Consider the following 55,965-nt stretch of genomic DNA (forward strand, 5'->3'; position numbering starts at 1 on the left):
CCCACGCCGCGCGTCCGATCGCTGAGCCCCGAGCAGGCAAAGGGCCTCGAATTCGGCCGCCCGGGTCACCCGGGCGGCGGCGCGATCCTGGGCCTGCGGTCCGGACGCGCAGGCCCGACCCCCGGGAGGGTAGAGTGATCTTCGTCAGCCACGAGAGGAGGTGAGCCCGGTGATCACCAATCGTCATTCCTGGGCGCTCCTCTCGGCCGTCCCCCTCAGCTGACCTGTCGCGTCGGGGAGCGCCCTCCTGTTTCGGAGGACCAATGTCCAACTCCCCATTCCGCATCGACGTATCCGATGCGGTCCTCGACGACCTGCGGGCCCGACTGGCCCGTACCCGTTTCACCGACCGCAGTGGCCACCAGCCGTGGCAGGGTGGCGTCGACCCCGACTATCTGCGGGACCTGGTGTCCTACTGGCAGGACGGCTTCGACTGGCGTGCGCGTGAAGCCGAGCTGAACGCGTACCCCCAGCACCTGGCCCTCGTCGGCGGCCGGAAGCTGCACTACCTGCACGTCCGGGCGGCGCGCCCGGCCGGTACGCCCACGCCGTTGCCGTTGCTGCTGAGCCACGGCTGGCCCAGCAGCTTCGTCGAGATGCTGCCGCTTGTCGACCGGCTGGCCGACCCCGACCGGCCCGGCGGCGCGTTCGACGTGGTGGTGCCCTCGCTGCCGGGCTTCGGCTTCTCGGAGGTCCCGGACGAGCCGGTGACCCGGGCTCTGCTGGCTCGGACGCTGCACGAACTGATGACCGACGTGCTCGGCTACGAGCGTTACGGGGCCTTCGGCGGCGACGTCGGTGGTGTGGTCACCGGCTGGCTCGGTGCCCTCTACCCGGAGCAGGTGGCCGGCATCCACATGATCCATCCACCGTTTCCGGCGAACTTCGACGACCGTCCACTGTCGGCGGCCGAGCAGCTGTACCTGGACGCCGAGGCCGCGTACGACGAGACCGACGGCGGTTACAGCGCCATCATGGGCACCCGCCCGGACACCCTCGCGGCGGCGCTCGCCGACTCGCCCGCCGGGTTGGCCGCCTGGCTTGTCGACAAGTACCGCGACTGGAGTGACAACCACGGTGACCTGGGGAACAGCATCGATCGGGACACCCTGCTCACTGTCATCACGCTCTACTGGGTGACCGACTCGATCGGCTCGTCGTTCCGGCAGTACGCCGACTTCGACCACAACACGGCACGCCCGATGATCACCGTGCCCGCCGCGTTCACGGTGAGCACCGAACCCGCGCAGACCAACTTCCCCCGCTCGATCGCCGAGCGGGCCTGCACCGACATCCGGCACTGGAGTGAACCCGGCCGGGGCGGGCACTTCATGCCACTGGAGGAGCCGGACCTGTTGGCCGCCGAGATGAGGCAGTTCTTCAGCTCGCTGCGCCGGTAGTCGCTGTTCTGCACGGCGGCTGCTCCGGTGTCCTCGCCGGAGCAGCCGCCGTGCGGCCTGTCAATTCTCTCCTTTCGGGTGCAAAGGGATGCATCGATCCCGCGAGCGTTGCCTGTCACGTACGTGAGCGGTTGTACCGCGTGTGACCGTGACCTATGTGGCCTGCGCCCCCTGGCGGATCGCCTGGGCCGAGCGCGAGAACGAGCGCCGGCAGCGCGCCTACCGCGACGCCACCGACGCCTGGCTGCACCGCGACGACCACCTGGTCCGGCTCCGCATCGAAGCGGCGAGCTTCCTCGGGTGTACGCAGCCCCGCACCGGCCTACCGGTGGACCTCTACGACGACGAACTCGTCTTCCGCGTCCTCCCCGTCGCCACGCTTGTCGAGGCCGAGGCGCGGCACGTTCCCGGCCTGCCCACCCCGGGTCCGTGCGACCTCGCCGACACTGCCGACGAGGTGCTGCCGGCGGGCCTGCGGGCAGTCGGCACCGGCATGGCCGTCGTGACCAGCCACCGCGTGGCCTTCGCCGGCGGTGGGCGCCGACGCGAGTGGCGGTACGCGGACCTGCTCGGCATGGCCCACCACCCCGACGTGCCGGTCACCCTGCTGCACGACAACTGTCGACTCGCGGGTCTGCTGGTGCCGGCCAGTGCCGCAGTGAACTTCCGGTTCTACCTCACCCTGGCCGCCACCGAGGATCGCGCCGCCGTCACCGGGCAGGTCGACGCCCTGCTGGCCGCGCACCGGGCCACCCCGCCGGAGCCGCTGCCGACGGTCGCGCCGGCCGACGCGCCGCTGTCGGCAGTACGCCCCGACCGCCGGGCCCTCGCCGTCGCCGCCGTCGCGACAGTGGTGTTCGCGATGCTCGGCCCCGGCGCGGTGGGACCACCGCAGGCCGGCCCCCTGCGACGGGCGGAGGCGGCGACCATCGTGCCCGTGCGGAACTCCGCCGTGATCGGCCCGCTGCGGGCACCCGCCATCCTGGCACCGCCGAACCCGGCCATGCCGACCCGTCCGGCCGAACCGGCCCGGCCGCCGAAGGCCGGTCCGGTGCGCCCCGCCGCACCGGCCGTCGCGGTGGCTGTCCCGCTCCCGACCTCCGCCCCGGTGCCGTCCACCGTGTCGGTGCCCCTCAGCGTGCCGGTGCCCTCCGTGGCTCCCGGCCCGTCCGTCAGCGTGACACCGACGCCCACGCCGGCACCAACCGACCCGGCCACGGCCGCCGGGCCCGTCGTGTCCCCGCCCACGCCCACCGCGCAAGCCGCGACAACCACGCCCAACCCGGCAACGCCGTCGCCCTAACCCGCCGCCTCGTGGATCATGGAGTTGTGGTGGGTGGCAAAGTGCTCGTATCGCCCTGCATCGGACGCCATGACTCCATGATCGACGAGGACTGACCGTCGTGGACGTGGTTGGGCTCGGGTTAGGTTGTGGCGTTGAAGTCGGGGAGGGTGAGGGAGCCGTCCGGGCCGAGGGTGAAGCCGGGGTTCCAGGCGATCTCCCAGACGTGACCGTCCGGGTCGGCGAAGTAGCCGGCGTAGCCGCCGTAGAACGTCTCCCGCGCCGGTTGGGTCACCTCGGCGCCTGCCTTGCCCGCGGTGGCCATCACCTCGTCGACCTCCGCCCGTGAGCGGACGTTCTGGGCCAGGGTCATGCCGCCGAAGCCCCCGGTGTCCGGGTTGGGGACGCCCGCGTCGGCGGCCAGCTTGTCCCGGCTCCACAGCACCAGGGCCAGGCCGCCGGCCTGGAGGAAGACGGTGTCCTCGACCTCCTGGCCCTGCCAGCCGAGGTGCGCGTAGAAGGCCCTGGCCCGCGCCAGGTCCGAGACGCCGAGGGTGATCAGACTTATCCGCTGCTCCATCCTCGTAACCTAACGCCCGATCAGTCGGGGGTGCGGCAGACGACTCCGACAGAGTTGCCGGTAGACCAGATCAATCCGGGGAATCTACACTCTTCTCTGTTAACGCTCACACTCGTCCCAGTGCTGAGGCAGTAACGCCATGCCGATGTGACGATCGGCGCCCGCCGGCTGCCCCTGGTGGCCCCACCGGCCGGCCATGCCCTGGGCCAGCTCGACCGAACCCAGGGAGAAGCTATGCGAACAAGGGCACGATGGCTCGCGACGCTCGCCGCGCTCGGTGTCGTGGTCGCCGGAGTGGTGACACCCACCGGCCCGGCCAACGCGGAGTCCAACGGTGGGGTACGGGTGATGCCGCTCGGCGACTCCATCACCGAGGGCACCCAGGTGCCGGGCGGCTACCGCATCGGACTCTGGCAGCGCCTGGCCACCAACCGGTACACGGTGGACTTCGTCGGCTCGCAGTTCAACGGGCCGGCCAGCCTGGGCGACCACGACCACCAGGGGCATCCCGGCTGGCGCATCGACCAGATCGACGCGAACATCGTCGGCTGGCTCAACACCCAACGGCCGCAGACCGTCCTGCTGCACATCGGCACCAACGACATCCTGCAGAACTACAACGTCAGCACCGCCCCGAACCGGCTCTCCACGCTCATCGACAAGATCACCAACACCGCGCCCACCGCCGAGGTGTTCGTGGCGCAGATCATTCCGATCTCCAACAGCGGCCAGGACGCGGCGGCCCGCACCTTCAACGCGGCGATCCCCGGCATCGTCCAGAGCAAGGTCAACGCCGGTAAGCGGGTGCACCTTGTCGACATGCACAGCGCGCTCAGCACCGCCGACCTGATCGACGGCGTCCACCCCACTGCCGGCGGCTACGACAAGATGGCCGCCCGCTGGTACAGCGCGTTGCAGTCGGTGCCCGGCAGCATCGGCAACCCGGGCAGCGGCGGTGGACAGACCACCGCCACGATCGTCGGCACCCGGTCCGGCAGGTGCGTCGACGTCCCCGGCTACTCCACCACCAACAGCACCCAGGTGCAGTTGTGGGACTGCCACGGCGGCACGAACCAGCAGTGGACCTACACGGCAAGCAAGGCGCTCACCGTCTACGGCAACAAGTGCCTCGACGCCGCCGGCAACAGCACCGCCCCGGGCACCCAGGTCACCATCTACGACTGCCACGGCGGGACGAACCAGCAGTGGAACGTCAACGCGAACGGCACCATCACCGGAGTGCAGTCCGGCCTCTGCCTGGACCCGTACAACCAGGGCACCGCCAACGGCACGAAGCTCGTCCTCTGGACCTGCACCGGTCAGACCAACCAGCAGTGGAGCCGCCGGTGAAACGGCCAAGCACCGCCAGATGGCTGACGGCCGCGCTCGCGGCGGTCCTCGGCCTGGCCCTGGCGACGACGACACGGGACGCCGCCGTCGCGGACAGCCCGTACCAACGGGGTCCGGACCCGACCCCGGCCAGCGTCGCCGCCACCCGCGGACCGTTCGCCACGGCGCAGGCGACGGTGCCCGCCGGCAACGGCTTCAACGGCGGGTACGTCTACTACCCGACCGACACCAGCCAGGGCACCTGGGGTGCGGTAGCGATCGTTCCCGGCTACTCCGCCCTGTTCGCCAACGAGGAAGCCTGGATGGGGCCCTGGCTGGCATCCTTCGGGTTCGTGGTGATCGGCATCGAGACCAACAGCCGTACCGACGGCGCCGACGCCCGCGCTACCCAACTGCTCGCCGCACTTGACTACCTCACCCGAACCAGCCCGATCCGCGACCGGGTCGATCCCAACCGGCTGAGCGTCATGGGCCACTCGGCGGGCGGGGCCGGAACCCTCCTCGCCGCCCTCCGGCGGCCGACCCTGAAGGCGGCCGTCGGCCTCGCACCCGGCACGCCCGGCAACAACCTGAACATGTCCACCACCCGGGTCCCCACCCTGCTCCTGTCCGGGCAGAACGACGGCACTGTCACGCCCTCCTACGTGCAGGGCATCTACAACACGCTGCCGGCCGACGTGGAACACGCCTGGGCGGAGTTGGCCGGCAACGACCACCTCTCGTTCACCAGGTCGAACCCCACCGAGATGCGACTGTTGATCCCCTGGCTCAAGATCTTCCTGGACAACGACACCCGCTACACCCAGTTCCTCTGCCCACTGTCGAACAGCAGCGGCGTCTCGCGGTACAGCGCCACCTGCCCCCTGGTGCCGTCGGATGTCCCGACGACCCCGCCCACGACCACACCACCACCCACGACCCCACCGCCCACCACTCCGCCACCCACGACGCCACCGCCGACCACCCCGCCGCCCACTGGCGTCGCCTGCACGGCGGCCTACCGCACCACCAACTCGTGGTCCGGCGGCTTCCAGGGCGAGGTGACGGTGACCGCCGGCACCGCCGCCATCAACGGGTGGACCGTCAGGTGGACGCTGAACAGCGGCCAGAGCATCACCCAGGTCTGGAACGGCACCCTGAGCACCAGCGGCTCGACCGCGACGGTCCGCAACGTGTCCTACAACGGCTCGCTGGCCGCCGGTGCCACGACGACCTTCGGCTTTCTCGGCTCCGGTGCGCCAGCCGCCGCATCGCCGACCTGCACAAGTCCATGACCAGCCGGAGGGCGTGAACGCCGCGCCCGAGCGCTTTGTCGTGGTGAGCGATATACCTGTGGGCCGTGTCTTCGACTCACAGGTATATCGCCGATTCAGGTCACCGCGCTCTGACGACAGATGAGCCGCGTCATGCGACGGGAAGCGGAGCCCTCGTTGATCGCCGCGCCCGTGGTCGGCGACATGTCACGCCAGTGTCGAGGCACGCGGCGAGGCCCGTCGACAGCGCCTGACCAACACGGCGCCCGGCGCTCTCGGCGGTGGGTCGACGCCAAGCCGATTGACGACACGCGTCCAGCTGACGCTCACCGACTACTGAGCAACCCATAGCATCAATGCTATGGGTTGGGGTAGCGTGGAGCTGGAACCAGAGGTCCGAGACTGGCTGGAGGAACTGTCAACCGCAGACTTCGCTCGAGCGGTGTTCCGCAAATCGCGGATGCGGGAAGACCGGGAGGTCGAACGGGCTCGACGCGCGTTCGAGCGGTGCCTGGCAGAGCAGCACATCGTGAACGAGGGGGCAGAGCGATGAGTGATCGCCTGGACTGGAACGACCTGCGTGAGCGCCGGATGGCGGAGCCCGGGGCGGCCGAGACGTACGAGGCCACCCGGATCGCCTTCGAGCTTGGGCAGGAGGTGCGCCACCTGCGGGAAGGGCACGGCTGGAGTCAGAGCCAGTTGGCCCGCGTCGCCGGCATGACTCAGTCCGCAATTGCCCGCTTCGAGGCAGGCGGGACCGTGCCGACCCTGCCGGTCCTGGAGCGGCTAGCCAGAGCCTTGGATCGGCGACTGGACGTCAGGTTCACTCCGAACGCGGACGCAGCCTGACTGCCGGCGCCTATCGCGACCGGCGGCAGACGTCTTCGCGTACGGCGGCCGGCGGTCGTTGATCTAGGATTCCAGGTCATGCGGGAGTTCTTCACGGTCGGCGGTCGGAGGCTTTCGTATCTGGACTTCGGTGGCTCGGGTGCTCCCCTGCTGGCTTTGCACGGGCACTACAACGAAGCGTCGGCTTTCGCGCCGCTGGCGGAGGCGTTGGCACCGCGATGGCGGGTGATCACGCTCGATCAGCGTGGGCATGGAGAGTCCGATCGTGCCGAGAGCTACGAGCGGGAGGACTACGTCGCCGACGTCGCCGCGCTCCACCGACATCTGAAGATCGGTCCCGCCGTGGTGCTGGGTCACTCACTCGGCGGAGTGAACGCCTACCAGTACGCCAGCCGGCACGCGGACCGGGTCACCGCCCTGGTCGTCGAGGACATCGGAGCAGTCGTGGACTGCGACTGGTCGTTCACCACCACCCTTCCTCGCCGGGCGTCATCCCGCGAGGCGCTGGCCTCGGTCCTGGGTACGGCGGCTCCCTACCTGGAATGTTCCTTCCGCCAGTCGACGGACGGCTGGGGCTTCTCCTTCGACATCGATGACACGGTGGCGTCCCAGAAAGCGCTCAACGGTGACCACTGGGCGGACTGGATGGCGGTGACCTGCCCCACCCTGTTGATCCGCGGCACGCGTAGCGATGAACTGACGGCCGCCCACGCCCGCGAGATGGTCGCCCGTCGCCCCGGCCAGGCCCGACTTGCCGAGCTGCCAGCAGGTCACGTGGTGCACCACGATGCCGAGGCGCAGTTCGCCGCCGAGGTCGGTGCCTTCCTGTCCGAGCTTGCTTGAGCCGGGGGTGGTCAGCGTCGAGGTGTCGTCGGCTCGGGCGGGAGCGGCGACGTGCAGGCTCGCCAGCGCGGCGGGACCGACGGCGGCGGTGACGCGGAGGGCGCGCACGTTCACGTCGTAGCCACTATGGACGGAACCAATGCCTATTCCTACGTCGCGGCCGACAAGCGGCTGCAACTTCCCTGCGATGAAGCCGGCCGGGCGCTGAGGGACAGCGCCAGCAGGGAGCCCGGTACTAAGCTCTCGTCTGGCCGTCAGCATGCGACTGGCCGACACGGGGAGGTGTCATGCGGCGTCGCCAACTGCTGGCGTCCGGGGTGTTCGCGGCGATCGGGCTCAGCGCTGGGGAGCTGTTGAGAGCTACCCCGGCCGCCGCCGAGCCGGCCGTGCTGAAGAGCGTCGGCGTCCAGCTGCCGGTGGACGACCTGCGGGCGATCGAGCTCGACGAGGCGCGCGGCCGCCTATACCTCGCACAGGGGGTTGGTGGCGCACTGCCGCTGGTGGTGACCGACCTCGACGGCCGCCTGCTGTCCCGGGTCACCGACGTCGCTGACATTTCCGACCTCGTCCTCAGTGCCGACGGACGAATCCTGTACGCGGCCCAGGGCTTCAACCGGATCATCGCGTTGGATGCCGCCACGCTCACCATCGTCGCCAGCTATCCCGCACCCGTCGGCGCCCACCTGTACACGGTCGAACCGACCGGCGAGAAGGTCGTCGGCGGGTTCATCGACGCCGGTATCGGCTCCGGCGGTCTGCTGGTCTGGTCCGCGCCCGAAACCCCGCCGGTGGTCTACACCGCGGGTCCCAACTACCACCCGATCATCGACGCCAGCCCCGGCGCGCCCGGTCTTCTCGTCGCCGGGGACACCGGGTACTCGCCCGTCACCACGTACGTCATCGATGTCTCCGGTGACAGCCCGACGATCGTCGCCCAGCGGGATTACACCGGTAGCAACCTCATCGACTACGCCGTGAGCCCGGACGGCACCGAAGTGGTGGAGACGGTGGGCAGCCCGTACGAGCACCACTCGTACCGGCTGCCGGATCTCGCCGACGCCAACGTCTATCCGAGCGGCGTCTATCCGCAGGACGCCGCCTGGTCCGGGGACGGCTCGACCGTCGCCATCGGCCGCGCCTTGACCGCCTCCGGTACCGCCGATGTCTACCTCTACGCCAAGGGCAGCACGGTCCCGACGTACGCCGTCGACTTCCGCAGCGACGACAGCCTCTGGGCGGGCACGCTGCTGGTGAACCGGGACGGCAGCCGGGCCTGGGCGGTCACCTCGTCCGATCCCTACCAGGAGACTCAGCTGCTGCACTCCTTCGGGCCGGCGCACCCGCCGACGCCGCCGGTCACCGACCTGGCCGTCACCGCCCAGCTCGGCAGCGGCAGCAAGCAGACCGCGCAGCTCACCGTGACCTGGAGCTCGCCCATCGGTGCCGACAACTACTGGTGGATCACCGCGTCGACCAACGGCGGGGCCGAGCGGGAGTTCTGGCGCGGCAAGCTGGACGCCAGCGGCAGATACACCCTCACCTACTCGCTGCCGCGCGGCGCCACCATCTTCACGGTCCGGTTCCGCGACTTCTACGAGTTCTACCCGGACGGCTACGCGACCGCGACGCTGCAACGATGAGCGCGCCCGGAAACTCCCGCAGCCCCTGACGGCCAAGCATCCGAAAAGGAGTGGCGGGCGACTGTAGTCTGCACAGCGGGTAGCGGAGACCACCCACAAGAGTGATGGGGTGCGCGCCCTGGGCGTTCCAGGCCCAGACGACTGTGGTGTCGAACGCACGGGGGGAACCATGTTCGAGCGGCTGGGCAGATTCGTTGTGGGCAGAGCGTGGTGGGTGATCGCCGGGTGGGTGGTGGCGGCGGCGGCCATCATCGCGACCACACCATCGCTGAGTGACATCACCTCAGCGGATCAGGAAAGCTTCCTGCCCCGCTCGTACGAGTCCGTGCAGGCGACCGAGCTGGGGCAGAAGGCGTTTCCGCAGCAGGCCACCGCGACAGCGGTCATCGTGGTCAAGCGCGCCGACGGTCAGAAACTCACGCCGGCGGATGAGGCGAGGGTGGGCCAGCTCGCCCAGGCGCTGAAGGCCAAGAACATCCCGCACACGTCTGGCTACCTGACCGGTCCGCAAGCTGTGGCGCCGGACAAGTCGGTGCAGATCGTCAACGTCGGGCTGGACGCCCCCACCCCCGACGACCCGACGCTGCTCGACGCCGTCCGCGATCTGCGGGCGGACATCGGCCCGGAGCTTGCGAACAGTGGACTGACCGCGGGCGTGGCCGGTGACGTGGCGAGCTTTGTCGACAACGAGGACACCTTCAACAACGCCTTCGCCGTGGTCGGCATCGCGACGATCATCCTGATCATCGGACTGATCCTGATCATCTTCCGCAGTCCCATCGCCGCGCTGCTGCCCGTGGTGGTCGTCGGTGTCGTCCTGAGCATCACGACGGGTCTCGTCGCCGCCGCGGGCAAGGCATTCGACCTCAGTGTCAGCCAGGACCTGCAAACGATCCTGCTGATCGTGCTGTTCGGCATCGGCACCGACTACATCCTGTTTCTGCTCTTTCGCTACCGGGAACGGCTGCGCGCCGGCGACGACAAGCGCACCGCGATGATCGTCACCGTCCAGCGGGTCGGCGAGGTCATCACCTCGGCCGCCGGAGCGGTAATCGTCGCGTTCCTCGTGCTGCTCCTCGCCTCCCTGGGCTTCTTCGGCTCGCTCGGCCCGGCGCTCGCGATCGCCGTCGGCGTCATGCTTGTCACCTCGCTCACCCTCGTCCCGGCGGTCGTCTCGCTGCTCGGCCGGTACGTCTTCTGGCCGTCGAAGGCGTGGCAGCGTACGCCCAAGGCCACCATCTCGCACCGGCTCGGCACCACCGTCGGGCGTCGGCCGGCACTCGTCGCGGCGATCTCCGGAATCATCCTGGTCGCGCTCGCCGCAGGCGTGCTGAGCTACAAGGCCGACTACGACTTCAGCGCCGGCTTCCCGCAGGACACCGAGTCGGCGAAGGCCGCGCAGGACCTCCAGCGCGGGTTCGCCGCCGGTGCGCTCGCCCCCACCGAGGTCTACCTGACCACAAGTAACGGGTCACAACTGACCGAGCAGCAGGTCAACGAGTTTGCCGCGGCCATAGCGAAAGCCCCGGGTGTGGGCCAGGCGCAACCCCCGGAGCGCAGCACCGACCCGAGTGTGGCCCGGGTCAATCTGCTGCTCAACGAGAACCCGGTCTCCAACAAGGCGATCAACCTTGTCCGCGAGGACCTGCGCGATGCCGTACACGCGTCGGCCCCGCCCGGCACCCGGGCGCTGGTCGGCGGGACCACCGCGATCTTCGCGGACATCAACTCGGCGAACAACCGCGACCTATCGGTGATCCTGCCGGTCGCAGCCGGCCTGATCGCGCTCATCCTCGCGCTGCTGCTGCGCAGCCTTGTCGCACCGATCTACCTGGTGATCGCGGTGCTGCTCAACTTCGCCGCCACACTTGGCGCCACCGTCTACCTCTTCCAAGGGCTACAGGGCGAGCCCGGTGTCACCTTCCAGTTGCCGATCATCCTGTACCTCTTCGTTGTGGCGATCGGGACCGACTACAACATCCTGATGATCGCCCGACTACGCGAGGAAGCGCGGGAAGGCAACGAACCACACGAGGCCGCCGCCATCGGTGTGCAACACGCCGGCCCCACCGTCGCGGCAGCCGGACTGATCCTGGCCGGCACGTTCGCGGTGCTGCTGCTCGCTCCGATCTCCTTCCTCCAGCAGATGGGCTTCGCGGTGGCGATCGGCATCGTGCTGTCGGCGTTCGTCATGGCGATGTTCTTCGTCCCGGCGCTGACCGCGCTGATCGGGCACAAGGCGTGGTGGCCGGGCCACGGCGACGAGCGGCCGGCCGGCGGGCGACACGCCCGCGCCGTCGACCAGCCGAGCTAGCGGAACCGCACCGGCAGGAGACGAACCGAATACCGCTCGACCACCCCCGACCCACCGTCGGAGCAGCACTAGGCGGCGATCGTGCGGGCGGTGGCGTAGACGTCGGCGGGTAGGGCGTGGTCGAGCCGCCAGAGAATCCGCATCGGCCGGTCGCCGGTGTGCGACTCGTACGTCATGGTGCCGGCATAGAGGTACGGCGGCGCGCCCAGGTCCCGGTCGGCGATCCGGGTCTCCCGGACGAACAGGTGCACTGCCGAACCGCCCGACGTGTAGCGCTGCCCGGTCGCCGACGCCGCAGAGGTGGTGCTCTGCGACTCCCACTGGAACAGCGTGTCGGTGATGGCCCGGTCGGCGTACATGGTGGTGGGGGAGTAGTGCGCTTCGGACTTCACCAGGGTGACGAAGAACAGGTCGGCCTGGGCGTCGGGCAGCCACTTCACGCCCTCACGCAGCGACCCCGGGTTCGCCATCCCGAAGGCGGCGCACGCCTCGTTGCGGCTGTACCGGGCGTGCACCCGCAACGGCACCGCCCCGGCAGCGAGCGTGGGCGTGACCCGGTGGATGCGGTCCCGCAGCACCTCGGCGACCTGCCGCAACTCGCCGCAGCGCGCCGGTTCCTTCCACAGCCGTGCCAGCCGCTCGTCCCGCGTGGCGAGGGGTGCGTTCGGCCCCCAGAGGCTGAAGTGCAGCATGTCCAACAGTCGGGTGTCTCCCGCGTACACCTGCTGACCTGGCGCGGGCGGTCCGGCCGCGACCCGGGTCAGCAATTCCAGCCGGTCGACGTCGTCGGTGTGCAGCATGCGACCGATGGCCCGGCCCAGGTCCCGGTCCTCCGGGCCGGGCGCGGACGTCTCGATGCCGGCGAGCCGGCGCAGGCCGGTCCAGCCGCCAATGCTCGCCGAGCGGTACACGTCCTCGATCTCCAGGCCGGTCTCACGCAGGAACGTCGCCAGGCTGACGTCACCGAGTTGCCGCAGCTCGGCCACCAGACCGGCTTTCGAGGTGGGTAGCGCGCTCTTCAGGTTGGCGAGCACTACCTCCTTCGCCACCCGGTCCAGCTCGACGTGGCAGCCGCTGGGCAGGCTCGGGAAGTCGTCGCGGACCGCCTCGGTGATCGCCCGCCGGCTCACCCCGGTCAGGGCACGCCACCGCAGGTCGAAGCGGAAGTTGGCGTGCTGCCCGCCGATGAAGTCGAGCACCGTGAGGCAGGGCTTGTCGTCGTCGAGGCGCAAGCCACGACCGAGCTGTTGCAGGAAGATGGTCGCGCTCTCGGTGGGGCGCAGCATCAGGATCGTGTCGACCATCGGCAGGTCGACGCCCTCGTTGAACAGGTCCACTGTGAAGAGCACCCGCAGCTTGCCGGCCTTGAAGTCCCGCAACAGCGTCTTCTGCGTCAGACGGTCGACCCCCGAGGTGACTGCCGCCGCCGGCACGTCGTGCTGGTTGAACCAGGCGGCCATGAACTCCGCGTGCTTGATGCTTACGCAGAATCCGAGCGCTCGCATCCGCCCGACATCCACCTTCTCGCGCACCGCACGCAGCACTGTCCTGGCCCGTGCATGGTCGGCGGTGTAGAGGGTGGTGAGTTCGGTCAGGTCGTAGCCCTGGCCGCGTTTCCAGGTGACGTGCGACAGGTCCACGTCATCGTGCAGCCCGAAGTACTGGAACGGCGCCAACAACTGCCGCTCCAACGCGTCCCACAGATGCAGCTCAACGGCCGCCCGGCCGTCGAACCACCGGCGCACGTCGCCGCCGTCGGTCCGGTCGGGGGTCGCGGTCAGTCCCAGGAGTACGCGCGGACGCAGCCGCTCCAACAGCCGGGTGTACGTCGGCGCCTCCGCGTGGTGGAACTCATCGACGATCACCATGTCGTACGCCTCGGGGTCCACCTCCCGCCGGTGCAGCGACTGGATGGAGGCGAAGACGTGCTTCCAGCCGCCCGGCCGCTCACCCGCGACAAGCGTTTCGCCGAAGCTGCCGTCGCCCATCACCTGCCGGAACGTGGAAAGGCTCTGCCGCAGGATCTGCTCCTGGTGAGCGACGAACAGCAGCGAATCCACCCGGTTGTTGCGGTGCAGCCGGCGGTAGTCCAGCGCCGCGACGACGGTCTTGCCGGTGCCGGTCGCCATCACCACCAGGTTGCGCCAACGCCCGTGGACCAGTCGCTCGGCGTCCAGGTCGGCCAGGATCTCCGCCTGGTACGGGTACGGGCGCACGTCCAGGTTCGAGATCTCGGTAGGCGTCTGGTCGCGCCGCTCGCCGCTCAACGCCTGCCGCAGTCGCTCAGCATCTCGGGTCGCGTCGTACGCCTCGAACGCCTGGTCGTTCCAGTAGTCCTCGAACGTCGCAGTGAACGTGTCGATGACGTGCGGTTGCTCCATGTTCGAGATGCGCACGTTCCACTCGACGCCGTCGACAAGCGCGGTCTTCGACAGATTCGACGAGCCGACGTACGCGGTGGTGGTGCCGTTGGCCCGGCGGAACAGCCACGCCTTGGCGTGCAGGCGGGTGGTCCTCGTCTCGTACGACACCTTGATCTCGGCGCCCAGCTCTTTCAGGCGGTCGAGCGCCCGCTGATCCGTTGCGCCCAGGTAGGTCGTGGTGATGACGCGGACCTTGCCACCCCTGGCGATCAGCTCGCGGAGGGCCGGCTCGACGACGCGCAGCCCGTACCACTTGATGAACGCGCAGAGCAGGTCGACGCTCTCGGCCGACGCCATCTCGTGGTTGACCTCGTGGCCGATGCGGGGCTGGTGGCGGCCGTTGACAAGCAGGGCGCCGGTGGCGAGCGGAGTGGTGGGGCGCTGCGGGAAGGCTGGCAGCGCCGGTGGGGTTGGCGGGGCCGCGATGGCGTGGAGCAGGTGCTTGGCGTCGGTCACCTGGTCCTGCTCTGTTGCCGCCTTCGGGCTCAGGGTGGCGATGGCGTCGGCGATCTGGTTCGCCAGGTCGACCTGGTGGTGGAGCTTGTCGTCGCCGTTGGGGACGGCTTGGAGGGCGCGGGCGGCCAGGGCGGCGATGTGCCGGGCGAGGGTGTGGTGGGCATCGGCGGGGTCGAGCTTGTGGTGCTGGATCAGGCCGGGATCGACGTGTTGGAGCTGGTTGGCCAGCTCGCGAGTGATGAGGTGCTCGTAAACACCTCGCTCAAGATCCGTCATCCGGGCACCCTAACCACGGCGCACCTTCCACGAGTGACGACTCACCCAACGCGCAGTGCGGGCAGAAGGCCGACTGATTGCAACCGGTCGTACGCTAGCTCGATATGTGCGGGCGTGAAGAGGCGCGCCTTTCGGCCACTCCAGGAACGAACCCGCTCGGTTAGCTCGTCTAGATCGTCGGTTGGCGGATGCGATGTGGCCGCGTAATGCACAGTGGCCAAGAGTTCCAGGCTGTACGGTGCCTCGAAACCGTCGGTCAGCACGGCTAGCTGCGCCAAAGCCTCGGTCGCAGCTCCGCCGTGAGCTCGGGACCAAGCCGCAACGGCGTCGGCGGCGCCAGCAGTCAGCCTGATGGGTTGTAACTCTTCGACCCGTGCTGAACGGTCGCCGAAGCCAGTCAGGTAGTGACCTTCGAGTCGGTCGAGAACATGGTTGAGGCTCTCGGCGTACGGGCCATATCTGCCCCGAGCGAACTGCAACCGCAACGGCTGCCCGAGCACCTGAAGAAAATAAGCGATCTTCTGAATCTCCAGGACGGTGACGCCATCGCGTGGCTCAAGTCTGCGTGCTCGGCTCAGGTAGTGGTCGATGGCATGGATGAGAGTAACGCGCCCCGGGGTCAGCGGCGGTGCCTCAGAACGGCTCGATTGAATCACCGGCGGCTCCTTACCGGGAGGGAAGATCGGCGAAGGGGGTCCAGCGGGCCGTCGGATCATTGTGTCGTACCGAACGGAGGCGGTTGGTGAACTCGCCCGCGACACTCGGCCCCGTAGTGAGAAGTGGTACGGCAGCTGCGATCATCTTCAGCTCCCGCGCATCTCGCAGTAGTGGCCAGGACGGGTCGGCGGTGACGTCGAAGCCATATGCGGTGGCCAACGCGCCGTGTGTCCCTGATCCTCCGAACCTCGCCTCGCCGACCGCTACCGCTGCTAGGTCGACCTGCCACGGGCCGATGCAGGTGGCGTCGAAGTCGCATAGGACCGCGCGGCCCGACGACTCCCGGAGGAGATTGCCGGCGTGGGCATCCCCGTGGATCAGTGTCAGCGTCCCTCCGTCGACGAGGGTCGCGACTTCCGGCTCCAGGCGGTCACACCAGTCAACCAGGAAGTCCCGGTCAGGCTTGCTGAGTCTGTCCGCGTCGGCCAGCCGTCGTCGTGCGTCGCCCACTGGATCCCAGACGGGCAGAGGAAAGGGGGGCCGGCCGAGATCATGGAATTCCCGTAACACCTTGCCGAGGTCTTCGACGTTCGGGGCGGGTGGATGCGGTGGGACGAACTGCCAAACCGAAGCGACCAGGCCCCCGACCTCGATCGGCTGCTCGACGTCGTCCGCTAGGCGAATCGTCGGCGCGTCGATCTCAGCGAACCAGCGCGCGAGCTGCACCACCTTCGTGACCCTGTTCCGCAGCTGGTGGGTCCGGGCGATTCGAACGACGAGCCCGGCGTCGGGCAGTGCGAACACGGCGTTGTTGGTCAACCGCAGCAACTGGGCATCGTGGGTCGAGACGTTCAGGGTTGCGGCGACGGACCGCACCGCCGCGGTCATCGTCTCCTCGGAGAACCGCCCGTTCATGCGGCCGCCGCAGATCGAGCGGTAATGGCCCGCTCGAATGCGGCTACCTCGGGAATCTCCCGGTGCCGAGTGAGATCGCGACGCAGACTGACCACCCGATCGAGCACCCGCCTGGAGCTCATTGCCTGTTCCTGCTTCAGCACCCGCACGCCCACCGCAAGAGCCTGCTCGGGCTCATCGGCCAGGAACAGCGCGCTGCACAACCCGACCTCGTTGAGTACGGTGCTGCGAACGTTCGCCGCGCCAAACGCAGCGATGGACTCCCTGCCCCAGCGCACCGCCTCGGACGCGTGCCTACGGTCCCGCCGTGCCATGTCCCGGTAAACGCGCCCGTACTGGGCGAACAACTCGCCGCGGTCGTAGAAGCCCATCCACGCCGGCTCGCGCTCCTTGTCGATGCGCTCGAACTGGTCGCGCGCCTCGCCCAGGGTTCGCACGGCAGCCTCGTGGTCACCGAGTGCCGCGATCGAGGCAGCCTGGGCACCCAACAGCAGGGCGCTTACCGCTGGCGTTGCGTGCGACCCGAGCTGCGCATGTGCGATTTGCAGAGTCGCGAGGGCATCCCGGTTGTGTCGGAGGTGTTGAAGTTGCTTGACCTGCGCGTACCGAATCATGGCGACGAGTGCGGCGTTGTCAGCAGTCAACGCGGCGCGCTCCCCGGCGACGAAGTGTCGCTGCGCGTCGTCATGCCTTCCCGCGTCGAGCGCAGTCCAGCCGGCGAGCTGCCGGGCTGTCGCCACCGCTGCGATGAGCGGCGGCGCGAGCGCAGCAGGATACGACCAATCAAGCATCCGATATACCGACTCAGCGAACCGGGCCACCTCCCGATAGAGCAGGCCACCACCACATTCACGGTCCACGGACCGGTACAGCTCCAAGACTGCGTTCAGTCGAGCGACATCCGCCGTGCCGATACGCCGAGGCTGGACGAGCTCGCAACCGCTGAGCAGGCCAGCGCCCGCAGCGACAGCGGCGATGCCGGCCAACAACGCCCGTCTACCTTCGTCCGGCCCAGCGCTCTGCGGCTCCATTGAGGCGGAGGTACTTTCGGCCTTTGCAACCGACCTTTGAGGCCGCCCAGGGAGCGCGAACCATAGGCAAGAGGCTGGTATCCCGAGCAGCTTCGCCCAGTGCGCCAGGCGATCCAGATGTACGAGCGGTGGGCCGTTTTCCACCCGGCTCAACTGGGCCTGCGTGATCCCCAACCACCCCGCCACCACGGTCTGCGGTAACGCGACCCGACCGTGGTACGGGTGGCAGCGGTACGCGCGGATCACCCGCCCCAGATGCCGCTCGGCCAGCGCCAGCCGCACCGGCTCGTGCTCCCAGAAGCTCGCTGGCACCACCGGCGGCGCGCTCAACCGGTCCCGCTCGGCGGCCTGGCATGGCGCACACCGTCCGCTGTCGTTGTCCCGGGCCAGCCGTCCGCCGCACCGGGGGCAGTTCGTGTGGGTCACGGGCGGCTCCGTCCGTCCAGATCAATCGAACCTCTCCATTGAACACGCTGCGTGGAGCGCTGATATACGCACAACGCATATGGTCAGAGGGCCGCCGGAGAAGCGAACGGACTACAACTGCTCAGGATGGGCGCGCCGCCCGCAGCGCCTCGATGACCGCATTCCAACGCTCCGGGCCGTGCGTCGGGTCCAGCGGCTTCCCGTCCGCGACGGCGACGCCGGCAGCGCGCAGCACCGCCAGGTGACCCGCGTACGCGGGATGCGCGGCCAGTTCCGCCTTGACGTGCGGGAAAGCGATGATCGGCAACCCCGCCCCGAGCGATTCGTTGAGGACGCCGAGCGCCAGCGTGTCGTTGATGCCCAACGCCCACTTCGTCACCGTGTTGAACGTGACCGGCGCCGCCAGCACCACGTCGGCCGGCGGGTGCGGCTCGGGGTCGCCGGGCATCCGCCACTCCACGCGTACCAGATAGCCGGTCTTGTCTTGCAACGCCTGACGGTCGAGCCACGGCGCGGCGGTCGGGCTGACGATCATGCAGACCTGCCACCCGTCGGCGATCAGGAGGTCGACAAGCTCGTCGATGTGTTCCGCCGGTCCTGCGGCGCAGACGACCAGATGCAGCACCGGAAGTTCCGTCATGTCCGCAGTCTGCCCGATCCGACAGTCCCGACGTCGCCCGCATACCGATCGCGCATGCCGCCGATGATCACCGTGACATGCCGTCGTACCTGGTCAGCCGCGACAGTCGAGACATGGCCCGGGGCGGGTGCCTTGTCCCGGGGCTGCGCCGGCCCTCAACGGCACAGCTCCTCCCGCCCGCCCCGGTGCCAGCCCATGAGTCAACGTCCTGGAGCGAGCATGCCCGCTGTGATCGACGACCAGCCAGCCCGCGTGAGCCTGACCGCCGTCTGGGAGTCGGTCGATGTGCGGGCCGCCGCCGACTTCTGGTGCACAGTCGAAGACCGCCGACCCGGGCTGCTCCCACACCGCGACGCGCCGCTGTTCTTCACCGCGCTGGGCCGCCTCCTGGTCGGCGGTGACGACTCGGCGGGCCGGGCGGCGCTGCTCCTGGTGCTCGGCCGCGCGTACCGTCATTTCGACCTGCTCCCGCACACCACCACCATCGGCGACGCGCTGCTCGCGACCGTGGCCCGTCACGCCCACCCACTGTGGACATCGCAGCTCGCCATCGCCGCCGAGCGCGCCCTGTGCCAGGCCACGCAGGTGATCCGCCGCGCCACCGCGCAGGCCGGCGACGGCCCGGCCTGGTGGCACGTCCAGGTGATCGACCACCACCGGCCGTCGCCCGACATCGCCATCCTGACGGTACGTCCCTGGCGGCGACTGCCCTTCCAGCCAGGTCAGGCGGTCCCGGTCTGCACCCCGCGCCTGCCGGGGCGCTGGCGCTGGCTCTCGCCGGCCAACGCCCCACGCGCGGACGGCACCGTCGAGCTGCATGTCCGCGCGGTTCCCGCCGGCGCCGTCTCCCACCGCCTGGTTCATGAGGTACGCCCCGGCGAGCTGCTCTGGCTCGGCCCACCCGTCGACACCGGCCTGAGCCTCGATGAGACGAACACCAACGATCTGCTGCTCGTCGCCGGTGGCACCGGCCTGGCGCCGCTACGCGCCCTGGTGGAACAGGTCGCCGCGGCACCCGACGGCCGGCGGGTGACGCTGATCGTCGGCGCGCGCACCTTCACCGACCTGTACGACGCGATCGCCCTCGACAAGCTCCAGTGCGCCCACAACTGGCTGACCATCGTGCCGGCCTTGTCCGACGACCCCTTCGCGGAGCCGGCCGAGCAGGGCGATGCCCTGACCATCGCGCTCGACCATCACCAGCCGGGCCAGGACATCTACCTCTGCGGCCCACCCGCGATGCTGGCCCGTGCGCGATCACGGCTGCTCGCCGTCGGCGTTCCCGCCACGCACATCCACCTGCCCACGAGCTTCATCGGCTGATGGCTGCCTGCAACTCCGACGAAGGTCTGCGAGTCGACAGAACGAGGTGATCGTCGGCGTGTCGAGCCGATTGGGCTCCTGGGGCGTGCCCTGAAATGGTTGATGCCTGTGAGGCATCAAAATGCCTCACAGGCATCACGCTCGTCAGGACAACGCGGCCGGACATCGCCGGTCGCCGGCCGCGCTCAGGAGGACATCGCCGAACTCGCGTACCTCGTCGACGTCCCCCGCGGCGCGCATTCACCTGGCCGAAGTCTCGTTGGGTGGCGGTTGTTGAGCGCAGCCGCAGCGTGCTAGCCCAGTAGTGTGCGCGCTCGCTGGCTCGGCTTCAGCGTGGTGACTTTGAACGGGCAGCCCTTGTCGGTAAGCAATGTGTAAGCCTTGATGGCCCGTTCGGCGGCGTCGCGGGCTTGCTCGGTCGGGGTCATCCCCCTGCCGCGATTGCGGAAGAGTGCGCCGTAAAACGCCGAGCAGAAGACGCCACTTTCGTGCCAACCGATGATGGCGGACGTACCGATGTAGGTCACTTCCCCCTGAAGGCAGTCTCGGACCGCCTTCTGCCACACGCCGGTGCCGGTCTTGCAGCCATCCGCGATGATGGCACTCGTCGAGATGCCCTGGCCCTGGCTTGCCGCAGTCTCCCCGAGCTGCTCGAGTGAGATCTCGACGTTACCGTCCGTACTACTGAACGTCGGTGTGATCGTGTGGTCGCCGTGGGCCATGACGTGCAGGACGTCGCACGACCCGGTGAAGGCCGAAAGCACGGTGCCGGGGTCGCGTGATCGCACAAAGTCGATCTCCACTACGGGCTCGGTGGAGCCGGCGTTGATGTTTTGCAGTGTCGACTGCACGAAGGTCATCGCCGCGTCGAATGACGAGTCCAGACCGAGGTCGAGCAGGCTTACTCTTCGAGCCCTCATCTGACGCCCTTCTCCTGACCCGATCGCCGGGTGCCGCAGAGACCGACCGTATTCGGTATGCGCCAATCCACAAGCGGCTGATTGGTGGGCTGCGGTCGAACAACCAGAGCGGCAGAAGGGTGACGCTTCGACGAGCGATATACCTGTCAGGAGGAGGTGTCGCCGAACTCGCGTACCCCGTCGACGTCCAGCGTGATCCAGTCGTTCTCGATCCACTGACCGGTGGGGGCGAGCCAGCTCGGGTCGTCGCGCTCGTCGATGTCGCTCCAACTGTGCCGGTGGTGCCGTAGCTGGATCGGCCCGGTCGACTGGCCCGGCGCGAGTGTGCCGTCGGTGAAGGTCAGCTCGACCCAGCCGGGGACCGGTGTTCCCGGGGCCGGGTACGGCGGCGCTGGCGTCGCCAGCGCGGGGGGTGCGCCCGGCGGGACGAAGAACTGCACGGTCTGCCGGATCCGGTCACAGCCCAGTGCGGCCCAGTCGCAGTTGGGCACCAGCGAGGTGTTGCCGCCCTCGAAACGCAGGTGGTAGCGCACCCGCACGGTGCTCAGGTCCAGCGGTCCGGTGCCGGTGTTGGTGACCTTCACGAGGTGCTGGATCTGGTTGTTCGTGGGTGACCAGTCGAGGTTGAGGTAGCTGACCGTCGCGTGGCCGCTGGCGGTGCGCACTGTGGTGGTGGGTGAGGTGTCGGAGTAGCCGCCGAGCGCGCGGGCGGCGACCCCGATCCGGTACGTCGTGCCGGGCGCCAGGTCGGTCAGGGTGATGGTGGTCTCGGTGGTGGAGCCGAGGAAGCGGTAGGTGTTCGGCCCCAGCGGCACCTGCACCTCGTAGTTGATCGGCTGCTCCGCGCCGGGCTCGACCCAGGCGGAGGGCGCCCAGCTGAGGGTGAGCTGATGCGGTGCGTTGGCCACGACGGTGGGGGTGCCGGGGGTGCTGATCGCCGGACCGTCGGCCCGGGCGGCGTTGACGGCGAGCAGGCTCGCCAGCGCGGCGAGGGCGATGGTGGCGGTGACGCGGCGAGCAGGCATAGCCGAATGGTAGGCACAGGCATCGATGCTCATGCATCGTCCGCCGGTCCAGTGTGCGTCGCCGACGGGCCCAGTCCGTTACGTGACGTAGTCAAGTTGAAGATAATGCCTGGTCGCGTGGCTACCTAGCGTGAAGACGTCAACGAACGGCCCTGACGTCGGCGTCGTATCTGCCGCCCCGTCCGGCCACAGACGGGAGAAACACATGCGTGCTCAGAACGAAGCCCGGAGGTTTGGCGCTCGTGCGTCGGTACTCCTGCTCGGTCTTGTCGCGACCGGGGCGGTAATCGCCCCGGCGAGCCAGGCGTCCGCCGCGGTCCCCGGCCTGGTGCGGGTCGTCGCGACGAGCGTCAGCAACTCGGCAGACTTCCACAGCGTCACGGCGACCTGCCCGGTCGGCAAGGTGCTCACCGGCACCGGGTACGAACTGAACGGCGTCACCGGGGAAGGTGTCGTCGACGACCTGCGCCCCAACGGCGGCCCGGTCACCGCCCCGACGGCAGTCACTGTCGGGGCCTACGAGACCGAGGCGTTCGCCGGGAACTGGTCCGTCACGGCATATGCGATCTGCGCCAACCCGGTGCCCGGCCTGGTGCGGGTCTCCAGTGTCGGGGTCAGCAACTCGGTCGACTACCACAGTGTCACGGCGACCTGCCCGGCCGGAAAGGTGCTGACCGGCACCGGGTACGAACTGAACGGCGTCACCGGTGAGGGGGTCGTCGACGACTTCCGCCCCAACGGTGGCGTCGCCACCGCACCGACAGCGGTCACCGTCGGCGCGTACGAGTCGGATGCCACCGCCCTGAACTGGTCAGCGACCGCGTACGCGATCTGCGCTAATCCGCTCGCCGGTCTGGTACGCGCCACCGCCACGGGGGCCAGCGACTCCCTCGACTTCCGCAGCACCACGGCGACCTGCCCGGCCGGGAAGGTGTTGACCGGTGCCGGCTACGAGCTCAACGGGGTGACCGGTGAGGGCGTCGTGGACGACTTCCGCCCCAACGGCGGCCCCGCTACCGCCCCGACATCCGTCGCCTCCGGCGCGTACGAGGAGGACGCCTTCGCCGGCAACTGGTCCGACACGGCGTACGCCATCTGCGCCACCCCGTAGAACCGATCAGCCGGTGCAGCCGCACTCCGAACGCACGAGAGTCGCTGCACCGGCTGAGTGGTCGGCTCAGGAGCCGCCTTGGCGCTGGATCCGCCCGTCGCCCGAGACCTTGGCCCGCCCCAGGTCGCGTTCGGTGCCGGCCGGGCCGGTCGCGGTGCGACGGTGCCGCTGGTCGGGCGAGTGCTCCACCGTTGAGCCCTGGCGGCCCCGAGCGCCGCTGCCCGGATGCCGCCGACCTCGCGCCGACTCGCCGCCATTGTCGTGTTTGTTCTGCTTGTGGCTACCCATGGATCGCGCGTACCCGGTCACTGTGCAGCTAGTCCTGAGCCCCGTCAGCTCCGATGCCGTCGGCGGGCGGCATGCCGACGCGTACCGGGCGGGGTCCGCGAGTCCACGGCAACTACTGACCGCCGTGCTGGTCTGGGCTTACGGACCCATCGGGTACGGCCCGTGGCGCGCCGCCAGGTCGCTGGGCGCCGACCCGGGCGGCAAACGCCTGGTGTACGCGTTGGAAGAGGTGTCTGCCCCAGCCCCGGACGAGGAGGCGTTGCGTACCGCGTACCGCCGCTTCGGCGATCCCGACCAGGCTCGCCTGCCCTGGTTGGGGCCGGGCCTGTTGACGAAGGTCCTCTCCTTCGTCGGCTACCGGCGCGGGGTGGGCGGGGTGCAGCCCTTGATCCTCGACCGTGTCGTGGCCAGCCAACTCCCGGCCGAGGCGGGCGTCGGTCGCCGCAACGGGTGGTCGTCGGAGCAGTGGCTGGCCTATCTCCGCTGGGCGGCCGAGCAGGCTCGGGCCAGGGGAGTGGAGCCGGACGCGGTGGAGATGGCGGTCGTGCCCGACCGGTGAGCTGGCTATCTGCCGGCGCGTAGGCGGGTGTCCAGCGCTTCGAGGTCGGGGACGAACCAGATCTGCCCGCCCTGGTTCGACTCGTGCACCAGCGCGCGTAGCGCGGAGCTGCCCGCGAGCTGCGCCGAGATGTCGCCGACGACGGCCAGCCGCACCCGGTAGTTGACGAACTTCTGCATCACGTCCCCGGCGAAGCGGGTGCCCAGCGAGAAGAAGCGCTCGTCGAGCCGGTTGGCCGGCACGGCCACCACCTGGGCGCCGAGGAACGCCGCGCCGATCAGGTCCAGCGCGTCCTGCTCGGTGGCCACCAGCGGCCCCGCCGGGTCGCAGACCAGCACCGGCACTCCGGCGCGTTCCTGGATCTCGTCAGACATCGCGAACCTCCCGGTCAAGCAGGCCATTGTCGGCGTTGAGGACGGCGTCGAGCAGGTGCAGCAGCTCGGCGGTGGCGGCGGGGTCACCCAAGATGATGATCTTCATGCGGTGGCGTTCCTCGTCGTGCACCGTCTGCACCCGCAGCGGGTGGGCCTGGTCGTGGCCGGTGTTGGCGCTGGTGAGCACGAGCGTGCCGAGCCGGTCGGCGGCGGCCCGGTCGACGCCGTCGATCTGCACGATGCTCGACACCTCCGCCGGCCCGCTGGCGCGGGTGGCGGCCGGGGCCTGCCCGGTGAGCGCGTCGAGATCACTGGCGGCGATCCGGTACTGCTTGCCGATCCGCACCGCCCGGAGCCGGCCCGAGCGGATGTAGCCGCGCACGGTGCGTACGTGCAGGTTGAGCCGGTCGGCCACCTGCTCAACAGAGTACATTTCTTCCGTCATCGTTCCCTATCATAGCCGAATAGGGAATCTTAGGTAACGATGGGACCGATTCGTTGGCGGCATCAGCTCCAAAGACCCCGAACGTCACATGGATCGGCGAGGCCCGCGACGGCGCGTACGGCTGATTAACCCGCTCGCGCTGTCGGACGGTTGCAGTACCGTCTGGAAACCATGGACGCGCGGCGCGGCGACGCCATCATCGGGCGAGATCACCCTGCGGGCCTGTTGCGCGCCGAGCTGGACCGCGCCACCACCAGCCACGGCGGTCTCGTCCTGGTCACGGGCGAGCCGGGCATCGGCAAGACGACACTCGTCACGTCGGCGGCCCGGGAGGCCCGGCAACGCGGCGCGCTGGTGCTGGGAGCCGCCTGCTGGGATTCCGACAGCGCCCCGGGCTACTGGCCGTGGGTGCAGGTGCTGCGCGGCCTGCGGCGCTCCGCCGACGACTGGGCGGCGGCACGGCCGGACGCCGAGCCGGCCCTGGCGGCCCTGCTCGGCGAGGCCGACACCAGCAGCGAACAGGCCGTTCGCGCCGCCAGTTGGGCAGGCGTCGGCACCGGTGCGGACAACGTCGGCACCGGTGGGTACAGCGCCAACCAGGAAGAGTTCGCGCTGTACGACGCGGTGACCGCCGCGCTTGTCGCCGTCTCCCAGCAGCGGCCGGTCGTGGTCGTCCTCGACGACCTGCACTGGGCAGACCCGGCCTCGCTGCGGTTGCTGAGCTTCGCTGCCCAGCACACCTGGTTCGAACGGTTGCTGCTGGTCGGCACCTACCGCGACGCGGAGGTCGAGTCGGGCGAGCACCCGCTGCGCCCCCTGCTGATGCCGCTGGTCGCGAAGGCCACCACGATCACCCTCACCGGCCTCGCCCGCGACGAGGTGGCCGCGCTGATGGCACGCACCGCCGGGCGGGAGCCCGACGCCGACCTCGTCGACGAGGTGCACCGGCGCACCGGTGGCAACCCGTTCTTCATCGAGCAGACCGCCAGGCTGTGGCACGCCGACGACGCGGCCGACACGATCGCACCCGGCGTACGGGAAGCGGTGCGCCGCCGCCTGGCCCAGTTGCCGCCGGCCGTGGTCGAGGCGCTCACCGTCGCGGCCGTGCTGGGCCGTGAGTTCCACCGCCAGGTCCTGGCGGCGTGCGGCGCCGCCCCGGTGGCGCAGGTCGACCGGCTGCTCGACCGTGCGGTGACCGCCAGGCTGGTGGTCGCCCGGGGCGGCGGCAGGTTCGCCTTCGCCCACGACCTGGTCCGGGAGACCATCTACGACGGGCTGTCCCACGACGAGCGGCAGGCGCGGCACGGCGCGGTCGTCCGGGCGGTCGACGACGACCTGGGGGAGCTCACCGATCAACTGATCCCGGCCGACCTCGCCCGCCACGCCTACCTCGCCGGCCCCGCGCTCGACCGCGCGCGGGTGGCCACGCTGCTGGTCGCCGCCGGGCGGGACGCGTTCGCCCGGCTGGCCGCCGACGAGGCGTCGGTGCACTTCCGTCGGGCGCTGGAGGTCGTCGAGGACCGGGAGCAACGCGTACGGATCCTCATCGAGTTCGGCCAGGCGCAATATCACCACGCCGACCGGGAGGAGTCCGCCGCACTGCTCGCCGAGGCCGGGGTGCTGGCTCGCACACTCGACGACCCGGTGCTGCTGGCCCGCGTCGCACTCATCATGAACCGCGCCCGTCAGGTGGAGGCCGTTCAGCCGATCGACGCCGCGGAATTGGTGCGCGACGCGTACCGGAAGTTGATCGGCGAACCGGACGCCGCCGCGTCCGTCGGCACGCTGGTCGCCGACCTGATCACCGCCACCGAGACGATCGCCCGGCGAGGGCAGGACGACGAGGCGCTGACGTTCAGTCTCTGGGCCCGCCACGACACCACCTGGGGGTTGGGCACCGCGACAGCCCGCGCCGCGCTGACCGCCGAGATCCGGGAAGTGGCCCGCCGCACGGGAGACCGGGAGACCGAACTGTGGGCCACCTCGCTGCGCTGGGTGGCGCTACTGGAGTTGGGCGACCCGCACTTCAACGAGGAGTTCACCACCTTCGTCAGCCCGGACCGGCACGGCGACGCCGCCCGGCACCGCATCGCGGCGACAATCGACAGCGGGATCATCGCGGCTTTCCGGGGTGACTTCGCCGAGGCCGACGAGCGGTTCGCCGTCCTCAGTGACTTCTCCGACCCGAGCCATGCAGAGTTCGGGTTCATGGGCCATCACCTGCGCTGGTCCCGGCTGCTGCTCCAGGGTCGGTTCGCCGAGGCCGACACTTTGCTGGACGCGCTGGCCCCGATCGACTACCCCCACCAGGAGTTGCTGCGGGCGATCACCGCCGCGGAGCGGGGCGACGGCGAGACGGCGGTCCGGCTGACCGCCGGCATCGAGGCCGCCGCCATCCGCTACCCGCGCCCGGTGTCACCGATCTGGCTACGGTTACGCGCGCAGGCCGCCGCCGCGTCCGCCGACCCGCAGCGCTGCGACGCCGCGCGGGCCGCACTCGCCCCGCACCGGGGAGAGTGGATGGTGGCGCTTTTCGGCTGCGACGTCAGCGGCCCGGTCGACCACTGGCTGGCAGTGATCGACGCCGCCCAGCACCGCTGGGACGACGCCATCGCCGGCTTCACGGCAGCCCACGAGTCCGCCGACCGGCTGGGCTCCCGTACCTGGTCGCTCATCGCCCGTGCCGGCCTCGTGCACGCCCTCGCCGGCCGGGACGAGCCGGGCGACGTCGCGACAATGGCAGCGCTGCGCGCCACCACCGTCCAACAGGCAACGACTCTCGGCATGACGCAGGTGCTGCACCGACTCGCCGAACCGGCCCTCATCGACGCGGCCGAGCGGACCGCCACCGCACGCCAGGCCGTCGCGCCGGGCCAGGCTTTCGCGCCGGCCGCAACCGCCGGGCCAGGACAGCTCACCGGGCCAGGCCAGGCTTTCGCGCCCGGTCAGGCCACGGCGGTCGCGCCGGCTGGCGAGGGGTACGGGTTTCGGCGCGACGGGCCGGTCTGGCAACTCGTGTACGCCGGTGTCGTGGTGCACCTGCCCGACGCCAAGGGCCTGCACGACCTGCACCTGCTGTTGAGTCGACCGGGCAGCGACGTACCCGCCGTGGAGTTGCTCGACCCGGCCGCCGGGCCGGAGTTGGTAGCGGCCCGGCAACTGGGTGCCGACCCGGTCCTCGACGACGAGGCGAAGGCCCGCTACCGGCGGCACCTGGCCCGCCTCGACGACGAGATCGACCGGGCCGCCGCGCGCGACGACGACCGGAAGGTGGCCGCGTTGGACGCCGAGCGGGGTGCGTTGCTCGACGAGTTGCGTGCGGCTGCGGGGCTGGCCGGTCGGAGCCGCCGGTTGGGTGACGAGGCCGAGCGGGCGCGCAAGGCGGTGACCGCGCGGATCCGCGACACGCTGCGCAAGCTCGACGAGCGGCACCCGGCCCTCGCCGGCCACCTGCGCGAGTCCGTCTCGACCGGCAGCACCTGCCGCTACCTGCCGCCCGAGCCGGTGCGCTGGCGGCTCTGAACCCATGGCCGGCGCGCCGGCCGGTCAGCGCCGGCCAGGGGTCCGGCTCATTGCTTGAGATCGGGGCTGGGGGTCCAGGACCCGGGCGAGCCAGTCGGTCTGAGTGCGTCGTGCCGCGGCTGACACGCGGACCTCGGGGAACAGCGCCGAGAATCCGTGGAAGCCGCCGGCCCACAGGTGCAACTCGGCCTGGCCGCCGGCGGCCCAGATCCGGGTCGCGTAGCTGACGTCCTCGTCGCGAAAGACCTCGGCGGTCCCGGCGTCGATGTACGTGGTGGGCAGACCGGACAGGTCGTCCGCCAGCGCGGGTGAGACGTACGCGGAGACGTTCTGGTCGGTGTGCCCGCCGAGGACGCTGCGCCACCCGAACTCGTTCATCTCCCGGGTCCACACGCCGTCCAGCCCGCTGTACTGACGGCTGGATGCCGTGTCGTTGCGGTGGTCGAGCATGGGGCACGACAGCAACTGCGCGGCGATGGCCGGGGTGTTGCGGTCGCGAGCCATCAGTGTGACCCCTGCCGCCAGCCCACCTCCGGCGCTGGCACCGGCCACGACGATGCGGGCCGGGTCGATGCCGAGATCCACGGCGTCGGGGCTGCTGGTCAGCGACGCGCCCGACGACCTTGGCGACGCGGTGATCCGACTGCTTCGGCTGCTGGACCGACCCCGGGACGTCACGGTGCTCGCGCCCCTGATCAAGCGGGAGATCCTGTGGCGGCTGCTCACCGGGGAGCAGGGTGCGGCCGTACGGCAGCTCGGTCTGGCCGACAGCAGCCTCAGTCACGTCGCCCGGGCGGTCCGGTGGATCCGCGACCACTACTCGCAGCCGTTCCGGGTGGAGGATCTGGCGCGGCTGACCGGGATGAGCGTGTCGGCGTTCTATCGCCACTTCCAGGCAGTGACCGCGATGAGCCCGATCCAGTTCCAGAAGCAGATCCGGTTGCAGGAGGCGCGGCTCCTGCTCGCCACACATCCCAACGACGTCACCGGGGTGGGCATGCGTGTCGGCTACGAGAGCCCGTCGCAGTTCAGCCGCGAATATCGTCGCCAGTTCGGCGCGCCACCCAGCCAGGACGCCACCCTCCTGCGGGGCACCATCCGAGCCGAGGTGCCGGCTGTCGTCTGACCGCCGGTGTCCACCCGAGCGTCCGGACGTCAGGCGACGGGGGCCACCACAGCCGTGGCGGCGCCCGTCGGTTGAATCAGGGTCAGCGGCGGTTGTACTTGTACATGGTCAGGGTGCCGAAGACGAGCACGAAGCCGGCGCTCCACAGCAGCAGCCACATGGTGGCCGTCGGGTCCGACTCGCCGCTCATCGAACCGCGGATCGCGGCCACCAGCTGCGTAACCGGGTTGACCTTCACGAAGGCCTGGAGCCAACCGGGCATGGTGCTCGGCTCGACGAAGACGTTGCTGAGGAACGTCAACGGGAACAGCACCATCATGCTGACCCCCATCACCGACTTCTCACTGCGCAGGATCAACCCGAAAAAGGTCCACACCCAGGAGAAGGCGAACGAGAAGACCACGAGCAGTCCGATCCCGGCGGCCACGCCGACGACCCCGCCGGCGGGGCGGAATCCGAGCACGAGCCCCAGGCCCAGGATCACCAGCGCGGCGAGGATGTAGCGCAGCACGTCGCCGAAGATCATGCCGACCAGGGCGGCCGGACGCCAGACGGGCAGCGTCCGGAACCGGTCGAAGATGCCCTTCTCGATGTCGGTGTTGAGGCCGACGCCGGTGTACATGGTGATCATCACGACGCTTGTCACCATGATGCCGGGCAGGAAGAACTGGAGGTAGTCGCGCGGACTGCCGGCAAGGGCACCACCGAACAGGTACGTGAACATCAGCACCATGATGATCGGGAACGCGGTCACGTCGAAGAGTTGCTCCGGCACGTGCTTGATCTTCAGCATGGCCCGCCAGCCGAAGGTCAGCGACGCACCCAGCGCGCTCGGTCGAGGCGGTCGGGCACCGGGCGCGAGCACCGTCGCCAGCGCCTCGGCGGACGGGACGAAGACGGCTGGCGCCCGTTCGGTGGTGGTAGTGGTGTCGCTCATCGGGCTGCCTCCAGCTCGTCGTCGCGTTCGTCGGTCGGCACGGCCGGGTGGTCGGTCAGGGCCAGGAAGACCTCGTCCAGGCTCGGCTGGCCGAGGGAGAAGTCGTCCACCACGATGCCGGCGCGGACCAACTCGCCGAGGGCGCGCGAGGCCTGGGCGCTGGCATCGAGGTCGGTGCCGGCCTCGCCGACCCGGGCGGTCAACGCCACCGGATCGGCGGCGAGCTGCACCGGCACGCCGAGCGCCGCGCGGAGCAGACGTTCCGCCTCGGGTCGCTGACCGGGGTCGCGCAGTCGCAGGTGGACGGTGCCGGACCCGACCGACGACTTCAGCTCACCCGGGGTGCCCTCGGCGATCACCCGGCCGTGGTCGACGACCGCGATCCGCCCGGCGAGCTGGTCGGCCTCGTCGAGGTACTGCGTCGTCAGCAGCACCGTCGTGCCGTGCGACACCACCGCCCGGACGATCTCCCACACCTGGTTGCGGCTGCGCGGGTCGAGGCCGGTCGTCGGCTCGTCGAGGAAGAGCAGGTCGGGGGTGTTGAGGATGCTGGCGGCGATGTCGATGCGCCGCCGCATCCCACCCGAGTACTTCTTCACCTGCCGGTCGCTCGCCTCGGTCAGCCCGAACGCGGCGAGCAGGGCCGCCGCGCGCTCCCGGGCGGCCGGCTTACGCAGGCCGAGCAGGCGGCCCAGGAGCACCAGGTTCTCCGTACCGGTCAGGTCCTCGTCGACGGAGGCGTACTGGCCGGTGAGGCTGACCCGGGAGCGGACCTTGTCGGCGTCGGTGACCACGTCGTGGCCGAAGACCCGGGCGGAACCGCCGTCGGGACGCAGCAACGTCGCCAGCACCCGGACCGCTGTGGTCTTGCCTGCCCCGTTCGGGCCGAGCAGCCCGTAGACAGTGCCGGCCGGCACCTGTAGGTCGATCCCGGCCAACGCCCGGGTGTCGCCGAACGAGCGGGTCAACCCGTCGGCCTCGATGGCCAGTCCGGTGGTGCGTCTACTCATGATCCTTACCTTCCGTCGGACGTGTTCAGGAGACGTACGGCCGAGCCGCCCGGCCGTCGCGCAGGGCCAGACCCCACCAGCGCAGCTGGTCGAGCAGGACACCCGCGTCGCGGCGCAGCTCGTCGGTGCACCGCGGGGGCGGCTCCCCGGCGAGCAGGTCGATCCCGACGACGTCGCGCACCGTCATCGCGTGCAGCGCGGTGAAGACGGTGCGCAACTGGTCGACGGCGTGCAGGCCGGTGGACCGACAGCCGTACGACACGAAGCCGACCGGTTTGGCCTGCCACTCGTCGTACGCGTAGTCGATAGCCTGTTTCAAGGGTGCCGGAAAACTGTGGTTGTACTCGGGGGTGACCACGACGAACGCGTCCGCCCGGCCCACCTCGCTGACGAACGCCCGGATGGACGCTGTCGGCTCGGCGGGATAGCTGGCCGGGAAGTCGTAGTCGGTCAGGTCAACGACCGTGACCGCCAGGTCGTCGTGTCGCGCGGCCTGGTCGACGAACCAACCGGCGACCCGGTCGCCGGCCCGCCCCTCCCGGGTGCTGCCGACGATCACGGCGATCCGCAACTGTGTCATCGCCACCCCCTTCCATTCTGAAGGCGCTAGGTGACGGCTGGTCGCCCGCTAGATCCGATCTAGCGGCGCGTTTCGGGGCGTGATGTCACACGGGTCGGCTTGACTGTGGCCGACGAACAGGGGGCGGGGAATGACGCAGGTACGTATCGAACCGTGGCACGAGGACGACCTCGACCTGCTGCGGCAGCTCAACTCACCCGAGACGCGTCAGCACACCGGCGGTCCGGAGACCGACGAGCAGGTGCTCGCCCGGCACGACCGCTACGTGCACTTCGCCGACAACGGTCAGGGCTGCATGTTCACTGTGGCGCTGCCGGACGGCACACGGGTGGGCAGCGTCGGCTACTGGGCCCGCGAGTGGCGCGAGCAGCCGGTGTACGAGCTGGGCTGGGCGGTGCTGCCCGCGTACCGGGGGCGGGGGTTGGCCACTGTCGCGGTGCGCGCGGCGCTCGACGTGGTCCGCGCCCGACGGGACCGGCGTTTCGCCCACGCCTACCCCTCGGTCGACAATCCCGCCTCGAACGCGGTGTGCCGCAAGGCAGGTTTCACGCTTCTCGGCGAGACGGGTTTCGAATACCCGCCGGGGCGGATGATGCGCGCCAACGACTGGCAGCTCGACCTGACCGCCCCACCGACCGGGAGCTGAAGGTCGACGGGACGGCCAGGCGGCAGGTCACCAGGGCAGCACGCCGTATCCGCCGCCGGCGTCCATCTGAAAGCCCCAGAGCAGCCCGCTGGGCCCGTCGGCGGGCAACGTCGCCAGGTGCACGCTCACCTCGGCACCCTGCTCGGCGGTGCGGAAACCGCTGTTGCCGTTCAGGTCGGTCGCGCAGTAGCCCGGGTTCGCCGCGTTCACCTTGATCGGGGTGTCCCGCAACTCCTTGGCGTACATGGCGGTGAGCATGTTCAACGCCGCCTTCGACGACGGATACGGCACCGAGGTCAGCTCGAACAGCGCGCCGTCCGGGTCGGTCATCGCGGTGATCGAGCCGACCTCGCTGGAGACGTTGACGATCCGTGCCGCCGGTGCCCGCCGGAGCAGCGGCAGCAAAGCGTTTGTCACCGTCACCACCCCGAAGACGTTTGTCTCGTACAGCCGACGCAGTGTCGCCACTGTCGTCTCGCTGGGCAGCCCTCGCGCTCCGTCGGCGAGGACGATGCCCGCGTTGTTGACAAGGACGTCGAGGTGGCCGTGTTCCTCCTCCACCAACTTCGCGACTGCCGTCACCGAAGCGGCGTCGGTCACGTCGAGTGGTACGAACCGAGCGTCCGCGCCGCCGTCGCGCAGCTCCCGCTCCGCTGCGCGGCCCCGGTCGGCGTCCCGCGCGCCGACCAGCACTGTCATCCCGAGACCGCCGAGCCGACGGGCGGTGGCCAGGCCGATTCCCTTGTTGGCCCCGGTGATCAGGGCGATCATGTTCGTCATGCCGTCGAGCCTGGACCGGCAGGCGGCCTGCCGGGAGAGACGGGCCGAGGCTGGGACCGGCGGTACCACCCTCGCCGGCGTCGGGCGGGGCATGCTGGACGGCATGACGAGCAGCCTGCGCCGTGACGAACTGGCGGCGTTCCTGCGCACCCGTCGGGCCCGGCTGCGTCCCGCCGAGGTCGGGCTCCCGGAGGGTGAGCGCCGACGCACCCCTGGGCTACGCCGACAGGAAGTGGCCCAGCTCGCCGGGATGTCGATCGACTACTACATCCGGCTGGAGCAGGGCCGAGGGCCGCATCCGTCCCGGCAGGTGCTCGCCTCGATGGCCCGGGCGCTGCTGCTGAGCCGCGACGAGCGCGAGTACCTGTTCCGGCTCGCCGGGGAGAACCCTCCGCCGACCCGTGGGCCGAGCCGGGAGGTGCCGTCGGGCCTGCGGCACCTGCTCGACGCGATGACCGAGACCCCGGCGTACCTCGTCGACGCCGCGTACCACGTGCTGGCCTGGAACCGGCTGGCCACGTACTTCGTCGGGGATCTCTCGACAGTGCCCGACGCGGACCGGAACATGATCCGCTGGACGTTCCGGCAGCCGGCGACCAGCGGCCGTTGGGACGACGCCGAAACACTCCGGTTCGTCCGCGGCACCATCGCGGACCTACGGGCCGCCTACGGCCGCTACCCGGCCGACCCGGCGATCCGTGAGCTGGTCACCGAGCTGCTCGGCACGTCATCCCGGTTCGCCCAGCTCTGGGCCGAGCACGACGTGGCCGAGCGTCGTCCCATCGTGAAGCGGGTGCCGCACCCCGAGCTGGGGCCGTTGGAGTTCGAGTGCCGGGTGCTGCACGTGCAGGAGACCGACCAGCGGATGATCGTCTACGTCCCCGAGCCCGGCTCGACGACCCAGGCGGCGTTCCGCCGGATCGCCGAGCGCGTCGGCCCCTGACCGCACGCAGCAGCGCCGTACCGCGTGGTGACTCCGCGGTACGGCGCTCCTGCGGGACATGACCCGCCGGACGGCGGGCCCGGGTCAGTTGGGCAGGTAGGCGAAGGTGTCCGGGTTCGGGCCCTGCCGGCCGGCCTCGCCCTTGTCCAGCGCGGTGATCCGCTCCATCGCCGTGTCGTCCAGCTCGAAGTCGAAGATCCGGGTGTTCTCCTCGATCCGCTTCGGCGTTGTCGACTTCGGGAAGATGATGTCGCCACGCTGCACGTGCCAGCGGAGCACCACCTGCGCCGGGGTCCGGCCGACCTGCTCGGCGAGGTCGACGACAGTCGGGTCGTCGAGCACCTTGCCCTGCGCGATCGGCGACCACGCCTCGGTGAGGATGTTGTGCTCCCGGCCGTAGGCGCGGACCTCGTCGTTGCAGAAGTACGGGTGCGCCTCGATCTGGTTCACCGCCGGCACCACGCTCGCCTCGGCGGCCAGCCGCTCCAGGTGCGCCACCTGGAAGTTCGACACGCCGATCGACCGGGCCCGGCCGTCGCGCTGGAACTCCTCGAGCACCTTCCAGGTCGAGACGTAGTCGCCGTCGTACAGGGTCGGCAACGGCCAGTGGATCAGGAACAGGTCGATGTAGTCCATCTTCAGCGCCGCGAGCGTCGAGTCGAACGCCCGGCGGGCGTCGTCGGGGCGGTGGAAGCCGTTGTTCAGCTTGCTCGTCACGTAGACCGAACCCCGGTCGAGGCCGGATGCGCGGACCGCCTCGCCGACCTCCGCCTCGTTGCCGTACATCTCGGCGGTGTCGATGTGCCGGTAGCCCGTCTCCAGGGCCGTCGTCACCGCCGCGACGGTGTCCTTCGGCTCGATCTGGAACACCCCGAAGCCGAGCTGCGGAATGGTGGTGCCGTCGTTCAGGCTGATGTCGGGAATAGTGTTCGCCACTACTACGGCTCCTTCGCGTCATCGTCGTTGCCTGTCATCCATACCCGGGCGGCCAGCCGGAAACCCGCACAACGCGGGGTGACGAGCGCAACGTCCGGGCGGTTCACCCGGTCGTGTCGAAGAGCACCGGCCAGGGCCGGGCCGCCGGCACCGGCGCGGGCGCGGGGGCGACGGGCTCGGCACCGGCCAACACCTCGGCGGCGAGCTGCCCGAACATCGGGGCCGCCGGGTGCGCCGAGCGGTCCGGCCAGGCCGCCGAGATGCGCCTGACCAGCGACACGCCGTCGATCGGACGCCAGGCGATCCGGGGTTCCCGACGCGCCACCGTGGCCGGTTCCACGGCCACCGCGCCGCCGGCGAGCACCAGCCCGAAGAGGAACTCCGGGTTGCGCGCCGGCCGGACCCGAGGTGGTCGCCAACCGTGGCGCCGGCACACCGCCAGCAGGTGGTCGTGCCAACCGGGCGCGGTCGCCCGGGGCGCGGCCACCAGATCCAGCTCGGCAAGCGACGCGAGCGCCACCGTACGACCGCGGGCCAGCGGCGCGGCGCGCGGCAGCAACACCCCGAGGGGTACGTCCACCGGGACACCGAAACGCAGCCCGTCCGCCGGCACCGGGTGATGCACCAGCCCCACGTCGAGCGTCCGCTCGGCGAGCATCCGCACCTGCTCGGCGGTGGTCAGCTCGTGCAGCTCCACGTCCAGGCCGGGCGCCCGGGTGGTGAGCCCGTCCAGCAGTGCGCGCAGCGTCACCGCGGGCGTCTCCGGTGGCACCCCGGCCCGGAGTACGCCCAGCTCACCCGCGCGTACCTGGCCCATCAGGTGCCGGACCCGATCCGCACCGGCGAGCAACTCCTCGGCCTCGCCGAGCAGCAGCTCACCGGCGGTGGTCAGGCGTACCTGGCGGCGGGACCTGTCGAACAGTTCGACGGTCAGCTCCCGTTCCAGCCGCTGGATCGACTGGCTCAGCGGCGGCTGGGCCATCCCCAGCAGCTCGGCGGCCCGCCCGAAGTGCAGCTCGTGCGCGACCACCACGAAGTGCCGCAGGTGTCGGAGCAGATCCACGGCCGGGACCCTACGCCAGCGCGGCCCCGGTGCCGCTGGCTACCGTGCTGGCGTGGACGTCAGCGAGCGCATCGAGGCCATCTTCGCCGCCGTGGGGGTGACGGCCAGCCTGCACGCCGTCGACCTGGACGCCGTGGATGTGACAGTCGACGTAGGCGCTCCGGAGGTCGGGGTGCGGGCCGACGAGCAGGTGGTGATCGCCTCGATCTTCAAGATTCTGTTGGTGCTGGAGTTCGCCCGGCAGGTCGAGGCCGGCCAACTGGACCCCACCGAACGGGTACTTGTCACAGCGGCCGACCGACTGGGCGGGTGGGGCCTGGCCGGCTGCGCCGACGACGCCGAGGTGTCGCTGCGCGACCTCGCGTACTTCGCCATGTCGGTCACCGACAACACCGCCGCCGACCTGCTGCTGCGCCGGGTCGGCCCGGACCTGCTGCCAATGCTCGCCGTCGAACTGGGGCTGACCCGTACCCGGGTCCTCGGCGGTCCCCGGGAACTTGTCGAGATGATGCTCACCGACGTGGGCGCGCGGACCGAGGCGGAGTTCGCGCGGATCTTCCCCACCCTGTCGGCGGACCGGGTCCGGGCGATGCGGGTCTTCGATCCCGCGCACACCACCTCCAGCACGGCCCGGGAGATCACCCGGCTGCTCACCCTGATCTGGCGGGACGAGGCCGGGCCGGCGGCGGCGTGCGCGATGGTCCGCACCTGGATGGCCCGGCAGATCTTCTGGACCCGACTGGCCGCCGGGTTCCCGCCCGGTGTCCGGGTCGCCGGCAAGACCGGCACCCTGCCGGGCCTGCACCTGGAGGCCGGCGTCGCCGAATACCCCGACGGCGGCCGCTACGCGATCGCCGTCTTCGCCCGAGCCGACCGACTGGCCGCGCGCCGGATCGACGTGGACCTGGCGATGGGGGAGGCCGCCCGGACGGCCGTCGAGGCACTACGCGGCGAGTGACTTTCGCGGCCGTCGCCGCCTCGATTCACAGTCGGTGAGCTGGCCCGATATCCGTTGGCGTATCGGAGTCGTCCGTCTTCGATCTTGGACCGGAGCGCGGTGGCGCTGCTTGGCTCGTGGTCGACAAACCACCCGACCACGGGGAGTGGAACCGCATGCCCAGTCTCGACCGCCGTCGCTTCCTGCGCGACGCCGCCGCCACCACCGCACTCGTCACCGCCGGTGGTCTCGCCACCGGCCCCGCCACCCCGGCCCAGGCCACGACACCCGCCGCCGCGCCCACCCCGTCCGCCCGCCGCAAGGGCGCGGTCAGCTTCCGCTGGTGGGGTACGGCCGGCTGGCGCGTCGACATCGCCGACCGGACCGTCCTGGTCGACCCGTTCCTCAGCCGGATCGACACCGGGCTGTTCACCGGCGCGTTCCGGACGGACACCAAGGTGACGGTCCGGGCCGACGTGATCGACCCGCGCGTCGACCGGGCCACCACGGTGCTGGTGACGCACACCCACTGGGACCACTTCATGGACGTGCCCCACATCGCCAAGCGCACCGGCGCGCGGGTGTTCGGCACGCTCACCGCGTACCACCTGGGGTTGGCCTACGGGGTGCCGTCGACGCAGCTCAGCCCGGTCAAGGGCGGGGAGGTGCTGGACTTCGGGGACCACACCGTCGAGGTGGTCGGCTCGCTGCACAGTCGCAACCCGACGTACTCGATGGCCTTTCCGGGGGTGCGGGTGACCCAGCCCGCGCCGCCGGCGACCATCGCGGACCTGCCCGAGGGCGACACGCTCGGCTATCTGTTGCGGGTCGACGGCGGCCCGTCCGTCTACTTCACCGGGGCCAGCGACGTCGCCGAGCGCAACCTCACCGGGCTGGCGCCCGACGTGGCGATGGTGGCCCTGCAGAACGCCACCACCACCGGCGACTACCTGCCCCGGCTGCTTGCCGGCCTCGACTACCCGAAGGTCATCGTGCCGGTGCACTACGACAACTTCGAGACACCGCTGGAGAACCCGCCGACGGTCGCCGAGACCGACCGCACCCGGCTGAACGACATGATCGCGGCGGTCCGCCGGATCTCGCCGCGTAGCCGGGTGCTGGTGCCCGAGTACGAGACCGCGTACCACTTCTGACCGGTCCCGGGCGGGCGTTCGCGCCCGCCCGGTCAGCCGGCGGTCAGCTCCGCCAGGGCGCGCACCGACTTCCAGTTGCGGCTTGTGGACACCACGCCGAGCTGCTTCTCCAGGTACGCGTTCGTGAACTTCGACCGGCCGTAACCGCCGTCGGGGAAGTGCAGGAAGACCTCCCGACCGGTCACCGTGAACGACACGTTCTCCCCACCGGGCACGGCGAGCGCGTCCACAGCGGACTTCTTCGGCGCGGTGGCGAGGAAGGCCACCAGCAGTCGGGTCGGGTCGTCCTCCCGGTCGGCGTACGGGTTGCCGCCGGCCACCGCCGCCATCTCCCGGCCGCTGCGCACCAGCACCGGCACGCTCAACGCCAGCTCGTCGGCGAGCGCCCGTTCGATCCCGGCGGCCAGCTTTCCCGCGTCGCGTACGGTGCTGCCGAAGGCCACGTTGCCGCTCTGCAGGTACGTCTTGACCTCCTCGTGCCCGAGGTCGGTGACGATCCGGCGCAGGTCGGCCATAGCCAGCCGGGTGGTGCCGACGTTGACCCCGCGCAGCAGGGCGACGTACCGGGTCATGGGGCTCCTCCTCTGGTGCGGGTCGACCGGGTCAGCGTAGGCTGCCCGGCCCCACCAGACCCGTTTCGTAGGCGACGATCACCAGTTGCGCCCGGTCCCGCACCGCCAGCTTGGTCAACAACCTCCCGACGTGCGTCTTCACAGTTGCCGGGCTGAGGTTGAGCCGTTCGGCAAGCTCCGCGTTCGACAGCCCACGGGCGATGAGCGTGAGCACCTCCCGTTCCCGCTCGGTCACCCCGTCCAGGTGGCGCGGCAACGGTCGGGTCGGCTCCGCCCGCCTGGCGAACTCGTCGATCAGCCGGCGGGTCACCGTCGGCGCGAGCAGACCCTCCCCGGCGGCGACCACCCGGATCCCGGCCAGCAGGTCCGCGGGCGGGGTGTCCTTCAGCAGGAACCCGCTGGCCCCGGCCCGCAACGCGCCGTAGACGTACTCGTCCAGGTCGAACGTGGTCAGGATGATGACCCGGGTGCCAGCCGTGGCCGGGTCGGCGCAGATCCGCCGGGTCGCCTCGATGCCGTCCATCTCCGGCATCCGGACATCCATCAGCACCACGTCCGGACGATGCTCGCCGGCCAGGGCGACGGCCTCCACACCGGTGCCCGCCTCGCCGATCGTGGTGCAGTCCCCGGCGAGGTCGACGAGCAGTCGGAAGCTGCCGCGCAGCAACGCCTGGTCGTCGGCGATGAGTACCCGGATCACGCGGCGACCCGGTAGGGCAGGCTTGCCGTCACCGCGAAACCACCGTCGGAGCGTGGCCCGGCCCGGAACTCCCCGCCGTGCAACGCCACCCGTTCCCGCATGCCGATCAAGCCGTGGCCCTCCCCGCTGAGCAGGACCGGCCGCCGGCCGTCGTCGGTCACCTCCACCCGCACCTCGTCCGGGGTGACAGTCACCAGGGCCCGGCACGCGGCCGGCGCCGCGTGCTTCACCACATTCGTCACCGCCTCCTGCACGATCCGGTACACCGCGAGACCCACCGACTCGGGCACCGCGACCTCAGGTTCGTCGCGAAGCACGTCGAGCCGGACCTCGACGCCGCCGATCGCCGCCTGCCGAGCGAGCGCGGGCAGCTCGTCCAGGCCGAGCGTCGGCGCGTACGGGGTGCCCTCGCGCAGGATGCCGAGCACCCGACGGACGTCGGTGAGCGCGTTGCGACCGGTCTCCTCGATCACCCGCAGGGCGGCCCCCGCCTCCCGTGGGTCGGCCTCGGCGACGTGGTTGGCGACGGCCGCCTTCACCACGATGAGGCTCAGCGTGTGCGCGACCACGTCGTGCAGCTCGCGCGCCACCCGCAGCCGTTCCTCGGTGGCGGCCTGACGGACCAGTTGGTCGCTCTGCCGGGCGGCGAGCGCCCGTCGTTCGCGGAGCAGCCAGCCGATCACCCAGGTGGGCGCGATCATGACGGCGGCGTAGACGACGGCACCGGTCCGGGACCAGAGGTCACCAGCGGTCAGCACAAGTGCGAGGCTGACCAGGGCGAGGCAACCCGCGGCAGTGAGCAGCGACCGGCGGGTGGTCGTGGACACGGCCACCGTGTAGAAGGACAGGCCGATGGCGACCGCCGGCGCGGCGGCGGCGAAGTTGGGAATCACGCCGGTGACCAGGGTCGCCGCGGTGCAGGCGCTGATCACCACGGCGACGGCGATCGGCCACCGTCGCCGGACCGCCAACGGCAGCCCGATGACCATCCCGACGAGCACCGACATCCAGAGCGGCTCGCGGACGCCACCGTGCAGCGGTGACTCAAGCGCCGCGTACGGGCAGAGCAGACCGCCGACCGCCACGGCGAGGACGGCGTCCACCAGGTACAGATCCATCGGCCGGAGCCGTCGGGTCAGCAGGAGGGTGGTCACCGGTCCGACGGTATCGGTCGGCCGGGTCGGCCGCGTCCGCCCCTGGGTGGTCATCATCGGGGATGACGTCCCGGTGGTTGCGGGCCGCCGCCTCCACCCACGGGAGGGCCGGAAAGTGTCAGCTGCGGCCCGACGCGCGACACCCCGCCCGACCGGCACCGTGATGGTCATGACCACAGACACGGTGACAGTGACGGGGCTGCGCGCGGTGTACGGCACCGGCACCCGGCGGGTGACGGCGCTCGACGGCGTGAGCACCAGCTTCGCGAGCGGCACATTCACGGCGGTGATGGGCCCCTCGGGCTCGGGGAAGTCCACCCTGCTGCACTGCGCGGCGGGGCTGGACAGCCCGACCGAGGGGGTCGTCACTATCGACGGCACCCGCCTGAACGACCTCGGCGAGGACGAGCTGACCCGGTTGCGGCGCGACCGGATCGGCTTCGTGTTCCAGGCGTTCAACCTGGTGTCCACGCTTACCGCCGCGCAGAACGTCGAGTTGCCGTTGCGTCTGGCCGGTCGCCGACCGGCGGCCCGGGACGTGACCGCCGCACTCGACGCCGTGGGCCTGGCCGACCGGGCCGGGCACCGGCCGGGTGAGTTGTCCGGCGGCGAACAGCAGCGCGTCGCCGTGGCCCGCGCGTTGATCACCCGTCCGGCGGTGGTCTTCGCCGACGAGCCGACCGGGGCACTTGACAGTGCGGCGTCCCGTCAGGTGCTCCGACTGCTCCGCGCGCTCGTCGACGACCATGGGCAGACGGTGGTGATGGTGACCCACGATCCGGCCGCCGCCGCGTACGCCGACCGGGTCCTGCTGCTCGCCGACGGTCGAGTCGTCGACGAGCTGGTCGGCGGGATCAGCGCGGCGGCCGTCGCCGCCCGGATCGCCGAGCGGGAGACGAACCCGTCCCGGTTCGCTGCGGAGTCGTCGTGCTGAGCATCCGGCGGTCGGCGAGTGCGTTCGTGGCGGTCGCCATCGGGGTCGCGCTTGTCGCGGCGGCCACTCTGCTGCTCGCCTCCGGGCGTCCACAGGTGCCGGACCGGCTCGCGCGGGCCGCGGTCGTGGTGCAGAGCCCCGAGGCGGGCGCGTCGGCCGACTCGTTCCTGCCGACCCGGCCCTGGTCCGCCACCGCCACCGCAGGACTCGTCGACCGGCTGGCAGCCCTGCCCGGCGTCGCGGCGGCGGTGCCGGACCGGACCTTCTACGCCCAGCCGCTCATCGACGGCCGACCCTCCGGCGTCGACTCCGGGCGGGCGGACGCCCACCAGGGGCACGGCTGGTCCAGCGCCCGACTGGGCGGACTGCGTCTGACGGTCGGCGAGCCGCCCAGTGGGCCCGGTGAGGTGGTCGTCGACAGCGCGCTCGGGTTGCGTACCGGTGCGCCGGTCACAGTGCTCACCGCCGCCGGCCCGGAGCCGTACACCGTCACCGGTCTGGTCGACGCGCCAGGCGTGCACGTCGCGGACGAGGTCGCCGCCGCGCTCGCGCCCGGCGTCCGGGCGATCGGGCTGGTGCTCGCGCCGGGGGCCGACCCGGACCGGGTCGCGGCGGCGGCGCGCGGCGTGGTCGGCCCGGACGGACGGGTGCTGACCGGCGACGCGCGGGGCGCGCTGGAACCACCCGAGGACGCGCGCATCCGCTGGATCGGTATGCAGGTGCTCACCGGCACTGCGGTCCTCGCCGCCTTCGTCACGGTGTTCGTGGTCGCCTCCACCTTCGCGTTCACCGTCGCGCAGCGCCGCCGTGAACTGGGTCTGCTCCGCGCCGTCGGTGCCACCGGACGCCAGGTCCGGCGCCTGGTGTACGCCGACGCGCTCGTCGTCGGTGCCGCGGCGGGGCTCGTCGGTCTGCTTGTCGGGGCGGTGCTCGCCCCGCTGCTGGGTCGGCTGCTCGTCGACGTCGGCTTCGAACCAGCCACCTTCCGGGTCCGGTACACCCCGTGGCCGGTGGCGCTCTCGCTCGTCGCCGGGCCGGTGATCGCGTCGCTCGCCGTCTGGTCGGCGTCGCGCCGCGCGGCGCGGGTTCGACCGATGGAGGCGTTGCGTGCGGCGGCGGCGGAGCAGCGGCCGATCGGCTGGCTGCGGGTCGGCACCGGCGCGCTGCTCGTCGCGGCGGGGGTCGCCCTCAGCGTCGGGACGGCGACCGCCGACCAGGCCCGCGTGGCGGCGCAGTACGCCCTGTACGCGGTGATGGCCTTGGTCGCCGGTGCCACGGTGCTCTCCCCGGCGGTGGTGAGGCCGGTGGTGCGACTGCTGCGCTCGCCGATCCGGCGACGCGGTGGTGCGATCGGGATGCTGGTCCGGGGAGCTGCGCTCACCGCGACCCGACGGACCGCCTCCACGGCCGCCCCGGTGCTGCTCACCGTCGCCTTCGCGGTGCTGGTGTCCGGGATGGTGCGGACCACCACCGCCGCGTACGCGGCAGGTCGGGCGGACAACGTGAACGCCGGCTGGATCGTGGTGCCCGACCGGTCGCCTGGTCTGTCGGACCAGGCGGTGGTGGCGACCGGTGGCACCGCCCTCCTGCCGACCACTGTCTTCCACACCGACCCCGCCACGGTGCCGGCGGAGCGACCCCTTACCGCGCTCGGGGTGGACCCGGTCGGCTTCGCCGCCGCGAACCGGGCGCTCACCGTCGTCGCCGGTTCGCTTGACGACCTGCGCGGCGACGACACGGTGGCGGTGACCGCCTCGGCGAACCTGCGGCCGGCCGAGCCGTACCCGGTGGTCTTCGCCGACGGGGAGCAGGTGTCGCTGCGCGTCGTCGCCGTGGTCAGCGACGACTCGCTCCCCGGTGATCTGCTGCTGCCCCGGGCGGTGGTGCGCACGCACGACCCGTCGGCACTGACGTCCACCGTGTACGTCCGGGACCGGATCGATCCGCCGGTCGGCGCGCGGGTCGTCGACGTCGCCACCTGGGCGGCCGAGGCGGACGCCGCGGAGGACCGCCTCGTCTGGCTCTTCACGCTGCTGCTGATCGGTGTGTCGAGCGGTTACGGGGCCATCGCGGTGGCGAACACGCTGCTGCTGGCCGCCAAGGGCCGGGCCGCCGACCTGCGGTTGATCCGGTTGGCCGGGGCGACCCGGCGACAGGTCATCTGGTTGGTCACTGCCGAGTCCGCACTTGTGGTGCTGATCGGCGCGCTGCTCGGTGGGGGTGTCGCGTTCGTCGGTCTGCTCAGCATCCGCGCCGGCCTCGCCGAGCAGGTCGGGGCGCCCGTCGACCTGGTGGTGCCGTGGTCGGTGATCACCGGGGCGGTGGGGCTGTGCCTGCTGCTCGCCGTGCTGGCCAGCATGCTGCCGACGTGGCGGTTGCTGCGGCACCGCCCCACGCGGTCACCGCTGGGCATCGTCTGACGACGACGCTCCCGCCCTCCGGGAGAGCGTCCGGGCCGCTACCGTCAATGGATGCGATTCGCGCGGCCGCTCGGGCTGCTGCTCTCCGCCGCCGCCGTCGTGCTCTGGGCGTTCGGTGTGACAGTGCTGCAACCGCTCACCGAGCCGATCGGCCCGTGGTCGGAACGTCTGCCGGGCAACAACGCCTACTGGGCGCGCGACCTGCGGTTCATCGCGATCATGGCGGTGGCGCTCGGGCTGGTGCTGGCCGGCCGGGGGCGGTTGCGCTGGAGCCGACCGGCGGTGCTGCTCGGCGGTTGCTGGGTCGCCGCCGACGTCGCGATCGACCGGGTCGATCCGATCGGCGGCCCGGCGACGCTGCTGCTCGCCGTCGGCGGTTGCGCAGTGCTCGGTGCGCTCGCCGCTGCTCTGTGGTGGTCCGAGCGGGGCACGTCAGCAGCCGCTGGGCGGGGCGCGCCCTCCGCGGGAGGACGGGGCACCCCGGGAGCCGCCGAGCGGAAGGCGTTGACCGGTGCGGCGTGTGTGGCCGGGGTGCTGGCGCTCGTGGCGGCCGGCATCGAGTCACCGACGGACCGGGAGCCGGAGTTGCACCCGGGCGCGTTGGCCACCGCGGCGCTGCTTGTCGTCCTGACCGTCGCTGCCGCGCTGGCGGCGGCGCCGGTCAGGTCCCGGGCCCGCGTCGGGCTGGCGGCCGGCCTCGCCGGGGCGGCGCTGCTCGGCGTGGGGCTGGTCCGGGCCGTCGCGCCCGGCACGCGACTCCTGCCGGAGATGGTCCTCGGGGCGGTGCTGCTCACCGGGGTCACAGTGCTGGCCTGGGACTGGCCGGATGGTCGACCGAGTTGGCGGCACCACGCGCTGGCCGCCCTCGCCGCGCTTGTGGGTCCGATGGCCTTCCTGCTGGTCACGGCCATCCTCATGCTGGTCGTGCTGCCGATCGGGGCGACGTTCACCGCGCTGGCCGGCAACAGCCCGATCCACGCGGCCGACTCCGACCTGCTGATCTCGCTGTGCGGGCTGCTCGCCGGGTGCGGGATGGCCCTGCTGCTGGCCTGGCCGACCGCCGAGAAGCGCCGGTAGCTCACTCGACGACCGGCAGCACGACCTCGTTGCGGCGCAGGAACCACGGCTTCCACGGCAGGTCGAAGCGCGCGTACCGGATCGCGCCGGTGGGTTGCAGCCCGGCCGCGGTGACCGAGCGGCCGAGCATGGTGCCGCGCTGGCTGAACGCCTGTTCCGTCCACCGCCCGGAGAAGCGCATCGCCGCCGCCAGTTGCGCCGGCACCTCGCGGATCCGCACCCTCGGGTCGACCGGTTCGGGCAGGGTGTCGGTGGTGAAGGCGACAGGCATCACGAACTGGATCAGGTACGCGCCCGGCCGCTCACCCTCCACCTGGATCACCGGCACGGTCATCGCGATCCGCTCCGAACTGCCGGCCGCGGGCGTCGTCGGCGCGGCCGTCCCGATCGGTTGCCGGGCCCGGTTGGCGCCACCGAGGTACGCGGCCAGCGGCCGGAACGCCTCGATCGGCGCCCGGGTGAACGACGCCTGGACCTGCATCTCGGCCACCAGGTGGGCCGGATACCGACGCAACTCGAAGCCGGGGTGGCGGGACACCACCCGGTACGGCTGCTGTTCGGTCATCGCGCGGCTCCCAGGATCTCCTGGGACAGACGCTACCGCCCGTCCGACTCCCGCTCGGCTGAAGTCGGCTGCTCCGGTCCCGGGGTGACCGCCCGGGCGGTCACCCGCCAGTACTGCCGCTTGCCCTCGTCGCGCAGCACCACCCCGATCAGGGCCAGCTCCCGGCGTAGCTCCCGGGCGTCGTCGCGGCGGTCCCGCTCGATCGCCCGGGCCCGGGCCCGCAGCAGCGCGTCCGCGCCAGCCGGCAGACCGGGCAGGTCGGGAACCCACAGCCGGTACGCCGACCGGTGTGGATCGTCGTCCGCCCAGCCCCAACCGTGCGCGCGGAACGCCTCCGCCAGCGCGGCGGCCGGCAGGTCCGTCGACTCCCGGACCAGTTCCGTGCCGTCGCCGTCGAGCAGCACCAGGTGCTTGTCGGCGAGGAAGGCCACCCGGGTGTCGACCCGGGCGATGGCCCGGTCCTGGTCGGCGCGGCGCAACCGGACCTGCGCCGCGTCGACTGTGACGATCAGCCGTTCGGCGGTGCCGAGCCCGGCGACGACCAGGCCGGCCAGGACGCCCACCGCGATCGTGCCGCCGGTGGCCTGCGGCTCGGGCAGCCGGTCCAGCCACTCGACCAGGTCCGCGAACGGCACCCAGGGGAGTCGGGCGAGCCAGCCGGTGCTCGCCGCGAGCAGCCATCCGACACCCGCACCCACAAGCGGGAAGCCCAGCCACATGACGGCCAGTTCCAGTGGGCCGCCGCTGACCACGGTGCGCGGTCGATGACCGGCCGCGTCCATGGTCAGGACACCTCGCGGCGCAGCGTCCGGAACAGGCCGGCGGCCAGCGGGAGGACCATCCAGACAAGCAGGGACACCGCCAGCCGCTCCCACTGCTCGCCGGTGAGGGCAGCGCTGCTGAACAGCGGGTCCATGGTCTTGCTGGTGTCCAGCCATTCGGACGGGCCCCGCAGGGGCTTGACCATCTCGCCGAGCACCCCCCAGAGGGTGGGCAGCAGCAGGTAGCCGACGATCGCCAGCGGCGGGTTGAGCAGCAGCAGCCCGAAGGCCGCGCCCATCAACACGCTGGTGATCTGGATGACCGCCGCGTTCAGCAGCAGCGAGCCGTCGAACTGCCAGGTGCCGGCACCGCCGGTGGCGGACGCCACGAGCGTGCCGACGGCGGCGACGGCGAGGCTGGCAAGCACCGAGGCGAGCGCGGTCAGCGACACGGCGATCAGTTTCGCGGTGACGACCCGCTCCCGGCGGGGCACCAGGGCGTACGTGGTGAGGGCGGTGCGCTGCGACCACTCGCCGGTGATCGACAGGATGCCCAGCACCGGTAGCAGCACCGACACCGGCAGCAGCGAGGGGACGAAGAAGTTGAGGAAGGTCTGGTCGGCGTCCCCGGCGTAGATCAGTTGCAGGGTGACGATCGCCGCGGTGGCCAGGCCGATGGTGATCAGCAGCCAGCGACCGGCCCGGGTGTCGACGAGCTTGCGCACCTCCACGGTGCTGAGGCGCAGCAGCGACGGTCGGCGTAGCGGGGTGTGCTGCCGGGGGGCGACGGCGCCGGCAGCGGGCGCGGTGGTGGTGGTCATCGGACGGCCTCCTTGGTGGATTCCCCGGCGGTGAGGGTGAGGAACAGTTGTTCGAGGCCGCCGCCGCTGGCCGGGCGCAACTCGGCGAGCGCGACGCCGGCGTCCGCGGCGGCCTGGCCGACCGCCTCGGCGTCGGCCTGCACGAGCAGGCCTTCGGAGCTGTCGGCGGCGGTGAGGTCGGCCGCGTCAAGCGCGCGGCGCAGCGCCGCGCCGTCGCGGGCCTGGACCACGGTGCCGCCACCGGCCAGCAGTTCGTTCTTGTCGCCCTGGGCCACGATCCGGCCGCCCCCGATCACCACCAGCCGGTCCGCGACCGCCTCCACCTCGCGCAGCAGGTGGGAGGAGAGCAGCACGGTGCCGCCCCGGTCGGCGAAGTCGCGCAGCAGGCCGCGCATCCAGAAGATCCCCTCCGGGTCCAGCCCGTTGGCCGGCTCGTCGAGGATCAGCACCCGGGGGTCGCCGAGCAGCGCGTGGGCCAGCCCGAGCCGCTGGCGCATCCCCAACGAGTACGCCCGTACCCGCCGCTTCGCCGCCACCGCGTTCAACCCGACCAGGTCCAGCTTCGCGGTGACCTCGCGCCGGTCCAACCCCATGGTGTACGCGGACAGCGTCAACGCCTCGCGGCCGGTGCGCCCGGCGTGCTGCGCGGAGGCGTCCAGCAGTACCCCGACCTCCCGCCCCGGGTTGGGCAGCTCCTGGTACGGGTGCCCGGCGACTGTGGCGCGGCCGGCGGTCGGTGCGGTGAGTCCGCAGATCATGCGCATGGTGGTGGACTTGCCGGCGCCGTTGGGGCCGAGGAAGCCGGTGACGGTGCCCGGCTCGCACGTGAACGACACGTCGTCCACCGCCGGGTGTGGCCCGTATCGCTTGGTGAGGTTCTCCACGGTGATCATGCCGTCGAGCCTGCCCGCGCCACCCGGCTATGCGCTTCGGCCACCAGTCGGTGCCGCGCCGACCTTGGTCGCAGCTCCCGTCGACTTTGGTAGCTGGTAGTGGTGGCCGTCGGCTGCCTAGCATGGGGCCGTGACCAGCCTCGCCGTACCCGAACACCCCTGGCTGCTGCCAGGGGAGCTGGTGGTGCCGGCTGACCGTGGGCGTGCGCGTCCCCGCCGCACCACCCGCGACTGGATCGTGGACAGCCTCGCGTTCCTGGTCTCCCTGATCTGGGTGCTGTTCGCCACCGCCGACGCCCTGTCGCCCGACCCGGCGATGGCCACCCCGCTCCCGCACGACTGGATGGCCGGTGCCGACGCCCTGGCCGGGCTGGTCTGCTGCGGGCTGCTCTGGTTGCGCCGCCGATGGCCACTCGGGCTGGTGGTGGCGACGACACCGCTCACCCTCTTCTCGATGGCCGCCGCCATCCCACTGTTGATCTTCTACTTCACTGTGGTGGTGCACCGACGGACCGCCGTCGCGATCGCTGTCACCGGTGCGGGTCTCGTCACCAACCTGGTCTTCAGCTGGATACGGCCGGACCCGAGCATGCCGTACTGGGTCACCATGTCCTGGGGCGTGGTGCTCAGCTTCGCCGTGCTGGCCTGGGGGATGTTCGTCCGGGCCCGCCGGCAGTTGATCGTGTCGCTGCGCGAGCGGGCCGACCGGGCCGAGGCGGAGCAGCAGCTCCGGGTCGCCCAGGCCCGCCACCTCGAACGCACCCGGATCGCCCGGGAGATGCACGACGTGCTGGCCCACCGCATCTCGTTGCTCAGCCTGCACGCCGGTGCGCTGGAGTTCCGCCCGGACGCGCCGGCCGACGAGGTGGCGCGGGCCGCCGGGGTGATCCGGGGCAGCGCGCACGCCGCGCTACAGGACCTGCGGGAGGTGATCGGGGTGCTCCGGGCCGAGAACGACGGCGGCGACGACGCCCCGGAGCCGCCGCAACCCACCCTCGCCGACCTGCCGGCGCTGATCGCCGAGTCGCGGGCAGCCGGGGTGCGCGTCAACGTCAGCGACAGCGTCACCAGCCCGGGGGAGGTACCGGCGGCGCTGGGCCGGGCCGCGTACCGGATCGTGCAGGAGGGGCTGACCAACGCCCGCAAGCACGCGGCCGGCGCGGCGGTCCGGGTGGACGTGACCGGCGGCCCGGGTGCCGGTCTGACAGTGGCGATCGGCAACCGGTGGCCGGTCGGTACGGCGGCGGGTGACACGCTGCCGGGCGCCGGCACCGGCCTGGTGGGCATCAGCGAGCGCGTCACGCTGGCCGGCGGTCGGCTCGCCTACGGACGGGACGACTCTGGCGACTTCCGGTTGGCGGCCTGGCTGCCGTGGCCGGCGTGACAGTGCCCTCCTCGGTGCCGGGTCCGTCGGGTGTGCCCGGGCCGGCCGGTGCCGGCGGGCCCGGGTCGGTGGTGCCGTCGGTGCGCGTGTTGATCGTGGACGACGACGCGCTGGTCCGGGCCGGCCTCTCGATGATCCTCGGTGGCCTGCCGGACCTGACGGTGGTCGGCGAGGCGGCCGATGGCAGCGAGGTCCCGGCCGCTGTCGCCGCGTACGCCCCGGACGTGGTGCTGATGGACATCCGGATGCCCCGGGTCGACGGGCTGACCGCCACCGAGGCGCTGCGCGCCCAGCCGCACCCGCCGGAGGTGTTGGTGTTGACCACCTTCGACGCCGACGAGCAGGTGCTGCGGGCGCTGCGCGCCGGGGCGGCCGGTTTCCTGCTCAAGGACACCCCACCGGCGGAGATCGTGCACGCCGTGCGACGGGTGGCGGCCGGTGAGGCGACGCTCTCCCCGACTGTCACCCGGACGCTCATCGCCCACGTGACCGCCGCCACTCCCGGCCCGGTCGGTGCCGACCCGCGCCGCGAGCGGGCGCTGCGGGCGCTCACCGGGCTCAGCGAGCGGGAGCGGCAGGTGGCGGTCGCGCTGGGGCGGGGCCGCACCAACGCGGAGATCGCAGGGGAGCTGTTCATGAGTGTCGCGACGGTCAAGGCTTACGTGTCCCGGCTGCTGACCCGGCTCGACCTGAACAACCGGGTCCAGGTGGCCCTGCTGGTGCACGACGCCGGGCTGGTCTGAGCCGGCGGCCGGCCCCGCGGCAACCGACTCGATCTGCCTACCGCGTACGGGATTGAACCTTCGTCCGGTGTCGGCCGTACCCATGGCCGAGGATGTCGGTGCGGTGAGTCCGCCGTACCGCTGCCGAGCTGCGGGAGGCCTGCCGTGCGAGTTGGTGAGCAGTCGACGGATCCCATCGATCAGGTGCTGGGGGAGGTGCCAATGCCGGCACCGCTGACCCCGGAAGACGTTCGGCTCGCGGTGCGGGCGGTGGTAGTGCACACCGCCGAGGAGTGGCCCACCGGGCCGCTGTGCCGCAACGACGGCGCCTCCTACCCGTGCCGCCTGCACCGCTGGGGGCGACGGGTGTTGGAGACACACGGGCTCAACGAGCGGCAGATCGAGGCGGTGATCCGGCACGGCAACCCGTTCGTGCACGTGCCCTTCCCCTTCACGGCGACCGGGCCGTCGCGGCAGCAGGCCGCGCGGGTCGTTCCGCCGGGGGCCCGGACCACCGCCGCTGGCCGGCCGGTGAAGCCCCCCGTCACCACGCCGCGCTGGCCCCGGGCGAGCTGAGTACCGGTCCGACCCGGGCGGCATGACGCCGGCCCGGCGCGAAGATCCCCCTCCGCGTCGGGCCGACGTCGCGCCGATCGGACGGCTCAGTTGCCGACCCCGCAGTCCGGCGCCGACCAGCTCGTCGTGTTCGAGCTGCCGTCGTTGTTGTTCTCGCGCCGCGAGTCGACGTGCACGTGGTCGTCGTGGTCCGGATAACCCGGCCCGTAGATGCCGCTGAAGCCGTGGTTGCGGGCGGTGCGGGCGGCCTGGCACAGCGAGGACGACCGTGGCGTGACGTCTGCCGCGTTGCCGTACAGGTGCTGGCTGTCGGACGCGCCGCCGACCTGGTTGTTGCACGCGCGGCTGCGGAAGCCACTCGACACGTCGAGCGGTTTGTCGCCGAGGCTCTTGCGCAACGCCTCCAGCTTCCACATGGTGCGCAGCGCGTTCTGCCGGGTCTGGGCCGCCGAGAGCGGGCCGCCGCTGTAACCGGACCCGCCGCACCCGTTGTCCAGCTCGTCGAAGCTGAAGTGCGCGGGCGTGCAGTCGTTGTCCTGGAGTTGGTACAGCTTGCTGTAGGTCTGCGGCCCGGCGATGCCGTCGGCCCGCAGCCCGTACGCCTGCTGGAACCGCTTGACCGCGGCGGCGGTCTTCGGTCCGAAGCGGCCGTCGTTCTCCACGATGTCGCGGTAACCGGCCCAGCCGGCGATCCGGATCTGCAACTGGCGGACGTCGTCGCCCGAGCGTCCCTGGTACAGGTTGCGGTTCCAGGTGTAACAGCCGTCCGCGTGTGCCGCCGGTGCGGCGACCACCGTGGCGATTGCTGCCCCGGGCAGCGCCAGGGCGAATGCGACGGCGGCTCGCTTCAAGGTGTTTACGCGCACAGAAGTCCTCCCGATAGGAGAGCGAATGGGGTGGCTCCAGGACATCGACCGAGAAGTCCCGCGATTTCCACACTGACACTGATCGGGGCCGTTGGAGGTGATTAACGAGAATCGTCCTCACAAACTGTCGTGCCTGGGTATCAGCTGGGAATTAGGCTGATTTGCGAAACAGCCATTCACCACCGATCACCCCTGAGTTGGCCATCCGCCACGAAGCACACCGAACGTCGCAATCAACCACACCGAGGGTGATGTTCGACTGTCACCGGTGGGCGGTAACGTCAGCCCCGGGCGGCGGACTGGCGGAGGTGCACGTGGCACGCGGTGGCGTCTTCTGTGTCGAGGGTCAGTGGCACCGGGACCTCAACGAGCGGGGTTCGGTGTTGCCCACCCTTGAGCTGCTGGAGCGACTGGGCAAGATCCGCTTCATCCACAAGGACGCGGCCACGCGTGACGAACTCTTCTACTTCCTGGACCGCTGGCTGCTCAAGCAGTACGCCGACCACCGGGTGGGCTTCTTCGCCATGCACGGCGAGCCCAGCCGGCTCTGCCTCACCGACTGGCAGTCGGTGGAGCTGAGCGAGGTGGCCTACCTGATGGCCGGCCGCGCCGAGGGCCGCCGGCTCTATTTCGGCAGCTGCTCGGTCCTGCGAGCCTCGGACGCGGTGCTGCGCGAGTTCCTGGAGGTCACCGGGGCCGCGCTGATCTGCGGTTTCAGCCGGGAGGTCGACTGGGTCGAATCGGCGGCCTTCGAAACCGTCCTGCTCGACGTGCTCGCCAACGGTCAGCGGCACAATGCCGCCGAACTGCGGATGGGCTCCGCCCACTGGGCGCCGCTCGCCTCGTACCTCGGCTTTCGGGTGATCTACGCCAACGGTCGGGCCTGGCGCCCCTCCAACCGCCCCCGGGTGCCCACCCAGGCGGTGCGCCGCGCCGCGACCCGGCCCCACTGACCCGCCGCCGACCCGTCGCCGCCACAGTGGTAGGAACGGGGAATGGCGCGCAGCATCGCACAGAACACCCGGGTCGACCGGGACAGTCTGCTCGACTTCCTCCGGCCGCGACACCGCGTCGTGCTGATGACCACCCGGGCCGACGGCCGCCCGCAGTCGTCCCCGGTCTCCGCCGGGATCGACGGGCAGGGCCGGCTGGTGATCTCCACCTATCCCGAACGGGCCAAGGTGACAAACATCCGCCGCGATCCCCGGGTGTCGGCGTGCGTGCTCAGCGACGACTGGAACGGCCCCTGGGTGCAGATCGACGGCACCGCCGAGGTGCTCGACCTGCCCGAGGCGGTGGAGCCACTCGTGGAGTACTTCCGCAGCATCTCCGGCGAGCACCCGGACTGGGACGACTACCGGGCGGCGATGGTGCGCCAGGGCAAGTCCCTGATCCGGGTCACTATCGACACCTGGGGTCCGATCGCCACCGGCGGTTTCCCCGCCCGCCTCGCCGACTGACCACGGCCTCGACGCCCGGGTCAGTCCACAAGTGCGGCGTAGACGAGTTGGCGCAGCTGGGAACGGAGTGGGTAGGTGCTCGACGGCATCAGCTGGGCGAACAGCAGCGCGGTGATCTCCTCGGCCGGGTCCACCCAGAACGCGGTGCTGGCCACCCCACCCCAGTAGAACTCACCCACACTGCTCGGCACCCGGCTGGGCACCGGGTCCTCGACCACCGCGAACCCGAGGCCGAAGCCGATCCCGTCCAGTGTCGTCTCGGCGAAACCACCAGTCGACAGGGTGCCCAGGTCCTTGCCACCCGGTAGGTGGTTGCGGGTCATGAACCGCAGCGTGCGCGGCCCGAGCAGCCGGACCCCGTCCAGTTCCCCACCGCGCAGCAGCAGTTGGGTGAACCGGTGGTAGTCGGCGGCGCTGGAGATCAGACCGCCACCGCCGGAGAAGAGGGTCGGCTTGCGGTACGCGAGCGCGCCGAGGCCGTCGTGGCGCACGGCCCGGCCGCTGCGCGGTTCCGGTACGTAGAGCGCGGCCAGCCGCCCGGCCTCGTCGCCGTCCATCCACCAGCGGGTGTCGGTCATGCCCAGCGGGCCGAAGATCCGATCGGCGAAGAACGCGTCCAGGCTCTGTCCGGAGATCACCTCGATCAGCCGGCCGAGCACGTCGGTGGCGACCGAGTAGCCCCAGGCGGAGCCGGGCTGGAACAGCAGCGGCAGCTCGCCGAAGGCCGCGCAGGCGCCGGCGAGGTCAACGTCGTCGGGCGGGTACAGGTCGTAACCGGCGGCCCGGTAGAGCCCGTCCACCACCGAGGTCTGTAGGAAGCCGTACGTCAGCCCGGCGGTGTGGGTGAGCAGGTGCCAGACCCGGATCGGCTCGGTCGCCGGCACCGTGAACGGCTTGAGCGTCGACCCCTTCGCGTAGACCCGCAGGTCGGCGAACTCCGGTAGCCAGCGGCTGATCTCGTCGGTCAGCTCGAACCGGCCCTCCTCCCACAGCATCATCGCCGCGACCGAGGTGACCGGCTTGGTCATCGAGTAGATCCGCCACAGCGTGTCGGCCTCGACCGGTGCGCCCGACTCCCGGTCGGCCAGCCCGTACGTCGAGGAGTGCGCCACCTCGCCACGACGGGTGACCACCACCTGCCAACCGGCCAGCCGGCCGTCGTCGACGTACCGGCCGAAGTGCTCGTCGATCCGCGCCAACCGGGCCGGGTCGAAACCGATCTGATCAGGGTCTGTGCTTCGCGCCACGCTCACGCCGCCGAACCTACTAGCCGGTACGCGAAGATCGAAAGAGGGCCGCCACCGGTGGCGCCCACCCGTCGGCCGACGCTGGCGCCGACTAGCCTGGCCGGATGCCGGAGCTGACCGAGGACGCGACCTTCCGCAACGAGGACTGGTACGGCGAGGAGTTGGTCGACCGGCACTTCGTGGGCTGCGAGTTCTTCGACGTGGACCTGACCGAGGCGGTGAGTCGGGGCGCGGTCTTCACCGGTTGCACGTTCGGCAACGTGCTGTTCAACGCGTCCCGGCACGTCGACTCCGTCTTCACCCGCTGCGTCTTCCGGCGGTGCAACTTCTTCGAGGCCGAGTTCACCGGCTGCAAGCTGATCGGCAGCACCTTCGTCGAGTGCGACCTGCGTCCGATGGTGGTGGACGGCGGGGACTGGTCCTTCGTCGCGTTGCCCGGTGCCGACCTGCGGGGCGTCCGGCTGACCGGGGTGCGGATGCGCGAGGCCGACCTGACCCGGGCCAATCTCACAGGTGCCACTGTCACCGGCGTCGACCTGTCCGGCGCGCAGCTGCTCAACGTCCGGCTCGGCGGCGCCGACCTGCGCGGCAGCGACCTCACCGCGCTCGACCCGACGGTCGTCGAGCGGGCCGGCGCCATCGTGGACGCGGAGCAGGCAATCGTCATCGCGCAGCTGCTCGGGTTCCGGATCGGCTGACGCGGGTGGGCCTCGGCGGTCCAGCCGGTACCCCGTCCGCGTGGGGCCGGGCCGTGCGACGGCGTGCGGTCGCGGGCTGGACACGTCCGGCGCTCCGGATCTAGCGTGTCGACCACACCGGTGCAAACGTGAAACAACCCACAGTGGATGGCGCGGATCGCGACGGTCGATGGCAGCCGGGGTGGCGGAGGTGGAGGGTCGGTGGCGGACGACGACCGCACGGGGACGAAGACCCGCACCGGGCTGCGCCGGGTCGCCCGTGCCCGGCAGCGGCGGCGTTGGGCGGTGGCGGGGGTCGCCGTACTCGTCTGCCTGGTGCTGCTGGTGTCGTACCTCGCCAGTCGGTCCGACCCGGAGCCCGGCGACGAGCAGGCGGGCGGCGCGGGTGCGGCGCCGGGCGGCGGCGCCCGTTCCGTCGCTCAGCCCGCCATCGACGGGCGCACCGGTGATGCGGGGCCGGCGATGCCGGGCCTGCGTCCGCGGCAGCGGCCTCCCCTGCCCGATCCGACACCCGCGACCAGCGCGCCCGCTGTGCCGTCCACGCCGTCCGCGCCCGCTGACGCCCCGCTGCTGTCGGTGACCCAGGCGGAGATGCCCGCCGAGGTCGACCTCACCGCCGTGGGCACCCGGGACTGGGTGCACTGGGGGCCGCGCGGCGGCAACTCGACGGTCCGTAAACGCGCCGGCTCCGGGGAGATCACCGACGCGGGTGGCGCCGGCACGCGGGTCGGCTGGGACGGCAACCAGGAGTACGTGCGCTGGTCCGACGGCTCATCGCAACGGTCGACGGACGGCAGCTCCAACGGCGTCTACACCTGCGGTGCCGGCAACGGGTTCACCCTCGCGGTCGCCGGCAGCGGTGCGCCGCGCACGGTCCAGGTCTACGGCGGCACCTGGATGGCCCGGGGTCGGCTGGAAGCCCGCCTGTCCACCGGCGGGCCCGCCCGTACCGTTTCGTTGGAGGACCCGTACACCGCCCGGAGTGCCCAGTTCACCGTCCGGTTCACCGCGCCGAAGACCGCCAGACTGCTGTTGACCTGGACCGTTGACAAGGTCTTCACCACGCACTGCGGCAACGTCGGTCTGCAGGCGGTGGCGCTG

54 protein-coding genes (1 of these 54 only partly in view) are annotated in these 55,965 nt (G+C 71.1%); 27 read left to right on the top strand and 27 right to left on the bottom strand.

Features of this window, described 5'->3' with window-relative positions:
• Positions 1 to 263: 263 nt before the first annotated feature.
• Together AB0B86_RS28745 and AB0B86_RS28750 are read left to right on the top strand one after the other, a co-directional pair.
• Complete coding sequence (locus AB0B86_RS28745; RefSeq protein WP_357420187.1) at positions 264 to 1,400, top strand: epoxide hydrolase family protein; 1,137 nt, start codon at positions 264 to 266, stop codon at positions 1,398 to 1,400.
• Positions 1,401 to 1,542: 142 nt separating this feature from the next.
• Entirely contained in the window at positions 1,543 to 2,703 is a 1,161-nt protein-coding gene (locus AB0B86_RS28750) for a hypothetical protein (RefSeq protein ID WP_357420188.1), read from the top strand.
• Positions 2,704 to 2,824: 121 nt separating this feature from the next.
• On the opposite strand, the gene AB0B86_RS28755 is transcribed toward AB0B86_RS28750, so the two are convergent.
• On the bottom strand, positions 2,825 to 3,262 hold the full coding sequence (locus AB0B86_RS28755; RefSeq protein WP_357420189.1) for a VOC family protein: 438 nt from the start codon (positions 3,260 to 3,262) through the stop codon (positions 2,825 to 2,827).
• 234 nt (positions 3,263 to 3,496) lie between these two features.
• Between AB0B86_RS28755 and AB0B86_RS28760 the strand changes: the two genes are divergently transcribed.
• The 6 genes from AB0B86_RS28760 (at position 3,497) to AB0B86_RS28785 (ending at position 11,511) form a co-directional block, all read left to right on the top strand.
• Positions 3,497 to 4,612 (top strand): ricin-type beta-trefoil lectin domain protein, encoded by a 1,116-nt coding sequence (locus tag AB0B86_RS28760; RefSeq protein WP_357405118.1) that lies wholly within the window; start codon positions 3,497 to 3,499, stop codon positions 4,610 to 4,612.
• The gene (locus AB0B86_RS28765) at positions 4,609 to 5,886 is read left to right on the top strand and encodes a cellulose binding domain-containing protein (RefSeq protein WP_357405116.1); all 1,278 of its coding nucleotides are present in this window, start codon (positions 4,609 to 4,611) and stop codon (positions 5,884 to 5,886) included. The genes AB0B86_RS28760 and AB0B86_RS28765 overlap by 4 nt, the downstream gene beginning before the upstream one ends.
• Positions 5,887 to 6,414: 528 nt before the next feature.
• Positions 6,415 to 6,714 (top strand): helix-turn-helix transcriptional regulator, encoded by a 300-nt coding sequence (locus AB0B86_RS28770; protein ID WP_357405114.1) that lies wholly within the window; start codon positions 6,415 to 6,417, stop codon positions 6,712 to 6,714.
• Between the two features lie 78 nt (positions 6,715 to 6,792).
• Positions 6,793 to 7,557 carry an alpha/beta hydrolase gene (locus AB0B86_RS28775; protein ID WP_357420190.1) on the top strand — a complete coding sequence of 255 codons (765 nt, stop codon included), beginning with the start codon at positions 6,793 to 6,795 and terminating at the stop codon, positions 7,555 to 7,557.
• A gap of 287 nt (positions 7,558 to 7,844) precedes the next feature.
• Complete coding sequence (locus AB0B86_RS28780; RefSeq protein ID WP_357420191.1) at positions 7,845 to 9,197, top strand: hypothetical protein; 1,353 nt, start codon at positions 7,845 to 7,847, stop codon at positions 9,195 to 9,197.
• 169 nt (positions 9,198 to 9,366) lie between these two features.
• The gene (locus tag AB0B86_RS28785) at positions 9,367 to 11,511 is read left to right on the top strand and encodes an MMPL family transporter (protein ID WP_357420192.1); all 2,145 of its coding nucleotides are present in this window, start codon (positions 9,367 to 9,369) and stop codon (positions 11,509 to 11,511) included.
• Positions 11,512 to 11,579: 68 nt separating this feature from the next.
• Here AB0B86_RS28785 and AB0B86_RS28790 read toward each other — a convergent pair whose 3' ends face one another.
• From AB0B86_RS28790 to AB0B86_RS28810, 5 genes are all read right to left on the bottom strand, one after another.
• Positions 11,580 to 14,666 carry a DUF3427 domain-containing protein gene (locus AB0B86_RS28790; protein WP_357420193.1) on the bottom strand — a complete coding sequence of 1,029 codons (3,087 nt, stop codon included), beginning with the start codon at positions 14,664 to 14,666 and terminating at the stop codon, positions 11,580 to 11,582.
• A gap of 41 nt (positions 14,667 to 14,707) precedes the next feature.
• A complete protein-coding gene (locus AB0B86_RS28795) occupies positions 14,708 to 15,322 on the bottom strand; it encodes a hypothetical protein (RefSeq protein WP_357405104.1) in 615 nt (204 codons plus the stop codon).
• A 10-nt stretch (positions 15,323 to 15,332) separates the two neighbouring features.
• Positions 15,333 to 16,238, bottom strand: coding sequence for an aminoglycoside phosphotransferase family protein (locus AB0B86_RS28800; protein WP_357405102.1), 906 nt, complete (start codon positions 16,236 to 16,238; stop codon positions 15,333 to 15,335).
• Complete coding sequence (locus AB0B86_RS28805; protein WP_357405100.1) at positions 16,235 to 17,695, bottom strand: XRE family transcriptional regulator; 1,461 nt, start codon at positions 17,693 to 17,695, stop codon at positions 16,235 to 16,237. Before AB0B86_RS28805 ends, AB0B86_RS28800 begins: the two co-directional genes overlap by 4 nt.
• Positions 17,696 to 17,816: 121 nt before the next feature.
• Positions 17,817 to 18,335, bottom strand: coding sequence for a flavoprotein (locus tag AB0B86_RS28810; protein ID WP_357420194.1), 519 nt, complete (start codon positions 18,333 to 18,335; stop codon positions 17,817 to 17,819).
• 219 nt (positions 18,336 to 18,554) lie between these two features.
• Between AB0B86_RS28810 and AB0B86_RS28815 the strand changes: the two genes are divergently transcribed.
• Positions 18,555 to 19,658: an FAD-binding oxidoreductase gene (locus AB0B86_RS28815; RefSeq protein ID WP_357420195.1), complete on the top strand. Its 1,104-nt coding sequence runs from the start codon at positions 18,555 to 18,557 to the stop codon at positions 19,656 to 19,658.
• Between the two features lie 293 nt (positions 19,659 to 19,951).
• Here AB0B86_RS28815 and AB0B86_RS28820 read toward each other — a convergent pair whose 3' ends face one another.
• Complete coding sequence (locus AB0B86_RS28820; RefSeq protein WP_357420196.1) at positions 19,952 to 20,578, bottom strand: hypothetical protein; 627 nt, start codon at positions 20,576 to 20,578, stop codon at positions 19,952 to 19,954.
• Between the two features lie 146 nt (positions 20,579 to 20,724).
• Positions 20,725 to 21,603 carry a cellulose binding domain-containing protein gene (locus AB0B86_RS28825; protein WP_357420197.1) on the bottom strand — a complete coding sequence of 293 codons (879 nt, stop codon included), beginning with the start codon at positions 21,601 to 21,603 and terminating at the stop codon, positions 20,725 to 20,727.
• A gap of 205 nt (positions 21,604 to 21,808) precedes the next feature.
• Here AB0B86_RS28825 and AB0B86_RS28830 point away from each other — a divergent pair, with 205 nt between their 5' ends.
• Complete coding sequence (locus tag AB0B86_RS28830) at positions 21,809 to 22,714, top strand: hypothetical protein (protein ID WP_357420198.1); 906 nt, start codon at positions 21,809 to 21,811, stop codon at positions 22,712 to 22,714.
• Between the two features lie 66 nt (positions 22,715 to 22,780).
• On the opposite strand, the gene AB0B86_RS28835 is transcribed toward AB0B86_RS28830, so the two are convergent.
• Positions 22,781 to 23,002, bottom strand: coding sequence for a hypothetical protein (locus AB0B86_RS28835; protein WP_357420199.1), 222 nt, complete (start codon positions 23,000 to 23,002; stop codon positions 22,781 to 22,783).
• Positions 23,003 to 23,024: 22 nt separating this feature from the next.
• Here AB0B86_RS28835 and AB0B86_RS28840 point away from each other — a divergent pair, with 22 nt between their 5' ends.
• Positions 23,025 to 23,561: a hypothetical protein gene (locus AB0B86_RS28840; protein ID WP_357420200.1), complete on the top strand. Its 537-nt coding sequence runs from the start codon at positions 23,025 to 23,027 to the stop codon at positions 23,559 to 23,561.
• Between the two features lie 5 nt (positions 23,562 to 23,566).
• On the opposite strand, the gene AB0B86_RS28845 is transcribed toward AB0B86_RS28840, so the two are convergent.
• On the bottom strand, positions 23,567 to 23,935 hold the full coding sequence (locus tag AB0B86_RS28845) for a DUF4180 domain-containing protein (protein ID WP_357405084.1): 369 nt from the start codon (positions 23,933 to 23,935) through the stop codon (positions 23,567 to 23,569).
• Positions 23,928 to 24,380: a helix-turn-helix domain-containing protein gene (locus tag AB0B86_RS28850; RefSeq protein ID WP_357420201.1), complete on the bottom strand. Its 453-nt coding sequence runs from the start codon at positions 24,378 to 24,380 to the stop codon at positions 23,928 to 23,930. Before AB0B86_RS28850 ends, AB0B86_RS28845 begins: the two co-directional genes overlap by 8 nt.
• A 171-nt stretch (positions 24,381 to 24,551) precedes the next feature.
• Here AB0B86_RS28850 and AB0B86_RS28855 point away from each other — a divergent pair, with 171 nt between their 5' ends.
• A complete protein-coding gene (locus AB0B86_RS28855) occupies positions 24,552 to 27,902 on the top strand; it encodes an AAA family ATPase (protein WP_357420202.1) in 3,351 nt (1,116 codons plus the stop codon).
• A gap of 24 nt (positions 27,903 to 27,926) precedes the next feature.
• On the opposite strand, the gene AB0B86_RS28860 is transcribed toward AB0B86_RS28855, so the two are convergent.
• The gene (locus AB0B86_RS28860; RefSeq protein WP_357420203.1) at positions 27,927 to 28,487 is read right to left on the bottom strand and encodes an alpha/beta hydrolase fold domain-containing protein; all 561 of its coding nucleotides are present in this window, start codon (positions 28,485 to 28,487) and stop codon (positions 27,927 to 27,929) included.
• Between AB0B86_RS28860 and AB0B86_RS28865 the strand changes: the two genes are divergently transcribed.
• Positions 28,474 to 29,028: a helix-turn-helix domain-containing protein gene (locus AB0B86_RS28865; RefSeq protein ID WP_357420204.1), complete on the top strand. Its 555-nt coding sequence runs from the start codon at positions 28,474 to 28,476 to the stop codon at positions 29,026 to 29,028. The genes AB0B86_RS28860 and AB0B86_RS28865 overlap by 14 nt on opposite strands.
• Before the next feature lie 82 nt (positions 29,029 to 29,110).
• On the opposite strand, the gene AB0B86_RS28870 is transcribed toward AB0B86_RS28865, so the two are convergent.
• The 3 genes from AB0B86_RS28870 to AB0B86_RS28880 are packed head-to-tail and all read right to left on the bottom strand — an operon-like array spanning position 29,111 to position 31,555.
• Positions 29,111 to 29,965: an ABC transporter permease gene (locus tag AB0B86_RS28870; protein WP_357420205.1), complete on the bottom strand. Its 855-nt coding sequence runs from the start codon at positions 29,963 to 29,965 to the stop codon at positions 29,111 to 29,113.
• Positions 29,962 to 30,975: an ATP-binding cassette domain-containing protein gene (locus AB0B86_RS28875; RefSeq protein WP_357405076.1), complete on the bottom strand. Its 1,014-nt coding sequence runs from the start codon at positions 30,973 to 30,975 to the stop codon at positions 29,962 to 29,964. The genes AB0B86_RS28870 and AB0B86_RS28875 overlap by 4 nt, the downstream gene beginning before the upstream one ends.
• Before the next feature lie 25 nt (positions 30,976 to 31,000).
• A complete protein-coding gene (locus AB0B86_RS28880) occupies positions 31,001 to 31,555 on the bottom strand; it encodes an NAD(P)H-dependent oxidoreductase (protein WP_357405074.1) in 555 nt (184 codons plus the stop codon).
• 130 nt (positions 31,556 to 31,685) lie between these two features.
• Here AB0B86_RS28880 and AB0B86_RS28885 point away from each other — a divergent pair, with 130 nt between their 5' ends.
• Complete coding sequence (locus tag AB0B86_RS28885; RefSeq protein ID WP_357405072.1) at positions 31,686 to 32,201, top strand: GNAT family N-acetyltransferase; 516 nt, start codon at positions 31,686 to 31,688, stop codon at positions 32,199 to 32,201.
• 27 nt (positions 32,202 to 32,228) lie between these two features.
• Here AB0B86_RS28885 and AB0B86_RS28890 read toward each other — a convergent pair whose 3' ends face one another.
• A complete protein-coding gene (locus tag AB0B86_RS28890; RefSeq protein WP_357405070.1) occupies positions 32,229 to 32,981 on the bottom strand; it encodes an SDR family oxidoreductase in 753 nt (250 codons plus the stop codon).
• Between AB0B86_RS28890 and AB0B86_RS28895 the strand changes: the two genes are divergently transcribed.
• Positions 32,980 to 33,924: a helix-turn-helix transcriptional regulator gene (locus tag AB0B86_RS28895; protein ID WP_357405068.1), complete on the top strand. Its 945-nt coding sequence runs from the start codon at positions 32,980 to 32,982 to the stop codon at positions 33,922 to 33,924. The genes AB0B86_RS28890 and AB0B86_RS28895 overlap by 2 nt on opposite strands.
• A gap of 84 nt (positions 33,925 to 34,008) precedes the next feature.
• Here the strand turns inward: AB0B86_RS28895 and AB0B86_RS28900 are convergent, their stop codons facing one another.
• Both AB0B86_RS28900 and AB0B86_RS28905 read right to left on the bottom strand, forming a co-directional pair.
• Positions 34,009 to 34,860 (bottom strand): aldo/keto reductase, encoded by an 852-nt coding sequence (locus tag AB0B86_RS28900; RefSeq protein WP_357405066.1) that lies wholly within the window; start codon positions 34,858 to 34,860, stop codon positions 34,009 to 34,011.
• Between the two features lie 103 nt (positions 34,861 to 34,963).
• Positions 34,964 to 35,923 carry a LysR family transcriptional regulator gene (locus AB0B86_RS28905; RefSeq protein WP_357420206.1) on the bottom strand — a complete coding sequence of 320 codons (960 nt, stop codon included), beginning with the start codon at positions 35,921 to 35,923 and terminating at the stop codon, positions 34,964 to 34,966.
• 52 nt (positions 35,924 to 35,975) lie between these two features.
• Between AB0B86_RS28905 and AB0B86_RS28910 the strand changes: the two genes are divergently transcribed.
• Positions 35,976 to 36,881, top strand: a complete 906-nt coding sequence (locus AB0B86_RS28910) for a serine hydrolase (RefSeq protein WP_357405062.1) — start codon at positions 35,976 to 35,978, stop codon at positions 36,879 to 36,881.
• A 155-nt stretch (positions 36,882 to 37,036) separates the two neighbouring features.
• Entirely contained in the window at positions 37,037 to 38,014 is a 978-nt protein-coding gene (locus AB0B86_RS28915) for an MBL fold metallo-hydrolase (RefSeq protein ID WP_357405060.1), read from the top strand.
• Positions 38,015 to 38,046: 32 nt separating this feature from the next.
• Here AB0B86_RS28915 and AB0B86_RS28920 read toward each other — a convergent pair whose 3' ends face one another.
• From AB0B86_RS28920 to AB0B86_RS28930, 3 genes are read right to left on the bottom strand one after another with little or no spacing between them, the layout of a single operon-like run.
• Positions 38,047 to 38,586 (bottom strand): DUF1697 domain-containing protein, encoded by a 540-nt coding sequence (locus AB0B86_RS28920; RefSeq protein ID WP_357405058.1) that lies wholly within the window; start codon positions 38,584 to 38,586, stop codon positions 38,047 to 38,049.
• Between the two features lie 31 nt (positions 38,587 to 38,617).
• Positions 38,618 to 39,286 carry a response regulator transcription factor gene (locus tag AB0B86_RS28925; protein ID WP_357405056.1) on the bottom strand — a complete coding sequence of 223 codons (669 nt, stop codon included), beginning with the start codon at positions 39,284 to 39,286 and terminating at the stop codon, positions 38,618 to 38,620.
• A complete protein-coding gene (locus AB0B86_RS28930) occupies positions 39,283 to 40,440 on the bottom strand; it encodes a sensor histidine kinase (protein WP_357420207.1) in 1,158 nt (385 codons plus the stop codon). Before AB0B86_RS28930 ends, AB0B86_RS28925 begins: the two co-directional genes overlap by 4 nt.
• Before the next feature lie 169 nt (positions 40,441 to 40,609).
• Here AB0B86_RS28930 and AB0B86_RS28935 point away from each other — a divergent pair, with 169 nt between their 5' ends.
• The 3 genes from AB0B86_RS28935 to AB0B86_RS28945 are packed head-to-tail and all read left to right on the top strand — an operon-like array spanning position 40,610 to position 44,871.
• A complete protein-coding gene (locus AB0B86_RS28935; RefSeq protein WP_357405052.1) occupies positions 40,610 to 41,374 on the top strand; it encodes an ABC transporter ATP-binding protein in 765 nt (254 codons plus the stop codon).
• Positions 41,368 to 43,794 (top strand): ABC transporter permease, encoded by a 2,427-nt coding sequence (locus AB0B86_RS28940; RefSeq protein ID WP_357420208.1) that lies wholly within the window; start codon positions 41,368 to 41,370, stop codon positions 43,792 to 43,794. The genes AB0B86_RS28935 and AB0B86_RS28940 overlap by 7 nt, the downstream gene beginning before the upstream one ends.
• A gap of 51 nt (positions 43,795 to 43,845) precedes the next feature.
• Positions 43,846 to 44,871 carry a hypothetical protein gene (locus AB0B86_RS28945; RefSeq protein WP_357420209.1) on the top strand — a complete coding sequence of 342 codons (1,026 nt, stop codon included), beginning with the start codon at positions 43,846 to 43,848 and terminating at the stop codon, positions 44,869 to 44,871.
• 1 nt (position 44,872) lies between these two features.
• On the opposite strand, the gene AB0B86_RS28950 is transcribed toward AB0B86_RS28945, so the two are convergent.
• From AB0B86_RS28950 to AB0B86_RS28965, 4 genes are read right to left on the bottom strand one after another with little or no spacing between them, the layout of a single operon-like run.
• Positions 44,873 to 45,436: a heme-binding protein gene (locus tag AB0B86_RS28950; protein WP_357420210.1), complete on the bottom strand. Its 564-nt coding sequence runs from the start codon at positions 45,434 to 45,436 to the stop codon at positions 44,873 to 44,875.
• A 32-nt stretch (positions 45,437 to 45,468) separates the two neighbouring features.
• Positions 45,469 to 46,218 carry a hypothetical protein gene (locus AB0B86_RS28955; protein ID WP_357420211.1) on the bottom strand — a complete coding sequence of 250 codons (750 nt, stop codon included), beginning with the start codon at positions 46,216 to 46,218 and terminating at the stop codon, positions 45,469 to 45,471.
• 2 nt (positions 46,219 to 46,220) lie between these two features.
• Positions 46,221 to 47,018, bottom strand: coding sequence for an ABC transporter permease (locus AB0B86_RS28960; protein ID WP_357405042.1), 798 nt, complete (start codon positions 47,016 to 47,018; stop codon positions 46,221 to 46,223).
• Positions 47,015 to 47,911, bottom strand: a complete 897-nt coding sequence (locus AB0B86_RS28965; RefSeq protein WP_357420212.1) for an ATP-binding cassette domain-containing protein — start codon at positions 47,909 to 47,911, stop codon at positions 47,015 to 47,017. The genes AB0B86_RS28960 and AB0B86_RS28965 overlap by 4 nt, the downstream gene beginning before the upstream one ends.
• Positions 47,912 to 48,041: 130 nt before the next feature.
• Between AB0B86_RS28965 and AB0B86_RS28970 the strand changes: the two genes are divergently transcribed.
• The 3 genes from AB0B86_RS28970 to AB0B86_RS28980 all read left to right on the top strand — a co-directional run bounded on the left by AB0B86_RS28970 (position 48,042) and on the right by AB0B86_RS28980 (position 50,593).
• Entirely contained in the window at positions 48,042 to 49,295 is a 1,254-nt protein-coding gene (locus tag AB0B86_RS28970; protein ID WP_357420213.1) for a histidine kinase, read from the top strand.
• A complete protein-coding gene (locus tag AB0B86_RS28975) occupies positions 49,274 to 50,038 on the top strand; it encodes a response regulator transcription factor (protein ID WP_357405306.1) in 765 nt (254 codons plus the stop codon). Before AB0B86_RS28970 ends, AB0B86_RS28975 begins: the two co-directional genes overlap by 22 nt.
• Positions 50,039 to 50,239: 201 nt before the next feature.
• Complete coding sequence (locus AB0B86_RS28980) at positions 50,240 to 50,593, top strand: hypothetical protein (protein ID WP_357405036.1); 354 nt, start codon at positions 50,240 to 50,242, stop codon at positions 50,591 to 50,593.
• Between the two features lie 86 nt (positions 50,594 to 50,679).
• Here the strand turns inward: AB0B86_RS28980 and AB0B86_RS28985 are convergent, their stop codons facing one another.
• Positions 50,680 to 51,459 carry a D-Ala-D-Ala carboxypeptidase family metallohydrolase gene (locus AB0B86_RS28985; protein WP_357405034.1) on the bottom strand — a complete coding sequence of 260 codons (780 nt, stop codon included), beginning with the start codon at positions 51,457 to 51,459 and terminating at the stop codon, positions 50,680 to 50,682.
• A 314-nt stretch (positions 51,460 to 51,773) separates the two neighbouring features.
• Between AB0B86_RS28985 and AB0B86_RS28990 the strand changes: the two genes are divergently transcribed.
• Positions 51,774 to 52,412 carry a hypothetical protein gene (locus AB0B86_RS28990; RefSeq protein ID WP_357420214.1) on the top strand — a complete coding sequence of 213 codons (639 nt, stop codon included), beginning with the start codon at positions 51,774 to 51,776 and terminating at the stop codon, positions 52,410 to 52,412.
• A 42-nt stretch (positions 52,413 to 52,454) separates the two neighbouring features.
• On the top strand, positions 52,455 to 52,919 hold the full coding sequence (locus AB0B86_RS28995) for a PPOX class F420-dependent oxidoreductase (RefSeq protein ID WP_357405030.1): 465 nt from the start codon (positions 52,455 to 52,457) through the stop codon (positions 52,917 to 52,919).
• A 20-nt stretch (positions 52,920 to 52,939) separates the two neighbouring features.
• Here AB0B86_RS28995 and AB0B86_RS29000 read toward each other — a convergent pair whose 3' ends face one another.
• Complete coding sequence (locus AB0B86_RS29000; protein ID WP_357405028.1) at positions 52,940 to 54,172, bottom strand: serine hydrolase domain-containing protein; 1,233 nt, start codon at positions 54,170 to 54,172, stop codon at positions 52,940 to 52,942.
• 98 nt (positions 54,173 to 54,270) lie between these two features.
• Between AB0B86_RS29000 and AB0B86_RS29005 the strand changes: the two genes are divergently transcribed.
• Positions 54,271 to 54,864 (top strand): pentapeptide repeat-containing protein, encoded by a 594-nt coding sequence (locus tag AB0B86_RS29005; RefSeq protein ID WP_357420215.1) that lies wholly within the window; start codon positions 54,271 to 54,273, stop codon positions 54,862 to 54,864.
• Between the two features lie 201 nt (positions 54,865 to 55,065).
• On the top strand, positions 55,066 to 55,965 hold the 5' portion of the coding sequence (locus AB0B86_RS29010) for a hypothetical protein (protein WP_357420216.1). 6 nt of this gene lie beyond the right edge of the window; 900 of the gene's 906 nt are visible here — the first part of the coding sequence; the start codon lies at positions 55,066 to 55,068; the stop codon falls past the right edge of the window.

It is taken from the genome of Micromonospora sp. NPDC049047 (assembly GCF_040649135.1).
Taxonomy (GTDB): domain Bacteria; phylum Actinomycetota; class Actinomycetes; order Mycobacteriales; family Micromonosporaceae; genus Micromonospora.

Bases quoted from the DNA above. Each gene is read 5' to 3' on its own strand.
- AB0B86_RS28875 (WP_357405076.1), bottom strand. From the start codon at position 30,975: ATGAGTAGACGCACCACCGGACTGGCCATCGAGGCCGACGGGTTGACC.
- AB0B86_RS28785 (WP_357420192.1), top strand. From the start codon at position 9,367: ATGTTCGAGCGGCTGGGCAGATTCGTTGTGGGCAGAGCGTGGTGGGTG.
- AB0B86_RS28960 (WP_357405042.1), bottom strand. From the start codon at position 47,018: ATGACCACCACCACCGCGCCCGCTGCCGGCGCCGTCGCCCCCCGGCAG.
- AB0B86_RS28855 (WP_357420202.1), top strand. From the start codon at position 24,552: ATGGACGCGCGGCGCGGCGACGCCATCATCGGGCGAGATCACCCTGCG.
- AB0B86_RS28775 (WP_357420190.1), top strand. From the start codon at position 6,793: ATGCGGGAGTTCTTCACGGTCGGCGGTCGGAGGCTTTCGTATCTGGAC.
- AB0B86_RS29005 (WP_357420215.1), top strand. From the start codon at position 54,271: ATGCCGGAGCTGACCGAGGACGCGACCTTCCGCAACGAGGACTGGTAC.
- AB0B86_RS28770 (WP_357405114.1), top strand. From the start codon at position 6,415: ATGAGTGATCGCCTGGACTGGAACGACCTGCGTGAGCGCCGGATGGCG.
- AB0B86_RS28920 (WP_357405058.1), bottom strand. From the start codon at position 38,586: ATGACCCGGTACGTCGCCCTGCTGCGCGGGGTCAACGTCGGCACCACC.
- AB0B86_RS28945 (WP_357420209.1), top strand. From the start codon at position 43,846: ATGCGATTCGCGCGGCCGCTCGGGCTGCTGCTCTCCGCCGCCGCCGTC.
- AB0B86_RS28815 (WP_357420195.1), top strand. From the start codon at position 18,555: ATGCCCGCTGTGATCGACGACCAGCCAGCCCGCGTGAGCCTGACCGCC.
- AB0B86_RS28950 (WP_357420210.1), bottom strand. From the start codon at position 45,436: ATGACCGAACAGCAGCCGTACCGGGTGGTGTCCCGCCACCCCGGCTTC.
- AB0B86_RS28835 (WP_357420199.1), bottom strand. From the start codon at position 23,002: ATGGGTAGCCACAAGCAGAACAAACACGACAATGGCGGCGAGTCGGCG.
- AB0B86_RS28870 (WP_357420205.1), bottom strand. From the start codon at position 29,965: ATGAGCGACACCACTACCACCACCGAACGGGCGCCAGCCGTCTTCGTC.
- AB0B86_RS28845 (WP_357405084.1), bottom strand. From the start codon at position 23,935: ATGTCTGACGAGATCCAGGAACGCGCCGGAGTGCCGGTGCTGGTCTGC.
- AB0B86_RS28830 (WP_357420198.1), top strand. From the start codon at position 21,809: ATGCGTGCTCAGAACGAAGCCCGGAGGTTTGGCGCTCGTGCGTCGGTA.
- AB0B86_RS28880 (WP_357405074.1), bottom strand. From the start codon at position 31,555: ATGACACAGTTGCGGATCGCCGTGATCGTCGGCAGCACCCGGGAGGGG.
- AB0B86_RS28865 (WP_357420204.1), top strand. From the start codon at position 28,474: ATGCCGAGATCCACGGCGTCGGGGCTGCTGGTCAGCGACGCGCCCGAC.
- AB0B86_RS28955 (WP_357420211.1), bottom strand. From the start codon at position 46,218: ATGGACGCGGCCGGTCATCGACCGCGCACCGTGGTCAGCGGCGGCCCA.
- AB0B86_RS28915 (WP_357405060.1), top strand. From the start codon at position 37,037: ATGCCCAGTCTCGACCGCCGTCGCTTCCTGCGCGACGCCGCCGCCACC.
- AB0B86_RS28895 (WP_357405068.1), top strand. From the start codon at position 32,980: ATGCCGTCGAGCCTGGACCGGCAGGCGGCCTGCCGGGAGAGACGGGCC.
- AB0B86_RS28745 (WP_357420187.1), top strand. From the start codon at position 264: ATGTCCAACTCCCCATTCCGCATCGACGTATCCGATGCGGTCCTCGAC.
- AB0B86_RS28850 (WP_357420201.1), bottom strand. From the start codon at position 24,380: ATGACGGAAGAAATGTACTCTGTTGAGCAGGTGGCCGACCGGCTCAAC.
- AB0B86_RS28995 (WP_357405030.1), top strand. From the start codon at position 52,455: ATGGCGCGCAGCATCGCACAGAACACCCGGGTCGACCGGGACAGTCTG.
- AB0B86_RS28755 (WP_357420189.1), bottom strand. From the start codon at position 3,262: ATGGAGCAGCGGATAAGTCTGATCACCCTCGGCGTCTCGGACCTGGCG.
- AB0B86_RS28800 (WP_357405102.1), bottom strand. From the start codon at position 16,238: ATGAACGGGCGGTTCTCCGAGGAGACGATGACCGCGGCGGTGCGGTCC.
- AB0B86_RS28760 (WP_357405118.1), top strand. From the start codon at position 3,497: ATGCGAACAAGGGCACGATGGCTCGCGACGCTCGCCGCGCTCGGTGTC.
- AB0B86_RS28890 (WP_357405070.1), bottom strand. From the start codon at position 32,981: ATGACGAACATGATCGCCCTGATCACCGGGGCCAACAAGGGAATCGGC.
- AB0B86_RS28780 (WP_357420191.1), top strand. From the start codon at position 7,845: ATGCGGCGTCGCCAACTGCTGGCGTCCGGGGTGTTCGCGGCGATCGGG.
- AB0B86_RS28790 (WP_357420193.1), bottom strand. From the start codon at position 14,666: ATGACGGATCTTGAGCGAGGTGTTTACGAGCACCTCATCACTCGCGAG.
- AB0B86_RS28980 (WP_357405036.1), top strand. From the start codon at position 50,240: ATGCCGGCACCGCTGACCCCGGAAGACGTTCGGCTCGCGGTGCGGGCG.
- AB0B86_RS28965 (WP_357420212.1), bottom strand. From the start codon at position 47,911: ATGATCACCGTGGAGAACCTCACCAAGCGATACGGGCCACACCCGGCG.
- AB0B86_RS28935 (WP_357405052.1), top strand. From the start codon at position 40,610: ATGACCACAGACACGGTGACAGTGACGGGGCTGCGCGCGGTGTACGGC.
- AB0B86_RS28820 (WP_357420196.1), bottom strand. From the start codon at position 20,578: ATGAGGGCTCGAAGAGTAAGCCTGCTCGACCTCGGTCTGGACTCGTCA.
- AB0B86_RS28810 (WP_357420194.1), bottom strand. From the start codon at position 18,335: ATGACGGAACTTCCGGTGCTGCATCTGGTCGTCTGCGCCGCAGGACCG.
- AB0B86_RS28825 (WP_357420197.1), bottom strand. From the start codon at position 21,603: ATGCCTGCTCGCCGCGTCACCGCCACCATCGCCCTCGCCGCGCTGGCG.
- AB0B86_RS28885 (WP_357405072.1), top strand. From the start codon at position 31,686: ATGACGCAGGTACGTATCGAACCGTGGCACGAGGACGACCTCGACCTG.